Source organism: Croceitalea sp. W27 (assembly GCF_055693185.1).
Genome location: NZ_CM146327.1, coordinates 1,440,395 through 1,498,065, shown reverse-complemented (window position 1 = coordinate 1,498,065; position 57,671 = coordinate 1,440,395). Strand labels below are relative to the sequence as shown.

General features: G+C 36.8%; 59 protein-coding genes (1 of these 59 cut by a window edge). 39 read left to right on the top strand and 20 right to left on the bottom strand.

Going from position 1 to position 57,671, the window contains the following annotated elements:
- Positions 1-162: 162 nt before the first annotated feature.
- The 6 genes from porV (at position 163) to ACZ1GR_RS06815 (ending at position 6,512) form a co-directional block, all read left to right on the top strand.
- Positions 163-1,305 carry a type IX secretion system outer membrane channel protein PorV gene (porV, locus tag ACZ1GR_RS06840; protein ID WP_472611418.1) on the top strand — a complete coding sequence of 381 codons (1,143 nt, stop codon included), beginning with the start codon at positions 163-165 and terminating at the stop codon, positions 1,303-1,305.
- Positions 1,306-1,385: 80 nt separating this feature from the next.
- Complete coding sequence (gene cdd / locus ACZ1GR_RS06835) at positions 1,386-1,877, top strand: cytidine deaminase (RefSeq protein WP_472611417.1); 492 nt, start codon at positions 1,386-1,388, stop codon at positions 1,875-1,877.
- Between the two features lie 82 nt (positions 1,878-1,959).
- Positions 1,960-2,958 carry a pyruvate dehydrogenase (acetyl-transferring) E1 component subunit alpha gene (gene pdhA / locus ACZ1GR_RS06830; RefSeq protein WP_377768617.1) on the top strand — a complete coding sequence of 333 codons (999 nt, stop codon included), beginning with the start codon at positions 1,960-1,962 and terminating at the stop codon, positions 2,956-2,958.
- Between the two features lie 5 nt (positions 2,959-2,963).
- Positions 2,964-4,604: a dihydrolipoamide acetyltransferase family protein gene (locus tag ACZ1GR_RS06825; RefSeq protein WP_472611416.1), complete on the top strand. Its 1,641-nt coding sequence runs from the start codon at positions 2,964-2,966 to the stop codon at positions 4,602-4,604.
- 83 nt (positions 4,605-4,687) lie between these two features.
- Positions 4,688-5,701, top strand: coding sequence for a M28 family metallopeptidase (locus ACZ1GR_RS06820; protein ID WP_472611415.1), 1,014 nt, complete (start codon positions 4,688-4,690; stop codon positions 5,699-5,701).
- A gap of 130 nt (positions 5,702-5,831) precedes the next feature.
- Positions 5,832-6,512: an SDR family NAD(P)-dependent oxidoreductase gene (locus tag ACZ1GR_RS06815; protein WP_472611414.1), complete on the top strand. Its 681-nt coding sequence runs from the start codon at positions 5,832-5,834 to the stop codon at positions 6,510-6,512.
- Positions 6,513-6,564: 52 nt separating this feature from the next.
- On the opposite strand, the gene ACZ1GR_RS06810 is transcribed toward ACZ1GR_RS06815, so the two are convergent.
- From ACZ1GR_RS06810 to ACZ1GR_RS06800, 3 genes are all read right to left on the bottom strand, one after another.
- Positions 6,565-7,779: a serine hydrolase domain-containing protein gene (locus tag ACZ1GR_RS06810; RefSeq protein WP_472611413.1), complete on the bottom strand. Its 1,215-nt coding sequence runs from the start codon at positions 7,777-7,779 to the stop codon at positions 6,565-6,567.
- Positions 7,780-7,916: 137 nt separating this feature from the next.
- Positions 7,917-8,546, bottom strand: a complete 630-nt coding sequence (locus tag ACZ1GR_RS06805) for a peptidylprolyl isomerase (RefSeq protein WP_472611412.1) — start codon at positions 8,544-8,546, stop codon at positions 7,917-7,919.
- Positions 8,539-10,968 (bottom strand): amylo-alpha-1,6-glucosidase, encoded by a 2,430-nt coding sequence (locus tag ACZ1GR_RS06800; protein ID WP_472611411.1) that lies wholly within the window; start codon positions 10,966-10,968, stop codon positions 8,539-8,541. The genes ACZ1GR_RS06805 and ACZ1GR_RS06800 overlap by 8 nt, the downstream gene beginning before the upstream one ends.
- A 98-nt stretch (positions 10,969-11,066) precedes the next feature.
- Between ACZ1GR_RS06800 and ACZ1GR_RS06795 the strand changes: the two genes are divergently transcribed.
- Genes ACZ1GR_RS06795 through ACZ1GR_RS06785 form a run of 3 tightly spaced genes read left to right on the top strand, consistent with a single transcriptional unit; the run spans position 11,067 to position 14,222 of the window.
- Positions 11,067-11,681: a SprT-like domain-containing protein gene (locus ACZ1GR_RS06795; RefSeq protein ID WP_472611410.1), complete on the top strand. Its 615-nt coding sequence runs from the start codon at positions 11,067-11,069 to the stop codon at positions 11,679-11,681.
- 3 nt (positions 11,682-11,684) lie between these two features.
- Positions 11,685-12,764, top strand: coding sequence for a mannose-1-phosphate guanylyltransferase (locus ACZ1GR_RS06790; RefSeq protein ID WP_472611409.1), 1,080 nt, complete (start codon positions 11,685-11,687; stop codon positions 12,762-12,764).
- A gap of 3 nt (positions 12,765-12,767) precedes the next feature.
- Complete coding sequence (locus tag ACZ1GR_RS06785) at positions 12,768-14,222, top strand: DUF389 domain-containing protein (protein ID WP_472611408.1); 1,455 nt, start codon at positions 12,768-12,770, stop codon at positions 14,220-14,222.
- A 76-nt stretch (positions 14,223-14,298) separates the two neighbouring features.
- On the opposite strand, the gene ACZ1GR_RS06780 is transcribed toward ACZ1GR_RS06785, so the two are convergent.
- Together ACZ1GR_RS06780 and ACZ1GR_RS06775 are read right to left on the bottom strand one after the other, a co-directional pair.
- Positions 14,299-15,066: an ABC transporter ATP-binding protein gene (locus tag ACZ1GR_RS06780; protein ID WP_377768606.1), complete on the bottom strand. Its 768-nt coding sequence runs from the start codon at positions 15,064-15,066 to the stop codon at positions 14,299-14,301.
- Positions 15,063-15,800: an MlaE family ABC transporter permease gene (locus ACZ1GR_RS06775; protein WP_472611407.1), complete on the bottom strand. Its 738-nt coding sequence runs from the start codon at positions 15,798-15,800 to the stop codon at positions 15,063-15,065. Before ACZ1GR_RS06775 ends, ACZ1GR_RS06780 begins: the two co-directional genes overlap by 4 nt.
- 114 nt (positions 15,801-15,914) lie before the next feature.
- Between ACZ1GR_RS06775 and pafA the strand changes: the two genes are divergently transcribed.
- Positions 15,915-17,582, top strand: a complete 1,668-nt coding sequence (gene pafA / locus ACZ1GR_RS06770; RefSeq protein ID WP_472611406.1) for an alkaline phosphatase PafA — start codon at positions 15,915-15,917, stop codon at positions 17,580-17,582.
- 160 nt (positions 17,583-17,742) lie between these two features.
- On the opposite strand, the gene ACZ1GR_RS06765 is transcribed toward pafA, so the two are convergent.
- The 5 genes from ACZ1GR_RS06765 to gcvP all read right to left on the bottom strand — a co-directional run bounded on the left by ACZ1GR_RS06765 (position 17,743) and on the right by gcvP (position 24,138).
- Positions 17,743-18,432: a leucine-rich repeat domain-containing protein gene (locus tag ACZ1GR_RS06765; protein WP_472611405.1), complete on the bottom strand. Its 690-nt coding sequence runs from the start codon at positions 18,430-18,432 to the stop codon at positions 17,743-17,745.
- A 62-nt stretch (positions 18,433-18,494) separates the two neighbouring features.
- A complete protein-coding gene (locus ACZ1GR_RS06760) occupies positions 18,495-19,340 on the bottom strand; it encodes a glycosyltransferase family 2 protein (RefSeq protein WP_472611404.1) in 846 nt (281 codons plus the stop codon).
- Between the two features lie 180 nt (positions 19,341-19,520).
- Positions 19,521-20,042: a methyltransferase gene (locus ACZ1GR_RS06755; protein WP_472611403.1), complete on the bottom strand. Its 522-nt coding sequence runs from the start codon at positions 20,040-20,042 to the stop codon at positions 19,521-19,523.
- Positions 20,043-21,101, bottom strand: coding sequence for a 3-oxoacyl-ACP synthase III family protein (locus ACZ1GR_RS06750; protein WP_472611402.1), 1,059 nt, complete (start codon positions 21,099-21,101; stop codon positions 20,043-20,045).
- Positions 21,102-21,288: 187 nt separating this feature from the next.
- Positions 21,289-24,138: an aminomethyl-transferring glycine dehydrogenase gene (gene gcvP, locus ACZ1GR_RS06745; protein WP_472611801.1), complete on the bottom strand. Its 2,850-nt coding sequence runs from the start codon at positions 24,136-24,138 to the stop codon at positions 21,289-21,291.
- A gap of 125 nt (positions 24,139-24,263) precedes the next feature.
- Here gcvP and ACZ1GR_RS06740 point away from each other — a divergent pair, with 125 nt between their 5' ends.
- The 12 genes from ACZ1GR_RS06740 to ACZ1GR_RS06685 all read left to right on the top strand — a co-directional run bounded on the left by ACZ1GR_RS06740 (position 24,264) and on the right by ACZ1GR_RS06685 (position 33,474).
- Positions 24,264-25,088, top strand: a complete 825-nt coding sequence (locus ACZ1GR_RS06740; protein WP_472611401.1) for a UbiA prenyltransferase family protein — start codon at positions 24,264-24,266, stop codon at positions 25,086-25,088.
- A gap of 295 nt (positions 25,089-25,383) precedes the next feature.
- On the top strand, positions 25,384-25,593 hold the full coding sequence (locus ACZ1GR_RS06735) for a hypothetical protein (protein ID WP_472611400.1): 210 nt from the start codon (positions 25,384-25,386) through the stop codon (positions 25,591-25,593).
- Positions 25,594-25,595: 2 nt separating this feature from the next.
- A complete protein-coding gene (locus ACZ1GR_RS06730) occupies positions 25,596-26,372 on the top strand; it encodes a hypothetical protein (protein ID WP_472611399.1) in 777 nt (258 codons plus the stop codon).
- Positions 26,373-26,381: 9 nt separating this feature from the next.
- Positions 26,382-26,948: a DUF6620 family protein gene (locus ACZ1GR_RS06725; protein ID WP_472611398.1), complete on the top strand. Its 567-nt coding sequence runs from the start codon at positions 26,382-26,384 to the stop codon at positions 26,946-26,948.
- Between the two features lie 33 nt (positions 26,949-26,981).
- Positions 26,982-27,965, top strand: coding sequence for an SPFH domain-containing protein (locus ACZ1GR_RS06720; protein ID WP_472611397.1), 984 nt, complete (start codon positions 26,982-26,984; stop codon positions 27,963-27,965).
- A 4-nt stretch (positions 27,966-27,969) separates the two neighbouring features.
- On the top strand, positions 27,970-28,599 hold the full coding sequence (locus tag ACZ1GR_RS06715) for a hypothetical protein (RefSeq protein ID WP_472611396.1): 630 nt from the start codon (positions 27,970-27,972) through the stop codon (positions 28,597-28,599).
- Positions 28,600-29,028 carry a hypothetical protein gene (locus tag ACZ1GR_RS06710; RefSeq protein WP_472611395.1) on the top strand — a complete coding sequence of 143 codons (429 nt, stop codon included), beginning with the start codon at positions 28,600-28,602 and terminating at the stop codon, positions 29,026-29,028.
- Positions 29,029-29,067: 39 nt separating this feature from the next.
- Positions 29,068-29,943 carry a hypothetical protein gene (locus ACZ1GR_RS06705; protein ID WP_472611394.1) on the top strand — a complete coding sequence of 292 codons (876 nt, stop codon included), beginning with the start codon at positions 29,068-29,070 and terminating at the stop codon, positions 29,941-29,943.
- A gap of 9 nt (positions 29,944-29,952) precedes the next feature.
- On the top strand, positions 29,953-30,354 hold the full coding sequence (locus ACZ1GR_RS06700; RefSeq protein ID WP_472611393.1) for a hypothetical protein: 402 nt from the start codon (positions 29,953-29,955) through the stop codon (positions 30,352-30,354).
- A 2-nt stretch (positions 30,355-30,356) separates the two neighbouring features.
- Positions 30,357-30,866 (top strand): hypothetical protein, encoded by a 510-nt coding sequence (locus tag ACZ1GR_RS06695; protein WP_472611392.1) that lies wholly within the window; start codon positions 30,357-30,359, stop codon positions 30,864-30,866.
- 101 nt (positions 30,867-30,967) lie between these two features.
- Positions 30,968-32,395, top strand: a complete 1,428-nt coding sequence (locus tag ACZ1GR_RS06690) for an ankyrin repeat domain-containing protein (protein ID WP_472611391.1) — start codon at positions 30,968-30,970, stop codon at positions 32,393-32,395.
- A 41-nt stretch (positions 32,396-32,436) separates the two neighbouring features.
- A complete protein-coding gene (locus ACZ1GR_RS06685) occupies positions 32,437-33,474 on the top strand; it encodes a hypothetical protein (protein WP_472611390.1) in 1,038 nt (345 codons plus the stop codon).
- A gap of 150 nt (positions 33,475-33,624) precedes the next feature.
- Here the strand turns inward: ACZ1GR_RS06685 and ACZ1GR_RS06680 are convergent, their stop codons facing one another.
- From ACZ1GR_RS06680 to ACZ1GR_RS06655, 6 genes are all read right to left on the bottom strand, one after another.
- Positions 33,625-33,855 (bottom strand): hypothetical protein, encoded by a 231-nt coding sequence (locus ACZ1GR_RS06680; protein ID WP_377768589.1) that lies wholly within the window; start codon positions 33,853-33,855, stop codon positions 33,625-33,627.
- Between the two features lie 3 nt (positions 33,856-33,858).
- A complete protein-coding gene (locus ACZ1GR_RS06675) occupies positions 33,859-34,416 on the bottom strand; it encodes a sigma-70 family RNA polymerase sigma factor (RefSeq protein WP_377768588.1) in 558 nt (185 codons plus the stop codon).
- 119 nt (positions 34,417-34,535) lie between these two features.
- Positions 34,536-36,596 (bottom strand): M3 family metallopeptidase, encoded by a 2,061-nt coding sequence (locus ACZ1GR_RS06670; protein WP_472611389.1) that lies wholly within the window; start codon positions 36,594-36,596, stop codon positions 34,536-34,538.
- Between the two features lie 141 nt (positions 36,597-36,737).
- Positions 36,738-37,226: a 5-(carboxyamino)imidazole ribonucleotide mutase gene (gene purE / locus ACZ1GR_RS06665; RefSeq protein WP_472611388.1), complete on the bottom strand. Its 489-nt coding sequence runs from the start codon at positions 37,224-37,226 to the stop codon at positions 36,738-36,740.
- An 11-nt stretch (positions 37,227-37,237) separates the two neighbouring features.
- Complete coding sequence (locus ACZ1GR_RS06660) at positions 37,238-37,735, bottom strand: tetratricopeptide repeat protein (RefSeq protein ID WP_472611387.1); 498 nt, start codon at positions 37,733-37,735, stop codon at positions 37,238-37,240.
- Positions 37,736-37,803: 68 nt separating this feature from the next.
- Complete coding sequence (locus ACZ1GR_RS06655; RefSeq protein WP_472611386.1) at positions 37,804-38,961, bottom strand: 5-(carboxyamino)imidazole ribonucleotide synthase; 1,158 nt, start codon at positions 38,959-38,961, stop codon at positions 37,804-37,806.
- A 121-nt stretch (positions 38,962-39,082) separates the two neighbouring features.
- Here ACZ1GR_RS06655 and ACZ1GR_RS06650 point away from each other — a divergent pair, with 121 nt between their 5' ends.
- The 10 genes from ACZ1GR_RS06650 (at position 39,083) to ACZ1GR_RS06605 (ending at position 48,804) form a co-directional block, all read left to right on the top strand.
- On the top strand, positions 39,083-40,189 hold the full coding sequence (locus ACZ1GR_RS06650; protein WP_472611385.1) for an adenylate kinase: 1,107 nt from the start codon (positions 39,083-39,085) through the stop codon (positions 40,187-40,189).
- Positions 40,190-40,383: 194 nt separating this feature from the next.
- A complete protein-coding gene (locus ACZ1GR_RS06645; RefSeq protein ID WP_472611384.1) occupies positions 40,384-40,950 on the top strand; it encodes a hypothetical protein in 567 nt (188 codons plus the stop codon).
- A 59-nt stretch (positions 40,951-41,009) separates the two neighbouring features.
- Positions 41,010-42,008: a GTPase ObgE gene (gene obgE / locus ACZ1GR_RS06640; RefSeq protein WP_472611383.1), complete on the top strand. Its 999-nt coding sequence runs from the start codon at positions 41,010-41,012 to the stop codon at positions 42,006-42,008.
- Between the two features lie 59 nt (positions 42,009-42,067).
- Positions 42,068-42,592 carry a DUF4136 domain-containing protein gene (locus ACZ1GR_RS06635; RefSeq protein WP_472611382.1) on the top strand — a complete coding sequence of 175 codons (525 nt, stop codon included), beginning with the start codon at positions 42,068-42,070 and terminating at the stop codon, positions 42,590-42,592.
- A 168-nt stretch (positions 42,593-42,760) separates the two neighbouring features.
- Positions 42,761-45,067, top strand: a complete 2,307-nt coding sequence (locus tag ACZ1GR_RS06630) for a S9 family peptidase (RefSeq protein WP_472611381.1) — start codon at positions 42,761-42,763, stop codon at positions 45,065-45,067.
- Between the two features lie 266 nt (positions 45,068-45,333).
- Positions 45,334-45,519: a hypothetical protein gene (locus ACZ1GR_RS06625; RefSeq protein WP_377768578.1), complete on the top strand. Its 186-nt coding sequence runs from the start codon at positions 45,334-45,336 to the stop codon at positions 45,517-45,519.
- A gap of 2 nt (positions 45,520-45,521) precedes the next feature.
- Positions 45,522-45,812 (top strand): hypothetical protein, encoded by a 291-nt coding sequence (locus ACZ1GR_RS06620; protein WP_472611380.1) that lies wholly within the window; start codon positions 45,522-45,524, stop codon positions 45,810-45,812.
- A 139-nt stretch (positions 45,813-45,951) separates the two neighbouring features.
- Entirely contained in the window at positions 45,952-47,028 is a 1,077-nt protein-coding gene (locus ACZ1GR_RS06615; RefSeq protein WP_377768576.1) for a sensor histidine kinase, read from the top strand.
- 4 nt (positions 47,029-47,032) lie between these two features.
- Positions 47,033-48,082: a sensor histidine kinase gene (locus ACZ1GR_RS06610; protein ID WP_472611379.1), complete on the top strand. Its 1,050-nt coding sequence runs from the start codon at positions 47,033-47,035 to the stop codon at positions 48,080-48,082.
- Entirely contained in the window at positions 48,079-48,804 is a 726-nt protein-coding gene (locus ACZ1GR_RS06605) for a LytR/AlgR family response regulator transcription factor (RefSeq protein WP_472611378.1), read from the top strand. The genes ACZ1GR_RS06610 and ACZ1GR_RS06605 overlap by 4 nt, the downstream gene beginning before the upstream one ends.
- A 44-nt stretch (positions 48,805-48,848) precedes the next feature.
- Here ACZ1GR_RS06605 and ACZ1GR_RS06600 read toward each other — a convergent pair whose 3' ends face one another.
- Together ACZ1GR_RS06600 and ACZ1GR_RS06595 are read right to left on the bottom strand one after the other, a co-directional pair.
- A complete protein-coding gene (locus ACZ1GR_RS06600) occupies positions 48,849-49,223 on the bottom strand; it encodes a DoxX family membrane protein (RefSeq protein ID WP_377768573.1) in 375 nt (124 codons plus the stop codon).
- 84 nt (positions 49,224-49,307) lie between these two features.
- Complete coding sequence (locus ACZ1GR_RS06595) at positions 49,308-49,619, bottom strand: cupin domain-containing protein (RefSeq protein WP_472611377.1); 312 nt, start codon at positions 49,617-49,619, stop codon at positions 49,308-49,310.
- Positions 49,620-49,697: 78 nt separating this feature from the next.
- Between ACZ1GR_RS06595 and ACZ1GR_RS06590 the strand changes: the two genes are divergently transcribed.
- Positions 49,698-51,053 (top strand): UDP-N-acetylmuramate--L-alanine ligase, encoded by a 1,356-nt coding sequence (locus tag ACZ1GR_RS06590; RefSeq protein ID WP_472611376.1) that lies wholly within the window; start codon positions 49,698-49,700, stop codon positions 51,051-51,053.
- A gap of 10 nt (positions 51,054-51,063) precedes the next feature.
- Here the strand turns inward: ACZ1GR_RS06590 and ACZ1GR_RS06585 are convergent, their stop codons facing one another.
- The gene (locus tag ACZ1GR_RS06585; RefSeq protein ID WP_472611375.1) at positions 51,064-51,507 is read right to left on the bottom strand and encodes a DUF1569 domain-containing protein; all 444 of its coding nucleotides are present in this window, start codon (positions 51,505-51,507) and stop codon (positions 51,064-51,066) included.
- 110 nt (positions 51,508-51,617) lie between these two features.
- Here ACZ1GR_RS06585 and radC point away from each other — a divergent pair, with 110 nt between their 5' ends.
- Genes radC through ACZ1GR_RS06555 form a run of 6 tightly spaced genes read left to right on the top strand, consistent with a single transcriptional unit; the run spans position 51,618 to position 57,190 of the window.
- Positions 51,618-52,316 (top strand): RadC family protein, encoded by a 699-nt coding sequence (gene radC, locus ACZ1GR_RS06580; RefSeq protein WP_472611374.1) that lies wholly within the window; start codon positions 51,618-51,620, stop codon positions 52,314-52,316.
- The gene (locus ACZ1GR_RS06575) at positions 52,317-53,612 is read left to right on the top strand and encodes a polysaccharide deacetylase family protein (protein WP_472611373.1); all 1,296 of its coding nucleotides are present in this window, start codon (positions 52,317-52,319) and stop codon (positions 53,610-53,612) included. It begins immediately after the preceding gene.
- Positions 53,605-54,294 (top strand): YjjG family noncanonical pyrimidine nucleotidase, encoded by a 690-nt coding sequence (locus ACZ1GR_RS06570; protein ID WP_472611372.1) that lies wholly within the window; start codon positions 53,605-53,607, stop codon positions 54,292-54,294. The genes ACZ1GR_RS06575 and ACZ1GR_RS06570 overlap by 8 nt, the downstream gene beginning before the upstream one ends.
- Positions 54,295-54,353: 59 nt before the next feature.
- Entirely contained in the window at positions 54,354-54,887 is a 534-nt protein-coding gene (locus ACZ1GR_RS06565) for a hypothetical protein (protein WP_472611371.1), read from the top strand.
- A complete protein-coding gene (locus ACZ1GR_RS06560; RefSeq protein ID WP_472611370.1) occupies positions 54,884-56,320 on the top strand; it encodes a DUF5723 family protein in 1,437 nt (478 codons plus the stop codon). Before ACZ1GR_RS06565 ends, ACZ1GR_RS06560 begins: the two co-directional genes overlap by 4 nt.
- Positions 56,321-56,332: 12 nt before the next feature.
- Positions 56,333-57,190 carry a hypothetical protein gene (locus ACZ1GR_RS06555; protein ID WP_472611369.1) on the top strand — a complete coding sequence of 286 codons (858 nt, stop codon included), beginning with the start codon at positions 56,333-56,335 and terminating at the stop codon, positions 57,188-57,190.
- Here ACZ1GR_RS06555 and ACZ1GR_RS06550 read toward each other — a convergent pair.
- On the bottom strand, positions 57,187-57,671 hold the 3' end of the coding sequence (locus ACZ1GR_RS06550; RefSeq protein ID WP_472611368.1) for a replication-associated recombination protein A. 793 nt of this gene lie beyond the right edge of the window; only the last 485 of its 1,278 coding nucleotides appear in the window; its start codon lies beyond the right edge, outside the window; the stop codon is at positions 57,187-57,189. The genes ACZ1GR_RS06555 and ACZ1GR_RS06550 overlap by 4 nt on opposite strands.

Below are 57,671 nucleotides of genomic sequence, written 5' to 3'. Positions count from 1 at the left end.
AACGTTCACTTTATTTGTGTGCATGAATGTATTTGGTCTAAAAAGGACTTTCTTGAACAAGAATTTATAAAAAAGAACGTTTCTGTATAATATGTTAAATGGTTCTCTGGGCGAGAACCGGTTTTTAAAGTATAAGAACTTACAACTTTATAACGAGAAAGAATGAAAAAATTAATCGTTTTGATAACGCTTATTTGCGTTGTTAAAGTTTCTGCACAGCAAGAAAGGGTAATTACCACGGCAGTTCCGTTTTTAACTATTTCTGGAGATGCCAGAGCTTCTGGTATGGGTGATATGGGCGTTGCCACTTCTGTTGATGCCTTTTCACAACAATGGAATCCGGCTAAATATGCATTTTCTGAGAGAAAATCTATGATTGGTGCCAGTTACACGCCTTTTTTAGAGAATGTGGTCTCAGATATAGGTTTATTGTCTGCAACTTTTGCAAATAAGATAACTGAAAGGAGTGCTTTTGCTTTTGGTATTAGGTATTTTAGTCTTGGCGAAATTGAGTTGAGACAGACCATAAACGAAGAAGGTACGCTTGTAAAGCCCAATGAATTTGCCATAGATGGCTCATACTCCTTAAAATTGAGTGAAACGTTTTCAATGGCAGTAGGGGGTAGGTTCATAAGTTCTAATCTTAGATTACAAGATGGCACCCAAGACTCACAAGCCGCTAATGCTTTTGCAGTAGATATTGCCGGTTTCTTTCAATCAAGGGAAGTTGCCTACAATAATTTTGACGGTAGATGGCGCGCAGGTTTTAACATTTCTAATCTCGGCGGTTCATTACAGTATGATGAAGGGGGGCAAGAAAACTTTTTACCCACCAATTTAAGGTTTGGTGCCGGTTTCGACTTTATTCTTGATGCCGATAATGTTGTTGGTATCTACTCTGAATTTAATAAATTGTTAGTGCCGACACCGCGAGATTTTGATGGAGATGGTAATATTGATGGAGACGACAATGAAATATATCAAAACATAAGTTTTTTTAGCGGTGTGTTCGAGTCATTTGGTGATGCGCCAGACGGTTTTAGCGAAGAGCTAAAAGAAGTTACTTGGTCTTTAGGCACAGAGTATAGGTATCAAGATGCCTTTATGTTAAGAGCTGGATATTTTAATGAGAGTCCAGAAAAAGGTTCTAGGCAGTTTGCTACGATAGGTGCGGGCTTTAAGTTTAAATCTGCTCAAATAGATTTGTCCTACCTTTTCTCTACGGCACAAGTTAGAAACCCACTTGAAAATACCTTACGTTTTTCGCTTACCTTTAATTTTGGCGAAGAATTCTACAACGATTAAAAGATTAATGCTATAATTTGATATAAAACCCTAACATAACGTTGGGGTTTTGTTATTTTTAGGGGATAGGTTTATGAAGAATGGAGAAAAAAAAGATTGAATTTGAGCTCAGTATTTACGATGCTGAAGATGAATTGTCCAAAGAGGAGCGAGACTTACTTTATAAAGCGACCGAGGCAAGGGCTAATGCCTATGCACCATATTCTAACTTTCAAGTTGGGGTAGCCCTACTCTTGGAAAACGGCGAGATAGTCATTGGAAACAATCAAGAAAATGCTTCATATCCATCGGGTCTGTGTGCCGAAAGGGTCGCTATTTTTCAGGCAGGGGCACGTTTTCCCAACCAAAAAATAATTTCGATGGCAATAACCGCTACCTCAAAAAATTATGTTGTCGATACCCCCGCTGGCCCCTGTGGTAATTGTAGGCAATCAATTGCAGAATACGAGCAAAAACAGAAAACGCCGATCACAATTTTAATGCGAGGAGAAAAAGGGAAAATTTATAAATGCAATTCAATCGCTGAATTACTTCCCTTGGCCTTTAATAATTCTTTTTTAGGGGATTCTTAAATCATTTGTTTCCCAAAAACAGATATATATGTATTTTTGTTTTTCCCTTACGATAGGGAACTTCATTTAACATCATTATTTAATGAAAAAAATCACGAAAGAGGTATACCTAAAGTGGTACGAAGACATGTTGTTCTGGCGCAAGTTTGAAGACAAACTTGCTGCGGTTTACATTCAGCAAAAAGTTAGAGGATTTCTACATTTATACAACGGTCAAGAGGCTGTTCTTGCAGGGTCATTGCACGCAATGGATTTGAATAAAGATAGAATGATAACGGCTTACCGAAATCATGTGCAACCTATAGGTATGGGTGTTGACCCAAAAAAGGTCATGGCAGAATTATATGGTAAGGTCACGGGTACCTCTAAAGGTATGGGGGGGTCTATGCATATTTTTTCAAAAGAACATCGTTTTTATGGTGGTCATGGTATCGTTGGAGGTCAGATTCCTTTAGGTGCCGGTCTTGCATTTGCCGATAAATACTTTAAACGTGATAATGTTACTTTATGTTATATGGGTGACGGTGCCGTAAGACAAGGTTCATTGCATGAGGCGTTCAACTTGGCAATGCTTTGGCAGTTGCCGGTTGTATTTATTTGTGAAAACAATGGATATGCAATGGGTACTTCGGTAGCGAGAACATCTTACTCTACGGATATTTATAAATTAGGATTAGGCTATGAAATGCCATGTGCCCCAGTAGATGGCATGGATCCTGTTTCAGTTGCAAAAGAAGTGGATAAAGCTATTGAACGTGCAAGAACAGGTGGTGGACCAACATTTTTAGAAATGAAAACCTATCGTTATAGAGGTCATTCAATGTCAGATGCCCAGCACTATCGAACTAAAGATGAGGTTGAAGAATATAAGAAGATAGATCCTATCACTCAGGTGAAAGATGTTATTTTAGAAAAGAAATATGCCTCTGAAGATGATTTAAAAATTATTGATAAGCGTGTTAAAGACCTAGTTTCTGAATGTGAGAAATTTGCTGAAGAATCAGATTTTCCACCAGTACAACAATTGTACGATATGGTCTATGAACAAGAAGATTATCCATTTTTACAACATAAACTATAAGCTAAATGGCAGAAGTAATCAATATGCCCCGGTTGAGTGATACCATGGAAGAAGGCACCGTGGCGAAGTGGCTCAAGAATGTTGGTGATAAAATTGAGGAAGGTGATATTTTAGCCGAAATTGAAACGGACAAAGCTACGATGGAGTTCGAATCCTTTCATGAAGGAACCTTGCTACACATCGGAATTGAAGAAGGAGACGGTGCACCAGTAGATTCGCTTTTGGCCATCATAGGTGAAGAAGGTGAAGATATTTCTGCACTTTTAAACGGTTCTGGAGAAAGTAAAGCGGAAACTACGCCTGAAAAAATTGAAAATAAGGTTGAAGAGGTTGCCGAAAAAAGTACTGAGGCAGGTGTAGGAGAAGTTCCTGAAGGGGTGGAAATCATTACGATGCCTCGTCTGAGCGATACCATGGAAGAAGGTACCGTTGCATCTTGGTTGAAAAAAGTTGGAGATACTGTGGAAGAAGGCGATATTCTTGCTGAAATAGAGACAGATAAAGCCACTATGGAATTTGAATCCTTCTATTCAGGCACCTTACTGCATATTGGTATTCAAGAAGGTGAGGGGGCTCCGGTAGACTCCTTATTGGCAGTCATCGGGCCAGAAGGTACAGATGTTAACGCCGTGTTAAATGCAAAACCTTCGGGAGGAACAAAAGAAGAAACTAAAAAAGAAGCAGCTACAACTGAAGAGCCAAAAGTAGAAGCAGTAGCTGTTGAAACTTCTATAACTACAGATGGGCAGCGTATTTTTGCTTCCCCATTAGCAAAAAAGATAGCGTCGGATAAGGGAATCAACCTTTCAAATGTAAAAGGTTCTGGCGATAATGGCAGAATTGTAAAGCGTGATGTTGAAAATTATCAACCAAGCGCTTCAAGTCAGCCAACAACCGCAGCATCTGCTGATGTAAGTTCAGCACCTGCTATTGCCGCGGCACCTATCAATTTACCGGTTGGCGAAGAGGGAGCAGAAGAAGTTAAAAATTCGCAAATGCGTAAGGTAATTGCCAAGCGTTTGAGCGAATCTAAATTTAGTGCACCACATTATTACTTGACTATTGAAGTGGATATGGATAATGCCAAAGCTTCAAGAGCGCAAATAAACGGCTTGCCCGAGACAAAGGTTTCATTTAACGACATGGTACTAAAGGCTTGTGCGATGGCATTAAAGAAACATCCACAGGTCAATACTACATGGAACAACGATACTACAAAATACAATCATCATATACATGTTGGAGTGGCTGTAGCTGTTGATGATGGTCTTGTAGTACCTGTTTTAAAGTTCACAGATCAAATGAGCTTAACCCAAATTGGAGCTTCGGTAAAAGATATGGCAGTTAGGGCACGAAACAAAAAGTTGACACCTGCCGAGATGGAGGGCAGTACGTTTACGGTTTCTAATCTTGGTATGTTTGGTATTTTAGAGTTTACCTCAATAATAAACCAACCTAATTCTGCTATCTTATCTGTAGGCGCTATTGTAGAGAAACCTGTAGTTAAAAATGGGGAAATAGTAGTTGGTAATACGATGAAAGTTACCCTAGCATGCGACCATAGAACTGTTGATGGCGCTACAGGGGCACAATTTTTACAGACTTTAAGGGCATATCTGGAAAACCCTGTAACAATGCTAGCTTAATCTAGAGTTGTAATCAAAATAGTAAAAGCATTCGTCCATGGCGAATGCTTTTTTTATCTTTAAACACATCAAAAAAATAGAACATGAAAATAGCTATAAGTTTTTTAAGCCTACTATTGGCCATGGCTTGCGGGTCTACCAAAATAGTGGAAACCAATCCAGATAATGTGCAAACGGCCAAACCTGCCGGTCCGGATGGTTTAAAGGCACAAATGCCAAAAGAAACACCTGGTTTTACAGATACAGCTAAGATTGGCGAAATCATGAATTTTTTAGCTTCAGATGATTTACAAGGTCGTGATTCTGGTGGTGAGGGAATAGAGGAAGCTGCCAAATACATAGAAAAAAACTTTAAGGATAATGGTATTGCTCCTTATTTTGAATCGTATCGGGACACTTTATCAAATTTTGAAAAAACCTCTTATAATATAGTTGGAGTAGTTGAAGGAAATGACCCTAGTTTAAAAGGGGAGTATATCCTTATTGGTGCTCATTACGACCATATTGGAATTATTAAAGCAGAAAACGGTGATGCTATTGCCAATGGTGCTAATGATAATGCATCAGGGACAACTACTGTTATGGAAATGGCACGTTATTTTGGAAAGAATAAAACCAATAAACGTAGCTTAATTTTTGCGCTGTTTAGTGCCGAAGAGAAAGGACTTTTAGGTTCAAGGCACTTGGCAAAAAAATTAAAAGAGGCAGATTTAAATCTCTACACGATGTTGAATTTTGAAATGACAGGTGTTCCTTTAGTTGGCAAAGATTATGAACTATATATTACGGGGTATGAAATGTCTAACCTTGCGGAAGTAAGCAACAAATATGCTGGTAAAAAGTTAATCGGATTTTTACCAACAGCTAAGGAGTATAACCTATTCCAACGTTCAGATAATTACGATTTTCATAAAGAGTTTAATGTACCCTCGCATACTTTCTGCACTTTCGACTTTACTAATTTTAACCATTACCATAAAGTTGGGGATGAAAATGAGATTATGGATTTTGCGCATATGGCAAGTATGGTAAATAAAATGCTGCCTGTTGTAGAGGGTATTTCTAACGCGACAGCTCAAGAAGTAAAATTGAAATAAGTCGTCATGCTGAACTTGTTTCAGCATCTCATCGGTTTGATACCCTAAATTGATTAAGGATGACGAAAACAAAATAGATTCCTAAGTGTCACCCTGAGCGAAGTCGAAGGGAAATAGGAATAAAAAAATTATGTCTAAGAACATTATAATATCAGGTACAAGCAGAGGAATAGGCTTTGAAATGGCAAAGCTCTTTGCTGATGAAGGCCATAAAGTGTTAGCATTATCTAGAAATGCTAAGCCAATTTTAGACTTAAACCACAAAAATATTACTGCCTTTTCTTTTGACTTAGGCAAAACTGAAGACTATAAAAAAGTAACCGAGTTTACACAAGATTGGAAAACTGTAGATGTTCTTATCAACAATGCAGGCAGTCTTTTAAACAAACCTTTTACAGAAACTACTACAGAAGAATTTGAACAGGTATATAAAGTAAATGTTTTCGGAGTTGCCGAATTAACGAGAATACTACTCCCAAAAATGAATAAAGACGCTCATGTTGTTACTATAAGCTCCATGGGTGGAGTACAAGGGAGCATGAAGTTTCCAGGATTAGCTGCCTATAGTTCTAGTAAAGCAGCTGTAATCACGTTAACTGAGCTTTGGGCAGAAGAGTTTAAAGAAACCGGCCCTTCATTTAATGTATTGGCTTTAGGTGCGGTGCAGACCGAAATGTTAGAAGAAGCTTTTCCAGGGTATAAAGCGCCAACTACGGCATTAGAAATGGCAGCATATATTAAAGATTTTGCTTTAACAGGAAATAAATTGTTTAATGGGAAACTACTTCAAGTAAGTAACAGTACGCCGTAACTACAGCGTGTTACAGCCAGTTTTTATTTTGAGCCTTAGCTATTATTTAATTCTAATTCAACTGTAAAGCAACATTCCATAAATCAAAATCACTACTGTAATATTGAAGTGAATTACCACAGTGAACAATTACAGTTTCTTTTTTGGGAATAATGTAGATGTTCTGTCCAAGATTTCCATTTGCATAGAAATGATAAGTACCGTCTTTATTTACGTGACCCCACCATTGATAATTGTAGTAAATTCTTTTGTCGCTTCTTCCAAACCATTTTGGATAAATATCACGGGGAATGGATTTGTTTTCTCGGGTAGACTTTAACACCCAATCCTTTGATACAATCTCATTACCATTCCAATTTCCTTCATTGAGCATAAGCTGACCAAAACGTGCATAATCAATCGCCCGAGCAATCAAACGACTTGGCATATATTCAAAATTAGACTCTTCACTATCTATAGAAAAAAGCGCATCATATTCCATTATTTTTGACCATAATTTTTGTTCCAGATAATTGGAAACAGTTGAGTTAGTGACTCTTTCAAGAATCAATCCTAAATAGCTTGTATTGTAATTAGAATATTGAAAATCTCTTCCTGGTTCGGATGAAATATCAACATTCTCAAGTAACAACTTCCGAATGTTTGGGTGGTAATAACCAACAGCTTCATCGTGCCAAGGTGAATGAATGTTAGTGAAGGGTATAAGACTTGTGTTGTACTCAAGCCCAGAACGCATTTCAAGTAAATGTTCGATGGTTATTTTTTCAAAGCTTGAATCTCGCTCTAAAAGTTCAGGAATATAATTTGTTATTGGGTCATCTATACTTTTGATTAGACCATCATCAATAGCAGCTCCTACTAGAAATGAAATAAACGACTTTGCCATAGATTGAGAATGAAAATAGGAATCTCTACTAAAGCCATTAAAGTACTTCTCATAAATGATTGTATCTTTTTTTATAACAATAAGAGCAGTCGTTTGAGACTCGATTGCCCAATCTTTAAAGCTATTAAATCCAGTTTTAGTTACGAGTTCTTCGAATAAGGACTCTATATACTTCTCTTTTGGTTTTGAAATAAATGTATTAGTATGCTCTGCTCCTTGAATCCTATGATTTTCAAAGTTCTTATAATCATAAACATCTGCTACATTCATTGTTATAAGTCGATAAACATAGGTAGGTGTATATTGAATAGAAAGAAGCATTAAAAGGAATATAACAAATGAAAGTATTATAAGAAATGTAATTTTTAGTTTTTTTTTCATTTAATATTTTGACTATTTGTAGAATGTTTTGGACAATTGGCTGTAACACAGAGATAAACAAACTAGTTTGTTTATTTCCCTTATATGCGTTCTAAAGATATGCAACGGAGAACAGTAAATCTAAAATGAAAAGACCTTTATTTAATGAATTCGACCTTATAAATAGTATCCAGCTTTGGGTACTTTTTAATAAAGCCATCTAAATCCTTATGCATTAATGCCAGGTTATTCATGGTAGTATCTGCATAGCCAGAATACAAGGCTTCAAGTACTTCCATGCCTTTGGTTACTTTCCCAAAAGTAGGAAAGCCGGTTACATCATTATAGTGTAAGGTATCTAGTCTATTGTTATCCCTTAGATTAATAAACAAGTCTGTACCTCTACTTTCTTTACCACCTCGTGCAAAACTCAGTGTTCCTTTATCATTTCCTTGTAGTACTGGCTCATCAGGGATTTTATAACGGTTCCAACTGGTATAAATTAAACTATCATTACCACCAAATTGTGCTACAAACCCTGGATTAACCCTGTAAAACAGAATATTATTAAAGTATTTTGTCTTTACTAACTGATAAAAGCGGTCTACTGCCTTAGGAGAAAGCTTTCGCTCTACTTTAACCAAAAAATCACCTTTTGATGTTTCAAATTTGGTAGTGAATGTTTCTGGGGCAATAGGTTTTGTCCAACTCGATTTAAATTTAGAAGCAGTGCAACCCAAAACAATTGCAAAACTAAATAAGACATATAAAATTCTTTTCTTAATCATCTGTCTTTGAATTGTTGTTAGTTGCTTCTTCAAAATATATAGAAGCATCTATTTCACCATTTTTTGCACTTACCACATACTTATCTTTATCTGAGGTAATGGGTTCTCCTTGTGTAACTACAAGACCAGGGTTTTTAAAATCCTTTGGTAATTCCACTTTTAGAGACCAATTCCAATTAGTTTGTATGGTTCTTATAGTCAAAATTTTAGGGCCTTTCCAATAATATATTGAAATTTTATTGTTACCAATTTCAATATTTTCCAAAGAAGCTTTGTTCCAACTATCTGGCATTTGAGGCCTAATCGTAATTTCTTTCTTAGCGGCATTTGGTTGAATACCAAAAAACTGATAGACAATAGGGTAGGCATAGCTGTAGATGTTCCATGCCTGTGTCATCATTCCAAAATCTGGGGAAACCTCATACATACTCCCTGGTAAAGCATAGCTAAAGGAACGTGTCATTCGTTCTAAATAGTTTAATGCTTCATTAGGTCTACCGTAATTATTTTCTGCTATGGCAGAAACTCCAGTTGGTAAAGTCATCACTGCGCCTGTATAGGAAAAAACGGGAGGGGCTTTAAAAGCGCCATCATCAGAACCTGCAGATTCATCTCTATCTATACCTGTTACAAAAACACCAAACGGATTTACAAATCGCTTTGCAGTTTCCAGTGCCTTTAAAGCTTTGTCGTTATCGGCAATACCCATTTCCATTGGCGTATTCACTACCCAATTATGATGCAGCACAAAAGGTCTAGGTTTATTAGATGGATTATTTAAAATGAATTGTTTTGTTTGCTCCATTTCTTTAATCGCCCAAGGCTTATTTAGCGTGTCTGCTCTAACAATGGCATCTTCTATTAAATGTAATGTTTGCTTATCTGTACCAATAAAATCGGCATAAGAATTAAAATCTTTGGACCAAAACTCACTATTGATTTTTTCCTTTAAGTTAGCTGCTATTGCTTCATAGGTGTTCGCCAAGCTAGTTTTATCAAGTTCATCGGCCATTTTAGCTGCATCTGCAAATGCTCTTTGTGTATATACGGCAACATCTATCATTTCACTATCTAGCCCATGAATTTCCATCATACCAAAACCTTCAGGAAAACCATTTTTGTCTAAATCATTGGCATCCATCAACCATTTTAATCCTTTTTCTATAGTGGGGAAGTACTTTTCTAAGAATGCTTTATCGCCATTCCATTGGTATATTCTCCAAATTAAGGAGGCGAATTGTGGGGTTTCATTTATATTGCCTTTATTAAAAACGGCTCCATTGGTAGACATTTCATGAATAATCTTTCCGTTCCCGTTTACGGCTTCAGAAACACTATCTAACAATTTAATGGTGTTGTACACTGCATCTCTTTGTCCAACAGCCATATAACCCTGTAAGGCATATTCGCTATCTACTCCGAACCACCATGGATAATCGGGAATGCCCGCTGTAATTCCGGTTCCGATTTCAGGCACGGAACGCACGAGCCAATCACAGTTGTATTTTAGCCATTCAAAAGTTTGCTCTAATTTTTCATCAGGGATAGTAAGCTTGGTTTGATTTGCCAGTGCTTTGTATCTATTCTTTTTTGCTTCAATTAGTTCTGGAAGGTTATGCTGTATTTTTTTTAATGTTTTAATAGCTTCGTCTTCTGAAGTATAAGAGCCGGCAATACTAAATGTTAGGATTTTAGAATCCCTCTTTGGAATTCGGACTTTGTAGCTTAAGGTATTCGATGAGGTTAGTTTTTTTTGATTTAGCTTAGAGCTAAACTTTTGTTCTGGTTTGTCTGAAGCTGCATAACAAACGTACCAAGGGTTGTTTTTGTCCTTCACGACCCAACCATCAATTTTAGAGCTATAACTTGGTTTGTCTTGACCATTAATCATATTGGTTCGTTCACCCAACCAAGTTGGTCTTAAATCTGAATGCCCGGTAAAAACCAGCTCAAAATTTTGTGCTGTTTCGGCTTCATTATAAATTTCTAGTTGAATGGCAATTCCTTCTGTATCATCGGGCACGAACTGCCATCGCCCTATCTTCAAAGCCTTATCTGCAATGAAAAAATCGTGTTTATTGGCAAAAGGGTAATTGGTAAAAGAATCGGCTTGGTTTAGAACATATGAATCATCATCCCAGTTTAGTTGAATATCAAATCCGTCCATGAGCTTAATGGGATGATTCCAAACACCACCCATTTCACCTTTGATATGCCATCCTAAATCAGGAAATGACCCATCTTGATGGCCAACCATATAAACCCTATTCCCGGCAGTAACATATGGTGATGCCAGATATTCTTGTTTCCCCTGAATATTTGGAACATCTATTAAAAGGTGACTTATGCCGTTTTCTTTTTCTTTTGAGCAAGCCGATAGAATTAGGCAAAGGATAACGTTGAGGGAAATTCTTTTGAACATGCCAAAACTTTTTTTAAAAATACAGAATTCAAAAAAAGTTCTTCGGTTTTTAAATTTTAAAAATATGGAGTCTATAGGAAACTACTATTTTTGTTGTCGTGGAAGATGTGCTACAGAAATATTTGCCTGAGAGAGCGGTTATACCCTGCTTTGATTTGATTAAGGTGAATGGAGTTCATTTAAAAATTGTAAGCCATAGGGTTACACGGCATGGCGATTATAGAAGGATGCCCAACGGGATGCATCAAATTACCGTTAACGCTTCGTTAAATAAATATCGATTTTTAATTACGTTAGTACATGAAATTGCACATTTGGTCGCATTTGAGAAGTTCGGTAGGCGAATAAAACCGCATGGGCTAGAATGGAAACGTACTTTTCAAGAATTGATGCTGCCATTTATTCGACCTGAGATATTTCCAACTAAACTTTTACCTGTAATAGCCAATCATTTCAAAAACCCAAAGGCAAGTAGCAGTACAGATGCAAAACTTGCCATTGCTTTAAAGACTTTCGATATAGAAGAACTGAAGTATTCTTATGTTTTTGAGCTTCCTTTAGGTAGTACCTTTAGAATTCATAATGGAAAACTTTTTAAAAAGGGAAATAAGCGAATAAAACGGTATGAATGTACCGAACTCAATACCGGCAGATTATATTTGTTTCAACCAAATGCCGAGGTTGAATTGATTAAAGACATAGATAAAACTTAAGGTATGAACAATAATTATTACGCAGTATTAATGGCAGGTGGTGTTGGATCTCGTTTTTGGCCTGTGAGTACAACGAACAACCCGAAACAGTTTCATGATATGTTGGGTACCGGTGATACGCTTATTCAAAAAACGTTTTCACGTTTAAACAAGTTCATTCCCACAGAAAACATTTTGATTTTAACCAATGAGCGCTATAATGATTTGGTTTTGGAGCAATTGCCAAAAGTAAAGCAAGAGCAGGTAGTATTGGAACCTGCCATGCGGAATACAGCTCCGTGTATTCTGTATGCGGCAATGAAAATTCAAAAAATGAATCCTAATGCGGTTATGATTGTTGCACCAAGTGATCATTGGATTGAAGATGAACAAGCTTTTGAAAACGATGTAAAAGCATGCTTTGATAAGTGTGAAAAAGAGGAAGTGTTATGTACTTTAGGAATACAACCATCATACCCTAATACGGGTTTTGGTTATATAGAGTATGAAAAAGAAGCTCCATCTGAGATTAAAAAAGTAGCTCAGTTTAGAGAAAAACCGAACCTTGAAACTGCAAAGGATTTCCTCGCACAAGGAAATTTTCTTTGGAATGCAGGGATCTTTATGTGGGGAGTAAATACAATTGTTAATGCTTTTAAAGAATATCAAGCAGAACAATTTAAGCTTTTTGAAAATGGACTGAGTTGTTATAACACAGCTGAGGAACAAGACTTTATCGCTGAAAATTACCCAAAAGCCGAAAACATCTCTATAGATTATGCTATCTTAGAAAATTCCAAAGCTATTTATACTTTGCCAGCTACCTTTGATTGGAATGATTTAGGTACTTGGGGAGCGCTTTATGAAAAACTGGATAAGGACCAAAATCAAAACGCAGTGGTGAATGGTCAGACCCTCTTGGAAGACGCTAAGGGAAATATGATCAGGACCAATAAAGGTAAAATAGTTGTTATAGATGGTTTGGAAGATTATATAATCGTGGATAAAGACGATGTTTTATTAATTTATCCAAAATCAAAAGAACAGGATATCAAAAAGATTCGAGGTCAGGTTCAAGATAAATTCGGAGATCAATACGCATAGTTTATGAGTGAAAACCTATTTGAAGATAAAGAAGCTGCTTCAGAAGCCGCAGAGCAAGAAGTAAAAAAAGACTTTAAAGGTCTTTTAGGTAGTGGAAGAAAGTTTTTGTTCGAATTGCTCGAGATTAGAAGTAATACCGATCCTATCACTACTAAAGAATCCATTATAGCCGATATTCCCTTTAAAGGGCATACTTCTTGGATTTTGATATGCTCCATTTTTATCGCCTCAATTGGGTTAAATGCAAACTCCACCGCAGTAGTTATCGGGGCCATGCTTATTTCACCACTTATGGGTCCGATTCTGGGAATGGGCTTATCACTTGCTATTAATGATATTGATATGTTACGGCGTTCGCTTAAAAACTTTAGCGTAATGGTCGTACTTAGTGTGTTGACCGCCTTTTTATTTTTTTACATCTTTCCGCTCAGAGATGAGTCATCTGAGTTATTGGCCAGAACAGCACCTGATATTAGAGATGTTTTGATTGCTTTTTTTGGTGGTTTGGCTTTGGTCATTGCTAGAGCCAAAAAAGGAACGATTGCCAGCGTAATTTTTGGTGTGGCAATTGCAACGGCTTTAATGCCACCATTATGTACCGTAGGTTTTGGATTGGCCATAGGTAAGCCTTTGTATGCTTTGGGCGCCATGTATTTATTTACTATTAATACCATTTTTATTGCTTTAGCTACTTTCTTGGTTATTAAGTACTTGCGATTCCCCATGGTACGCTATGCAAATTCCAAAAGAAGACGTTTGATTGCTCGAATTGCCTCTATTATCGGATTAGCGGTAATGATACCGGCAGGATTTACTTTTTATAATGTGCTTCAAGAATCACTATTCAGAAAACAAGCCCAAGAATTTTTGGCCGATACCGTTGAGGTTTACGAGTTTAAAGGAAACGGGCGCTATGAAAATGATTTGACCGATGTGCATTATGACAAAGACCTAGGCTCGTATTTAGAGGTTGCCATTTTAGGTACTGAAGAGGTTCCAGAGAATATTATAAGCACTTGGAGAAATAAAAAGAGCAAATACAACCGTTTGGTTGATGCAGATTTAAGAGTGTTACAAGGAGGTCGTGACGATTCTGAACAGCGTTTTAATTATGTTAACGAATTGTACGAGTCTAAGAAAGCAGAACTGCTGACTAAAGATGAACGTATTCGGTTTTTAGAGGAGGAAATTGCAAGCTATGGAAAGTTGGCAGCTAGAAATATTCCGTTTAAAGAAATTACGGCAGAGGCCAAGGTGAACTATGCATCTTTGGTTGGAATCGGGTTTTCGAATCGCGTTCAAACTGACTTTAATAAAATGGACACCATTTCCTTTTTTGAAGTGAAATTAAAGGAAGGTTTAACGGAGGAGCAGCGAAAAGCAGATATAAAAAGAATCACTGATTGGCTGAAAATAAGGGTGAAAGATAGTACGATTCGAGTAAGTGAAGTGAAATAGCTTATTCAGCACTTCGACTGCGCTCAGTATGACAAATTTTGCTCTTGAACTTTATTCTTGAGTTTGAACTTGAATTTCAATTCCGTTCTTCAATATACATTTGGCGCACTTTTTTGAACAATTCAGAAGAGTATACAAAGTTCGTCACCGCCTCATTATCGGTCTTAAAAATTTCTTTGTTAGTGCCTTCCCATTCTTTATAACCATCTTTTAGAAAAATAATTTTTTCACCAATTTCCATAACTGAATTCATGTCATGGGTATTGATTACAGTGGTGATATTATATTCTTGTGTGATTTCTTGAATAAGGTTGTCTATTAAAATTGCTGTTTTTGGGTCAAGGCCCGAATTGGGTTCGTCACAGAACAGATATTTTGGATTCATTACAATGGCCCTTGCGATGGCAACCCTCTTTTGCATACCCCCCGATATTTCAGCAGGGTATTTTTCGTGGGCATCAATGAGATTTACCCGTTTCAATACAAAATCAACACGGTCTTGCATTTCTCCTTTGCTTTGTTTGGTAAACATATCCATCGGAAACATCACATTCTCTTGAACTGTCATAGAATCAAACAGGGCGCTACCCTGAAAAACCATCCCCATTTGTTGACGGAGGTCCCTTTGTTCTGCAGAGGTTAAGTCCCAATAATAGTCGCCATTATAGCAGATTTTCCCTTGTTCAGGTTCAAAAAGACCTAAAAGCGATTTTAGAAAAACTGTTTTCCCCGAACCACTTTGCCCAATAACCAAATTAGTTTTGCCCTGTTCAAAGGTTGTGCTAATTCCTTTTAAGATATGGGCTTCACCAAATGATTTATGTAAGTTTTCGACTTCAATCATCCGAGTAGTAATTGGGTTATAATATAGTTTAGAATGATAATGACCACACTTGTCCAAACAAATGCCGTAGTACTTGCTTTTCCAACCTCTAAAGCACCACCTTTCATGTAAAAGCCATGAAAAGAAGGTACAGTTGCAATAACAAAGGCAAAAATCAGTGTTTTTATGAAGGAGTATGTGATATGAAAAGGAATAAAATCCAATTGAAGCCCTTTAATGAACTCGCCACTAGGAGCGTAGCCCCCAAAGGCCCCGGCTACCCATCCACCAAAAATGCCAACATACATTGCTATGGCGATGGCAAACGGATAAAGAAGCATGGCAATAATTTTTGGAAAGACGAGATAGTTTAAGGAATTGACCCCCATTACCTCAAGGGCATCGATTTGTTCGGTAACCCTCATGGTTCCGATACTTGATGTGATATAAGAGCCTACTTTTCCAGCCATTATTATTGAACAAAAAGTAGGGGCGAATTCTAAGATTACAGACTGCCTAGTAGCAAAACCGATAAGACTTTTTGGAATTAGCGGACTGTTCAAATTCAATGCCGTTTGTATGGTAACAACCCCGCCAATAAAGAAAGAAATAAATATGATAATGCCCATTGAACCGTATATCAATTCATCGATTTCCTTTAAAATTAAGGACCTCATTATGCGCCATTTGGTGGGCTTTTTAAAGACCTCACCTACCATAATAAAGTACTTGCCAATGGCAGCGATGTAGTTCATGAACGGTTATCTACTTAGAAACGTAAAAATAGTAATATTGAATGGTATTTAACCTTGATTTAATTTTTTGAACATAAGAATTCAATAGCTTTGCATGCTAAATAACTGGTACCAATGAAAAATTATGCCTATTTCGTCACCTTTTTACTTTTAATTTTCTGCTTAAAGGTTGATGCGCAACGAAAACAGAAAAACAAAAAGACTACTCCCGTTGAAACTACCGATGCACCTAAGTTGGTTGTTGGCATCATCGTAGATCAGATGCGTTATGATTATTTAACGCGATTTTGGAATCATTATGGATCAGACGGATTCAGACGTTTGGCAGAACAAGGATTTAATGCAAAAAATCATCATTTTAACTATGCCCCGACAAGCACGGGTCCAGGGCATACATCTGTATATACAGGGGCTAGCCCGAGTTCACATGGTATTATTGGAAATAATTGGTACGATAAAGAGAAAGATGCTAGCGTATATTGTGCATCGGACGATAGTTATAATTCCGTAGGAACTACTTCTGATGCCGGTAAAATGTCACCCCATCGCATGCTTACTACTACAATTACTGACCAATTGCGATTACATACCCAAATGCGCGGTAAAACCATTGCAATTGCCTTAAAAGATAGGGGAGCGGTACTTCCTGGAGGGCATACGGCGAATGCCGCCTATTGGTTTGAAGGAGATGATGTAGGTAAGTGGATTACCAGTTCGTATTATATGAATACCTTGCCAAAGTGGGTGGATGATTTTAATGCATCTGGGAAAATACAGAGCTACAAAAAAGCATGGACAACCTTAAAGGACATTAACCTTTATGTCGAGAGTGGTGTTGACAACAATAATTATGAAGGTTTGTTCGAAACAGAAACTACACCGACTTTTCCACATAGCACTCCTAATCTGTTGAACAAGACCAAAGATTTTGAAATTATTAAGTATACCCCTTGGGGGAATAGCCTCACAACGGATTTTGCACTCGAAGCTTTGGAAAAAGAAAGTTTGGGAACAGATAACGTAACAGATTTTTTAGCGATCAGTTATTCTAGCACCGATTATATCGGTCATAAATTTGGGGTAAATTCCAAAGAGGTTCAAGATGCGTATTTAAGGTTGGATTTGGATTTGGCAAGACTTTTAAATGCTTTAGACACTAAAGTAGGAGCCGGAAAATATACCGTGTTTTTAACGGCAGATCATGGAGCAATTAATGTTCCGGCCTATTTAAAAGGCCAAAAAATACCTGCGGGTTATTTAGATTGGAAAGAAACCAAAACCAAATTAAACGAGTTTTTGACCTACACGTATGGCACAACGGATTTGATCAAGAACATAAGTAACAACCAAGTTTTTCTAGATACAAAGGTAGTTGCAAATCTAGATATGGATTTGGACGAAGTGCAGGAAGAAATCGCTCAAGAATTATTGAGTTATGACGATATGGATAAAACCTACACAGGTTACCAAATGTGGCAAAATGAGTATACCAAAGGTATTCCGTACATTTTACAGAATGGTTGGCACCAAAAACGTTCTGGAGATATCTTATTTGTGCCTAAGCCAGCTCATATATCCTATCCCAGAATGGGTTCTACGCATGGATCTCCTATGATTTATGATACCCATGTGCCCTTGTTGTTTTATGGAAATGGAATAAAAAAGGGAAGTACGGTCAATAGAACGGAAATACCAGATATTGCGCCAACTGTGGCCGCTATGTTAGGGATTGCTTTCCCTAATGGAACTACCGGAAAGCCTATTCTTGAGGTTTTAGATTAGAGGTTTTAAGAGCAAAGATGTATTTGACATCACGCTTTAGCTATAATCAGACGGAAGCAAACTAGTGTTTACTTTCCGTTATGCACAGAGCAAATCTTTTGGATTTTGACATACCTATAAATATATGAAAGGTCTACGACTAAGACTAGAGTCGTATTGTTTATAGGTTTTTTTGTACAGTGTTTTTTGGAGTTGTACCCACAATATTCAAATATTCCAGATTACTCAGTTTATTTACCAATTCAATATTTTTTAATCTTTTGCAATTGTGAATAGTCAAATACTTGAGGTTTGAAAGACTTTGAATAGCTGAAATATCCTCTAATTTTGTGGTTTGTGCCAAATAAAGGTTTTCTAAGCTTGTTAGATTTTCAATACCTTCCAAACTAGTAATAGAACCTGTATTTATTCTTAAGCTTTTTAGATTAGAAAAATTTTTAAAAAGTGATAGATTCTTACCTGTATACTTTCCAATCCATAAATCTTCCAATTGTGTACATTTAAAAAGCGATTTCCGCTTTGGTCGCCAATTAACAAATACACTTCTAAGTTCGGGCTTATTTGAAAAGATAATTTCATCCCGGTCATCATTATCAATTCCGAGTTGGACTAAGTTTTTCAGCTGATTAACCACTGAAAAATTAAATGGAGCATAATGTATGAAAAGAAACTTGATGTTGGGGCATTCAGAAATTATATCAACATCATTTTCAGGCCAGTTTTTAATAAAGCTTAATGCAATCCCATCAACTTCATTTCTTTTTACCATTTTTACCGCCAATGGTAAATCGTTATCGTCTTGGACATCAACAAAGCTTAATCCGTAAAGTCTATTTTTTGAAATTTGCATTTTTAAATTGTGTGCGACAACTATATATAATCAATAATCATATAGCTATTAAAGGCTTAAAATTAAAATAATTTTCTCCATACACCTTTCCAACGAAGATGTCTAATAAATTTTCCTTCAGCTTTGCTTACAAACGGCTTTTTGCCTTTCAGCCAAGCTCCTAAAAAGCTCAAAATACCTTGAAGATATAGTTTTGGACTCCTTGCTTGAAGTGCCATTTTTAATAGTGCTATTTTAGCCAGAACAATACCATAACGCATTTTATACAGCGCTTCGCCCTTCGCTTTGTAATTTTTAATGCTGTAGCCATGACCAGTTGGGCGCAAATGTTTTACCACTAAAGAGTCATCTGTAAATGTCTCAAAATCGTGATATTTTGCCAATAAAACATCTACGGTATCCCAGCCCGTTTCCGGTCGTAAACCACCTATTTTGTTGAAACAAGCTTTATGGTACAGTTTTATGGGGCCGCGGATGTGATGCTTGTCGGCAATATTCTCATAAACCCATTTACCATTCTTTTCAATATGCAAAAGCCCGGCGCACATACCAAGCTTCCAGTTGCTCTGAAAATGACGCTTCATCAGTTCAAAGTAATTTTTCGGCAATATAATATCGGCATCAAATTTTCCTATTAAATCATATTCAGAAACATGCTGAAATCCGAAATAGAACGCATCTATCACCTTTTTACCGGGAATGTGGCTATCGCTGCTATTACGCTGCAGAACTTTAACCCATGAATGTTTTTGAGCAAATGATGACGCTATTTCAAACGTGGTATCAGATGAGTTGTCATCTACCAGTATAAGTTCATTGGGTTTTTCGGTCTGCTCAACAAAGGAAGTTAAACAGGCTTTTAGAAATTTCGCTTCGTTATGGGCAGGGATGATAATAGAAATCTTCATGTTCTGTTATTCCGTGTTTAAAGCGGAATTCAAAGTTACAAATAGATTCCTGCTTCCGCAGGAATGACAAAAGAAACTCCAAATCTCAAAAAACACTTGAGTCATTTCGAACAAACGTGAGAAATCTAAACCTATTCACGTAGATTTCTCAATCGTTTTACTCATTTCGAAATGACTAGTTTAGCTTCTTTCTGCATAAACCATATAGTACCTGTTTGTGAAGTACCTCAAAATAGGACGAAACCCAATTTTTTTAGTTGGATTGGTCCACTTTACAGAATCTATAATTTTCCACCCCGCCTTTTCTAGCAACCAATCGAATTGCCAATCTTCAAACTCGTGGTAATGTCGGTCCCATGGGTCGGTCTTGCTTCTATATGCAGATGAAAACCATAATCGCATAGGTATGCTTACAACTATCTTGTCCGCTTTAATTTCTCTAAGCACATTAAAGGGGGCAACGAGATGTTCGAAGATTTCAAAAGCGGTGACCACTTTTGCATTTGAATTTCTTACTTCATCAAAACTAAGGTCTAGATCTTCACCTTGGGTATTTTCTACTTGAAAACCTTCCTTTTTCATAATCTCTGAAAACGGATTTTCAACACCCAAATCTAAGATAGACTCATCTGTGCTTACGTGTTTTTTTAAGAAATCTAGTGTAATTCTGTATCGCTTATGCGGGTATTTTCCTTCGTACATTTAATATCTGTAAACAATGGCATTGATATTCATACCAGCGCCAACACTTGCAAATATAACAACATCTCCTTTCTCTACTCCATGATTTTCTACTTTACCTTTACGAATTCTATCGAACAAAATAGGTACGGTAGCGACAGAATTATTACCCATTTCTTGAATGATCATCGGCATCACTTCTGTGGGTGTTTCTTTACCATATAAGCGGTAAAACCTTTTTATTATGGCCTGATCCATTTTTTCATTGGCCTGGTGAATAAATATCTTTTTCACTTCATCGATACTTAGGCCACTCTTGTTCAAACAGTCGGCCATTGCTTGAGGTACGTGTGTGCAAGCAAATTCATATATTTTTCTACCATCCATTTTTATATACCGGGTATCTTCACAACCCTCTTGATCATACGTGCGGTCAAAATAAAGATAGTAGGCTTCACCGTTTGCGTGGGTCTGCGATGCATGGGTTAAAATTTCTCCTGAGCTGCTATCACCTTCTAAAATACAGGCGCCGGCGCCATCGGAGTATATCATACTGTCCCTGTCATGTGGGTCTATTACCCGAGATAGAGTTTCACCACCAATGACCAAACATTTTTTTGCCATGCCACTTCTTATAAAGGCTTTTGCCTGTATGACGCCTTCAATCCAACCAGGGCAACCAAAAAGCATGTCATAGGCAACGCAGGAGGTGTTTTTAATCTTTAATAAGTGTTTTACACGAGTGGCCAAAGAAGGTAGGGTGTCACCTTGTATTTTGCCATGGGTAACATCGCCAAAGTTATGGGCGAAAATAATATAATCAAGTTCTTCTTTATCGATTCCGGCATCTTCAATTGCCTTTTCAGCGGCAAGAAAACCGAGGTCTGAGGTCTTTAATTCCGGTTTGGCATAACGCCTTTCTGCAATACCGGTTATCGCTTGAAATTTTTCTATAATGGTAGCATTTGGATGTTCAAACTCACTACCATCCCGACCTAAAAACCGATGGTTTAAAAAATCATCGTTTTTAGTGACAATTTCCGGTAGATAACTACCAGTGCCCGTTATTCCTATTTTCATATATGGTTAGTATAAGCGTATGCTAATATTAGTGTACTGCACAAGGTAGTTAAAAAGAAACAGGAGTTGTTATGCATGCATAATATTTCATACGATACTCAACAAAAGTTTTGGTAAAAAGTGATAAGAAAAAAGCCCGTTCTTTTTTTAATAGAACGGGCTAAAATACTTTAAAACCGCACTTTGACTAGACTTCTGCGTATGCTTCTATTGGGGTGCAAGTACAAATCAAATTACGATCCCCAAAAGCTTCATCTGTACGTCTAACAGTTGGCCAAAACTTATTTTCACTAACAAAATCTAACGGATATGCCGCTTTTTGACGACTATATGGAAAATCCCAATTATCTGAAGTTACCATTTCTAAGGTATGTGGCGCATTTTTTAAAACATTATTCGGATTTTCTAGTATTGCCTCATCAATTTCTTGTCGAATAGATAGCATTGCTTCGCAAAAACGATTTAATTCTGCCAAACCTTCACTTTCGGTGGGTTCTATCATAATTGTACCTGCAACCGGGAAGGAAACCGTTGGTGCATGAAAGCCATAATCCATTAAACGTTTGGCAATATCGGTAACCTCGATACCATTTTCTTTAAAAGGTCTGCAGTCGATAATCATCTCGTGTGCAGCGCGTCCTTTTTCGCCCGTGTAGAGCACCTCAAACTTGCCGTTTAAGCGTTCTTTGATGTAATTGGCATTGAGAATGGCAATTTTCGTAGCGTCGGTAACTCCTGCGGCACCAAGCATCTTAATGTAGCCATATGAAATGAGACAGGCAAGTGCACTACCCCAAGGAGCTCCTGATATGGCGGTAATCGCTTTATCTCCGCCAGTTGTTACTAAAGGATTTGAAGGCAAAAATGGTTTTAATTGCTCGGCAACGCAAATAGGACCGACCCCTGGACCACCTCCTCCATGAGGGATAGCAAAGGTTTTGTGTAGGTTCAAATGACAAACGTCTGCTCCGATCATTCCTGGATTAGTCAAACCAACTTGTGCGTTCATATTCGCGCCATCCATGTAAACCTGACCGCCATGGTCATGTATCAATTGGGTAATGTATTTGATAGAAGATTCAAAAACACCATGGGTAGAGGGGTATGTAACCATTAATGCCGCTAGGTTTTTGGAGTGCTCGATTACCTTTTCTTCTAAATCTATCACATCTATATTACCTCTTTCATCTGTTTTCGTAACGACTACCTGCATACCTGCCATTACAGCCGACGCTGGATTTGTACCATGCGCCGAAGCAGGAATAATACAAATATTACGATGTGCCTCATCTCGCGACTCATGATAAGCGCGAATGGTCATTAACCCTGCATATTCTCCTTGTGCACCAGAATTCGGCTGTAATGAAGTGGCTGCGAAACCCGTAATTACATTAAGCTGCTCTTCAAGTTCCTTTAGCACCAATTGATAACCCTCAGCTTGGTTTAATGGTACAAACGGATGAATATTTCCCCAATTTGCCCAGCTTAGCGGTAACATTTCAGAAGCTGCATTCAATTTCATTGTACAGCTGCCCAATGAAATCATGGAATGGTTCAACGCTAAATCTTTGCGTTCTAGTTTTTTGATATAGCGCATCAGCTCGGTTTCAGAGTGATAGGCATTAAAGACAGGTTGTTGTAGAAAAGACGAGGTACGTTTTAAACCTTCGGGAATAACATTTTTATAGGTTTCGTTGTCATTATCTTCATCTAGGCGTTGTGAATCACTAAAACATGAAATTAATGGCTTGATGTCCTTGTCGGAAAACGCTTCGTTCAATGAGATAGAAATTGTCTCATCATCGATATAGTTAAAGTTTATTCCCTTTGATTCTGAGATAGTACGAAGTGAATGAACTGTACCTACTTTAACTTCTAAAGTATCAAAATAGTTAGAATTCAATTGCTCAAAACCTAAATCAACAAGTTTTTGAGCTACTTTTTTGGTGTTTGTATGTACCTTATTTGCGATATATTTTAATCCTTCTGGGCCATGATAGACAGCGTACATTCCTGCCATTACCGCAAGAAGAACCTGAGCGGTACAAATATTTGAAGTTGCTTTATCTCTTTTAATATGCTGTTCACGGGTTTGTAGTGCCATTCTTAGGGCAGGGTTGCCGTCTGTATCTTTGGTCATTCCAATAATACGTCCTGGTATATTACGTTTATAGGCCTCTTTCGTGGCAAAAAATGCAGCATGTGGGCCACCGTAGCCTAATGGAATACCAAAACGCTGTGTAGTACCTACTACCACATCAACACCCCATTCTCCCGGTGGTGTCAACAATACCAAACTCAAGATATCCGCTGCTACGGCAACTTTAATTTCATTTTCTTGTGCTTTTTTTACAAAGTCACTGTAATCATGGACTTGGCCGTGTTTGCCAGGATATTGTAAAATAGCTCCATAAAAATCTTTTTCAAATTTAAAATTCTCATGATTTCCGATAACGAGCTGAATTCCCAGCGGAGTAGAACGGGTTTCCAAAAGACTGAGCGTTTGTGGCAATATTTCCTCTGAAACAAAGAACTTCAAAACACCTTCTTTTTTCTGTTGTCTTGTGCGAACATCAAAAAGCATGGTCATTGCTTCAGCAGCTGCCGTACTTTCGTCCAATAAAGATGCATTGGCCAGTTCCATGCCTGTAAGATCGCATACCATTGTTTGGTAGTTGAGTAAAGCTTCCAGTCTTCCTTGTGCAATTTCAGCTTGGTATGGTGTGTAAGCTGTATACCATCCCGGGTTTTCAAGAATGTTTCTTTTAATCACCGAAGGGGTCAGACTTTCATGGTAACCTAAACCGATGTATGATTTAAATACCTTGTTCTTATTTGATAAATTTTGAAGCAGCGTCAAAAACTCATGCTCACTTACCGCCTCAGGAAGATTTAGTTGTTCTTTGAGTCTAATATCCTCAGGAATGGTGTCATTTATGAGTTCGTCTAGATCATTGACTCCAACGATTTCGAACATTTTTTTTAAATCTTTCTCTTGAACACCAATGTGGCGTAAAGCAAATGCGTCTGTATTCATCATTTATCAAATAAAGTCCACAAAATTAGGTATTAATTCTATCAAAATAGCTATTTACATTCTTCAAGAAAGCAAAGTTTTTAACTAGAAATGAACCTTAATGTTAGTTTGTCTAATTTTGTTTAATGCGCTTTTTAAGACAAGCTTTCGACTTTTATTTAGATGCTAGTATCCATGTGGCTTTGGCTGTTGTTACTTTATATTTTTCTACCCTGCAAATCATTGAAACTTCAACAAATTGGCAGCTTGCAAGTTTTCTGTTTTTTGGTACTATTGTGTGCTACAACTTTATAAAGTATGGGGTAGAGGCCGAAAAGTATCTGATTGTTTCAAATCCATACCATAAACTAATTCAAGGATTTAGCTTTCTTGCTTTTGCTTTTTCGGCATATTTTTTTCTACAATTGGGTAATAACCTTTGGTTTGCTATAATGACGCTACTAGGGGTTTCGGTTCTTTATGCCATTCCCTTATTGCCTAAAGCAAAAAACTTAAGAAGTTTCGCTGGTCTTAAGACTTTTTTGGTCGCTTTGGTCTGGATGGGCTGTACCGTAGTACTTCCCTTGGTCGATAATGATATAAAAGTTACTTGGGATATAGGCATTTTAGTGCTGCAGCGTTTTCTTTTAGTCTTGATTTTGCTCTTACCTTTTGAGATAAGGGATTTAAAATTTGACAAGGCGGAATTAAAAACCATGCCGCAACGAATAGGCGTAGAAAAAACGAAAACTGTAGGATACGTACTAACCGTATTCTATGCCGTTCTACTGTTTTTTAAGGACAGTATCAGTATTAAAATTATAGTTATCGACTTGTTACTTTCACTAGTACTCTTGGTCATACTAAAAAAAACAACAAAAGAACAAACCAACTACTTTTCTTCTTTTTGGGTAGAAGGGATTCCTTTGCTTTATTTAGGGATATTAGTTTTTACAGAAAAACTATTCTGATTTTTAGTTAGGACTTGCTCAAACACAAAACGATTTCATTAAGTGTTTTTCACTCTTCATCAAAAAATGTCTCTTTAAGTATTTTGATTTGAACAAATACTTGTATTAAATTCTTCGATAAGGTTTGTTAATGAAGTACCACTTGGTGGAGTGTTACCTCTTTTTTTGATTTTACTACAGCATTAAAACACAAGTTTGATAATTTGCCCGTTAGTATATTTTGTATAAACCCCGAATACAGGGATGTGTAAAGTTTTCACGCAATGTAATTTGCATTTCAATTAGAACCGTATAAATGTCCAACCCGTTTAAAAAAATCACTAAGAACGCAGAAGAATCTAAAAGTAAGATGCACAGCCAAGGGCAGCGCACTGAAACAGGTGCTGCCTCAAAAAGCTGTTCCACTTGTGGGGCTCCAAGACCGAAAAATACAAACTTGGTTCGATGCGATTATTGTAAAACCAGCTTTATGGAAAATGTAAGCAGTTTTAAAGCAGATTCTTAATTATGGCAACACAAGAAGAACTCGTAAAAAGGTGGGATGGATTCTTATTTAAAATAGAGGAACGTTTTAACGATTCGCTGAAATATGCCGAAGAAGCCTGTAAAGAGCAATTGGTAGAAACCGATTATGAATATCAAACGGTAATGCGTTCATGGGGTGGTATGAAAGCCCAAATGTATAGTCTCATTGAAAAGATAGATGAAACCTGGGATGCCAAAGTCGGTCCCGCAATGGAGGCTGTTGGAGATTTTGCGAGCGATGAAAGTGATAAAGCTTATGATCTTAGGCATAAACTTATTGACGCGTTAGAAAAGTTTCAAAGAAAATTGGAAGGTGAATTATCGCAATTATTTTATGATCACGCAATTCAGATAGCCGACAAGAAGGCGCAATGCGCTCAATGTGATGCAGATATGGAAATTCAGAAGAATATTTTTAGGGCGCAATACATTACGTGTACCTACTGCAATGCCGTGAACACAATTGAACCCGAAACTAAATTCGTTAAGATAGGGTGGGGTATCGTAGACAATATTGCAGCTATGAGAATGAATGAAGGCTTTGAAAAAATGCAAAAAGAAGTGAATGCGATTCAAGAGTATAGAGGAAAAGCACCGGAGGCCTATTGGTCAACTTATGAAGACGCCTATTTTGCCTATTGGGACAGTTCCTTTAAAGAGCGGATAAAGCTTAATGCCGATGCAGCTGATAGACTTGAGCAAGATATGGGGAGAAAACGAAAAGAATTTGAAAATTATAAAGATATACAAACAAAATAGATTTAAAATATGGAAGCAATTAATGGAGTAACTTTTGAAGATTGGGGAGCTGCCTGTGGTAATATAGCACAAGGCATGAGTGCAGAAGAAGTCTGCGAAATTTTAGGGTTAGAGTTACCGGTATGGCAAAAGACCAATGACGAATGGGCCGGCAAATTGGGGGATATTATGGCTCAAGATATGAATATGGCGACGGTCTATAGTGGATTTTTTACCAATCCTAAAGTTGGAAAGTTTGCAGGTGTGTCACAAGATGCGGGCTCATCAATAGATAGTCTTCTACAAAAGGCACCGGATTTTGATACCTACCAAAAGATTTTTAGTCACCAGTCCGTTGCCTCTGAACATGGTATTGATGCGGTTACGGTATTAGAAGAGTATGGTTTAAACCTTCATGATTGGAGCCAGTTGAGTATGCATTATAGTAGCTACGCTAATTCTGATTTTCATCATACCAGCCCTGAATATATGGAACGTTATAAAGAAGTTTCTGGAGCAATCGATAAATGGGATAAACACTGGAAAGAACATTATAAAAATGATGTCGTGGACCTAGCGGACGATATCGATTTTTAAGAAAAAGAAATCCATCCTTCTAAATTAACAAGTATGAATTTAAAAAATCAAATGCGTTCGGTAATCCAATGGGAGAACCCAAGGGATTTTCAGCTTTTCTACAAATTTACAGATAGAGGAGACGAGTTGAAGAATGCGTCAAAACTAATTTTACAACCGGGCCAAGGCTGTATTTTTACTTACGAAGGTAAGGTCGAAGGTGTGTTTGAAGAAGAAGGCATACATGATTTAAAAACGAGCAACAAACCTTTTTGGACAACCATTAAAAAGTTTATGAACGCTTTCGAAAGCGAGCATAAGACCGGAATTTGGTTTTACCGTAGGTCCGACATGTTGAATATTCGTTGGGGCACGCGCATACCGATAACCTATAATGATCCGGTTTATGGCTTTCCAGTAAATTTAAGGGGTTTTGGTAATTATTCTATTAGAATTACGGAGCCTAAAAACTTCTTCTTAAATATTCTGGCCGGTAAATTAGATTATTTTGTTGATGAGCTGCAAGAGGTTTTTCTTTCCAGAATAACCCAACCGATATCGAACTACTTGGCAACGGCAAAATTCTCATATGCAGAAATAGATTCTAATATTGAGTTGATTGCAAAAGAAGCGCAATCAACATCGGTTCAAATTTTTGAAGACCTAGGATTTAAATTATTGGACTTTAGAATAGAGGGAACTTCTTTTGATCAAGAAACCAACCAAAGAATTGGCGAAATAAGCAATGTGCAAGCAGATGTTAAAGCGGCTAACATTGCTGGGGTAGATTTTGCAGAACTTCAGAAACTAAAGGCGATGCGAGATGCAGCTAAAAATGAAGGAGTAGCTGGCGCTACTATGGGCATGTTCGCAGGAATGAATATGGGCAACACAATGGGGCAACAGCAAGAGCAAAAACAACCTGAAAAAATAGATGTTCGTTCAAAATTAAAAGAATTGAAAGAGCTTTTTGAGGATGACTTGATTTCGGAAGAAGAATTTCAAGCCAAAAAACAGCAGCTTTTAGATCAAATGTAATACTATGAAGAAATTAAGCATAATATTTATACTAGTTGTCAAAGTTATGCTGGGTCAAACCGATTTTAAACCCGTTGAACTAAAGCAATTGGATGACTGGTTGGCCATTGCCAAGGCAAAATCTGAAATAAATATAAATGCAGTGCCAAATCTTCATGAAAACCATGATTTGGCCCTCAAGCATTTAGATGACTCGAATTCGCTTTTTAATTATGGCCTAAGCCTTACCACCACTTTACAGCCGGGGCTATCAACTGCAACTGAGAATCCGTTATCAAAAGGTGCTTATAAAATTTCTGAAGAAGCGGAAAGGGCTTACAAAGGGGCTATTGATTTGTTCGCGAAACATGGCAGAGCCAATATTATGTTGGGGTTGTTGTATAACCAGCTTGGTAAGTATATGTACTCAGAACCTTATTTAGAAGTCGGTCTGCAGTTAGAGGAAGGCGGTGAAGATTGGATGGTTGCTGCCAACCAATACCTGTTGGCGGGCGCTTATACGTATAATACGGAAGAAGAAAAATATCAGGAAGTTTACAATAAGTTCAAAACCTATGCTCATCAAGATGGTATAAAAGACGGTTCGTATTATTTAAAAATGGCGGTTTTATACGTCTCTTATTACGAAAGATAAATGAGCAAAAACCTTCTTTTTACACTATTGGTATTGGTTTCTATTGGCATGAACGCTCAAAAATTCAACGAATCCAGCTTGTTGGGAAGCTGGAGATTAGATTGGGTGCAAGGAGGCTTTTTTCCTAATGAGGATTTGCTGTTTGAAAAAGCTGATGGGCTGGAAGGACAGTATGTTTTTAGGTTTGAGAAGGAAGGAAACCTGAAACAGTTACTCACGGAAGCTGAATTGGATGACTGCCCTGTAGGTGCTTTTGTTTTAGAAAAGGGCTCATGGAGTTTTAGCGAAGGATATCTCACTTTAGCGTTAAAGGGTACTAAAATAGCAGATTATGATTTCGACTACGAAATCGTATACAGCCCTAAGATGGAATCAAATACTTTAAAATTATTGCTGGTTGAGGTTTCTAGGGATGTAAAAACAAAATAAAAAGTACCATAAGGCTACTTTTTGGAATAAATTCATAGCATGAAGAAGAATTTTTTTAAAATACTAATTTTCGCATTAAGTGTGTTTTTGGCAGGTTGCAAATTAGATAAGTCTAAAACACAGAACTTTAATAATTACATTACTTCATCAGGAGAAGTGTTGTCGGCTGATGAGGTTTATGTAACCACTGACGGTGAGCAATTGAAGGACAATACATTTGTTTATGGTCAAAAAATCTTCACCAACTTTGAAAATATGGATGGTTTTACCATTGAAGATGATAGGTTTTATCCTCAAATGGATGTAATCGTTACGTCGGAAGTTGGTGATACAGTTTTAAACGTTAATGACCTCTATGATGCGAAAAAAGGACTCAGTGCAAAACTAAAGACTTTGTATGGTGAATTAATACTTGCCAGACCAATTCATTCCGGAAAAAGTTATACTGCTAAATATAATATAAGAGATAGTAAAGGTGAAGGGTCGTTAAGTTCTGAAATGGATTTTTCGGTTGAACCTAACCCAGGTATAACAGTCGAAGAATCTGGTTTAACGGCGCAAGAAATCTATTTGTTCAATACGGACAGTAGAACCGTAATCACCACAGGTAATGTTCTTTTTAATGATAAGCTACAATTTCAGTTTGAGGGTCTAAAAGGCTATCAACAAAAAGATGGTTTTGTGGCACTTGGTCTATCCATAAAAGTGGTTGATGCCAAAGGCGTGCAAATAGTATATAATACAGATGCTTTTGAAAATACCCAACTCACAAAAGCTCAAATTGATGAAGGTGTTGGTGGTACATTGATTATGACCAAAGGAAGATTGAACAATCCGGTAACTTGGGATGTGGAAATTTGGGATAAAAACAGTGATGCTCGCATAAAAGGAACTACGCAGTTACAAGTGAACTAAACATAAATTATGGAAAAATCAAAAGATGCAAATTTAGAGTTGCTTAGTCAAGTGCCTGAGAACGAAATGAAACCGTTGATTGAAGGATATCTTGCCTATGTAGGGAAATATAAATATTTGCGATACATAATGTTGGGTATGGGTGCCGTAATAATAGGCTATAACGTATTTGTTGCAGGTAAAACATTTCCGATAGGCCAACTTAATACCATAAAAGAGGTCATGGCCGGTATAATGTGTCTATTCGTAATTGGTCTTTTGGTTTTGGCCGTAGTACTGTTTCGAAGAGTCAAATCGCTCAAGAGAGACCTGAATTCTAGTGCAAACAAGAACCACATTGATGAAAAGCGCTTTAGAAAAGAGTTTGACAAGTTTGTTAAATCCACTATTGGTGGGCCTGGCTTAAGATAGAAATGAAGAAAATTGTAGTTGGTTGTAGTATTGCCTTTGTTCTGATAGTTGGCATTGTGATTACGTCATTTTATTTGGTTTTTAGGACCAAAAAGAGAGATGTCTCCAATGAAGCCCCTTTTGAGGAAATTACTAGACAAAAAATCACGACCAAGGTAAAAACACAGATTCTCAAATACCCAACTCCTACGGTTTATGAAGACTACAATTATCATCTCGAAGACGGCACGGGTTTCGGAATGACTTCCGGATTGGAGATTATAGCAGAAATCCCTGTGGGTACTTCAATTACAATTGATAAGGTAGAATTGCATACTGGTCGAGTTAGTGGAACTACCTCTGCCTATCTTTTCGGGCGTGTTTTTATAGTAGAAAAACAAGAAGAGTACTTCTTTCAATATTCTTGGGGAGATTATCGTTCACTATACCAAGACCGCCCATACTGGGTTTTTGAAAAAGGTTTTTGGCAAGAAGAGGCTTTAGAAGAAAAATATTTTATTGAGCTGCCTTAAAAAGGGAGTAAACTAATAGATTTTTGAATTCAGAAGGGTCGAAAGGTATTAAAGGATTTAAAAAGTAGTAGGGCAAATATCGTTTTTAAAATTACCACTTCATGTTTTGGAAAAGAAAACCAAAATTACCGATTACTCTTGAAGACCAGCTTTGGGTAGAAGAATCCCTTACTTTTTTAAAAGAAAGTCTTGGGGAAGCCTTTTTGCTTAATATTTCTACGGTAACTCCAACCAGAGACTTTTTTGATTGTGATTTTGATGGTACTGAAGCGGACGCCCTATTTGTTTTTGAGCGTTGCCTAGATGTAATGAATATTTCTAACGAAAAAGTTTTACTTGAGTTTTATTCGGAAGAAAATCGTTATTTGGATGATGGCACCCTGTTAAGCACTTCGGCCGATATTTTGGGAAGGTCTTCCGGTGCTGCAGGTACCTTTCAAAAAAAAGGAGGGAAGGCTATTATTAGAATTGAAAAAGGACAATTGAAACATCCTGAAAGTCTAATTGGGACCATCAGTCATGAATTGGCACATGAAAAATTATTGGGGGAGCATCGTATACTTGAAAATGACGAATACCTTACAGATCTTACTGCAATCGCTTTCGGATTCGGAATCTTCATTGCTAATGCCAAGTTTCAATTTCAATCGGGGCAAGGTGATGGTTTTGGTTGGCAAATGCAAAGTCAAGGCTATCTACCTGAGCAGATAAGTGCTTACGCTATGGCCTCGTTATCGCTTAAAAAAAAGGAAGCTGTACAAGATTATAAAGATTATCTAGATAAATCGGTACAAAAGTATTTTGAGAGAAGTTTGGCCTATCTAAAATCTAATCAACATGATAAGGATGTTTCTGTTTTTTGGCCTGTCACCAAAAAGGAAGAAGCTAAAAAATCAATTCAACCGGTAGCGATAACTCAAGAAAAGACTAATTACTCCCAGAAAGAGCTAAAAGATATAAATCGTGAAATATGGCAAGCCTCCTATGCAGGCAATATAGATACTATTGAAGACTATTTGCGAAAAGGGGTGTCTCCTAATTTTGTAACCATTGGTGGTTCTCCTTTGGCCATTGCAGTTGCAAAAGAAAACAAAGAGCTGATTGATTGTCTTTTGCGCTATGGAGCCGACATCAATTTTGTTGAGTCAGATAATGCTATGAGCTTAGTACCGCTAATGGCGGCCTGTGAGAATGAAAATATAGCTATGATGAAATATCTAATTGGTCTCGGGGCTCAAGTTGACCGCATTAGCGGCAATAGAAAAAGTATTCTTCAAGTCGCAGTGGAAACAGGAAGTAAAGAATTGACACAATTTCTTTTAGATGAAGGGGCGAATATTGAAATTAAGTCAGGTTCCATCATGAACTTTAAAAGAACCCCAATTTGTGCGGCAGTGATGCAAAATAATGTCGAAATGGTCTCCTTTTTAGCTAAAAATGGAGCAAAAACAAAGCCCATCCGTAAATTACCAAGACATGAAATCCATCCTAAAATGGTCAAGTTTTTAAAAGTAAGAAAGTACTTGTAAAATGGATTACATTAAAATTTGCTATCGCAATAAATAAAATAATGAAACTAAAAACCGTACTGATAATTCTTAGTGTACTCGTAATCATTTTTTTGTTGGTTAAGGGTTGCACCTCATTATTAAAGAAAGAAATTAATGATTCTGTCGAAAAATTAAAGTCTGGTAGAAAGACAGCTTTTTTAAAAGATGTTGACCTTTCTGAAGAAGGCTACGCCCTTATTCTAGATGATAAAAAACCCTATGTTTTGATTGATGATGGTGAGGTTTTAAAAACAAATCAAGATAAAATTAAATTAAAAATAAGTTGGATGAACTATCTCCCTGGCGAGGGTGGTGGTTATCATGGGCTGCGCGTCTACAGGTTTAATAAGTTGATTGATGCAAAATTGGCCAGAAGTTTTAAAACTTTTGAAATCGGAGATCTTCGTAAGCATGGCAGACCGGTAGAATTAAAATCGATATATGAGACAAGAGCGGTTTATGATCGTATGAGAGATTCTTTAAATGATAAGTCAGATATTTTTATTGCAAGAACTACGGAAACGAACGGCGACGGCTATGAATATCGCTTTACGCTAAACTGCCCTTCAATACTTGTGGCCCAAAACGATTCCACCTTTAACAAAATAGATTTTGGCTACGACTTTGCAAAGCGTATTGTGGAAAGCCTTTCTTCTTATACTGGTTTTAGCGCAGAAAATAACGCTTCTAGTAGCACTGAAATTCCACCTTTATTGGCGCTGAAAAAAAATGGAGCTACCTATTATCTTAGAAACGATGAAACAAACAATACGCTTCCTTTAGAGGGCTATGAATTACATGGAAATCAACTTCTCTTTAGATGTACGAAGGCATTCTACGAACAAGTAAAAACCCATGACTTTAGCAATAGCTTCATTAGAAAAGGGCTTGCTGAAGATGAAATTAAAATGCTGATTCAAGGCAAAATTGGGCCAGATAATGGTGAAATCACAAAAGATGCCGTTTACGAATCTATGTTTAGTTCAGATTTTAAGGTAGGTAAGCTATACGAGCAGAAATATGAACTCCGTTATTTTGAATTAGTGGACCCTAACTGAAGTCTAAATACTATTTCTTCGCTGATCGATTTATGAGATAATTATATGCTGAATGGGTATTTCCTTCTTAAAACTCAAGCAATTCTAAATTTAAAAATAGAAGCCTTTAGAATCGATTGCTCAAAAAACGGAAATGGATTGATAACTATGCTATAACTGTTTTTTAAGCGCCTCTTTCATCGACTCTTTATCCTTTTCTTTTAAAGCCTCTAATTTTGCGGACTCACATAACGAGGTGAACTTCGCGTTCTTAGCAGAGAACTTTGCACAGCTTTTGCAGTATGATATGTGAAGTTTAAGCTTTAAAACTTGCCACCAAGAAGCTTCCTCATACTGACTTTTGGTGCAAATTTCCGCCGCTTTATCGCAAGATATTTTCATATTTTAAAACCAATTTTGATTCATACATCCCATAAGGGCGGTTCGGGCCCTATGGATCATTACCCAAAGGTTTGACGGATTTATTCCCAACTCATTACAAATATCTTCCGTGCTTATACCTTGAATCGTTTTCATGGTGAATACCAAAGACTGTTTTTTGGGTAATTTTGAAAGGCAATCTTGTATGGCCAGACCCAGTTCTTCATTTTCAATTGTATCATCTCCACCCTTACTAAAAGGATCCGCAACACGCTCCTCTAGCCAATCGCCCTCACTTTCTTCACTTGAGCTGTTATAGTTCATTCGCACTTCAGCCTTACCTTTTTTAGAATTGATTTTTCTATAATGATCGATTACTTTTCTTTTGAGAATGGCAATCAACCATGTGCGTTCCGCAGCATCGCCCTTATAATTTTTTGCAGATTTTAGCCCGGCAAAAAAGGTTTCTTGTACCAAGTCTTTGGCAATTTCGGAGTCGCTGACCCTAGATACGGCATAATTAAAAAGATAATCAGCGTATTGATCGACCCAAGTTTCCGGATGAAGTTCGTGTGCTGGCATATTTTTCATTGGAGATTCAAATGTAATTGATTAAACAATCATTTTAAAACAAATGACTCGTAAAGAAATCACAGAATGTTCACAGTCTTAAATTTTAGGTAAGTGTTAACAATACACTTTTAAGCACTTAATAGGCCGGCCCTTTCTAACAAAGCTTCAATCTTAGGTTCACAACCCCTGAAACGTTTGTATAGGGTCATCGGGTTTTCAGTGCCGCCTTTTGAGAGTACATGTTCTTTAAACTTTGTAGCGATCGCCTTATTAAAGATACCATGCTCTTTGAAGTAGGCGAAGGCATCGGCATCTAAAACTTCTGCCCATTTGTAACTATAATAGCCGGAGGAATATCCGCCTTGAAAAATATGTGCAAATGCCGTGCTCATACATGTTTCTGGTGTATCGGGGTATAACTGGGTTCCTTCAAAAGCTTTGTTCTCAAAGGCTTTTACATCCTTTATTTCAGAAGGATTTTTTGCATGCCACTCCATATCCAACTTTCCAAAACTGATTTGGCGCAGTGTGGCCATACCTTCTTGAAAAGTAGCAGATGCTTTTATTTTTTGAACCAATTCCATCGGTATTAACCCACCTGTTTCATAGTGGGTAGCAAAGAGTTCCAGTGCTTCTTTTTCATAGCACCAATTTTCCAACACCTGACTGGGGAGCTCAACAAAATCCCAATAAACCGATGTTCCCGAAAGACTTGGGTAAGTTGTATTTGCCAACATGCCATGCAACCCGTGGCCAAATTCATGAAAGAGTGTGGTAACTTCATTAAAGGTTAATAAAGATGGCTTTGTTGCTGTTGAGGGGGTGAAGTTGCAAACATTTGAAATATGGGGTCTGCTATCTTCTCCGTTTTTTCTAAACTGTGACTTAAAAGAAGTCATCCACGCGCCACCTCGTTTGCCCGGTCTTGGATGAAAATCTGCATAAAAAAGGGAGATAAAGTTGTTATTATTATCGTAAACCTCATAGGTCTTTACTTCTTCATGATACTTGTCTACACCAAAAACCTCTTTAAAAGTTAGTCCGAATAATTTTTCAGCCACTTTAAATACCCCGGCTATGACATTTTCAAGCTTAAAATAAGGTTTGAGCTTTTCATCATCAAGATTAAAGAGTTTTTGTTTGAGCTTTTCAGAATAATAAGCGCCATCCCATTTTTGTAAACGTTCAATTCCATCTAAATCTTTAGCGAATTGTTCGAGTTCGTAAAATTCGTTTTGGGCCGCTGGTTTTGCTTTAGTTAGCAATTCATTTAAAAAAGAAGTTACTTTTTCAGGAGTTTCTGCCATACGTTCTTCCAAAACAAAATGAGCGTGAGTTTTGTACCCTAACAGATTGGCGCGCTCATGCCTTAAATTGGCAATTTTCAGGACATTCTCTTGATTGTCAAGCGCATCATTTTTAAATGCCTTACTGCCAAAAGCCATAGAAAGCTCTTTTCGAAGCTCACGATTTTTAGCATATTTCATGAAGGGAATATAGCTTGGGTAATCTAAGGTGATTAGCCATCCATCTTTTTCTTTTGATTTGGCCAATTGCGTAGCGGCTTCTTTCGCACCTTCTGGCAGTCCGTCCAAATCTGACTCATTGGTGAGGTGCATTTGATATTTGTTGGTCTCCGCTAAAATGTTTTCACCAAATTTTAATTTGAGCTTGGCAAGTTTTGCATCGATTTCACGAAGACGCTTCTTTTTGTCTTCAGACAAGTTGGCTCCGTTGCGACTAAAACTTTTATAGCGCTTACTTAAAAGTGTGCTTTCTTCAACGGTTAAATTTAATTTTTCACGTTGATCATAAACTGTTTTCACACGTTTGAACAACTCTTCGTTTAGTGTAATATCATTACTGAATTCTGATAACAGGGGAGAAACTTCTTGCGCTATTTTTTGAATTTCTTCATTGGTTTCTGCAGAGTTTAAATTAAAAAACACACTTGACACCCTATCTAATTGATATCCCGAATAATCTAGTGCAGCAATTGTATTTTCAAAAGTTGGTGCATTTTTGTTCGTAATTATAGCATCTATTTCTTTACGAGCCTCTTCGATTACAGCTAGAAATGCAGGCTTAAAATGTTCATTTTTTATTTTTGAAAACGGTGCATGGTCGAAAGTTTGAAGTAGCGGATTTTTTTCGTTAGTTCGTTGTTGTTTGTTACTTGTTGAAGGCATGTTGAATTTCTAATTTTACTTACTACTTACTACTTACTACTTACTACTTACTACTTACTACTTACTACTTACTACTTACTACTTACTACTTACTACTTACTACTTACTACTTACTACTTACTACTTACTACTTACTACTTACTACTTACTACTTACTGCTTTAGCCCCATCAATTACTTTCTGTTTCAGGCCTTCTTTATATAAAACAACCTTATCCAGCACACATTTGTCAGAGGCCCCTAATATTTGCGCTGCCAGAATACCCGCATTCTTTGCGCCATTTAGTGCTACAGTAGCTACCGGAACACCACCTGGCATTTGTAGAATTGAAAGCACAGAATCCCACCCATCAATTGAGTTAGAGCTTTTTACTGGAACCCCAATAACGGGTAAAGGAGACATTGAAGCGACCATTCCCGGTAAATGTGCGGCCCCACCAGCACCGGCAATAATAACAGCATACCCATTTTTATGGGCATTTTTACTAAAATCGAACAATTTCTCTGGGGTTCTATGTGCAGAAACGATATCAACATCTACCTCAATATCAAACCCTTTTAAAATATCAATGGCATCTTGCATGACTGGAAGGTCACTGGTGCTGCCCATTACTACGGCTACTTTGCTCATTTTTTAAGTTATTAAAGACTCATTTTTGTATTACATCGTTCTATGGAGTCCATAGCGGCCCTCATAATTTTGTCATTCATAGTAGCTTTTGCGGCATCTCGATAATAATTAACAGCCAAATTGTACTCTTCCAATTGTTCATACATGATGGCGTATTCGTTGTAGAGCGTGTATTTATCCATTCCAGGAATATCTTTGGCCTTCTCCAAAAGTGACTTTAAATCGTCAAATCTTCCCAAAGTAGATAAAAGTATAGCATAATTTTTATACACGGCAGTATAAGTTGGGCTATGTTCTAGCGCTAACTTGTAATTTTTTTCGGCATTTTCAAAATCTCTAACCTTGGTTTCAAAGACCCAGCCTAAATGATTATAGGCTTTTCCGAATGTTGGGTCTTCCTTTAAAATAGCTTCAAATGCCTCTACAGCTACCTCTATTTTTCCTGCTTTTAAGTCTTGATCGGCCTTATTGAATTTTTCTTCTAGTCGATAACGTTTTCCAATATTCATAAAACTAAATTTCATGCGTAAAAATATGCTTTGTCTTGGGTCACTAATACCCCTGAAACAGGGATTTGCTAACCTTTTGATACTACCTTAATTTTTTCTTTTACTTTTTGAGCAACTTCCCTTGCACTCGTCATGTCTTCATCTACGATGGTCACATGTCCCATTTTACGAAAAGGTCTCGTCTGTTTCTTTCCGTAGATATGTGGGGTTACACCGTCTAATTGCATAATCTCTTCTATGTTTTCATAGACCACATTTCCGGTATGGTTTTCTGCGCCTACCAAATTCACCATCACTCCCGCAACTTTACTATCGGTATTCCCAAGGGGAAGCCCTAAAATAGCACGAATATGTTGTTCAAATTGATTGGTATAACTAGCTTCTATACTGTAATGGCCACTGTTATGAGGCCTTGGCGCAACCTCGTTCACTAAAATCGCATCTTCTTGTGTTTGAAACAGTTCTACGGCCAATAATCCCACATGCTGAATTTTATCGGCCACTTTAAGCGCTACTTCTTGTGCTTTTTGTGCTACTTTTTCATCAATTCGAGCGGGGCAGATAACATACTCCACTTGATTGGCTTCCGGATGAAATTCCATCTCAACAACGGGATAGGTCTTAATTTCCCCTTTTGTACTACGTGCAACGATTACGGCCAATTCGTTTTTGAAATTTACCATTTGCTCTGCAATACATTCTACATTGGGCAGGCCTTTTAAATCAGAAATCGAGCGCACAACTTTAACGCCCTGTCCGTCATAACCGAACTGGGCACTTTTCCATACAAAAGGAAGCTCTAAACCACCATTTGAAATGCTATCCTCAATTTCTGAGGTATAGGCAAACCTAGTAAATGGTGAAGTGGGAATGTCGTTGTCGGTATAAAACAGTTTTTGCGTTGCTTTGTTCTGAATTATACGCAATGCACTTGGTTGCGGGTAGACTTTCACCCCTTCTTCTTCTAGTTTTTCCAGAGCATCGGTATTTACATTTTCAATTTCTATGGTCAAGACATTTACGTCTTTTCCAAAATTGTAAACGGTATCAAAGTCCATCAAACTACCCAAAACAAATTCATTACAGGCAATTTTGCAGGGCGCCTCTTTTGAAGCATCTAAAACTTTGGTCTGAATGTCCCATTTTCGGGTTTCATACAATAGCATTTTACCCAGTTGTCCTCCGCCGAGAATACCTAGTTTAAAATCCGAAGAAAAATAGTGCATGTTAAATCTACTTGGAATATGAACAAAAATACATCGAATTCCCAAAAGGGTGAAGGTTTACGGCAAAAAGCACGTCTAAAAAATGCTATCTTTGCCAACTGTTAAAAAAAACAAGAACACTTTGATTAAGCTACACGACAAGCTTTTTAAACCGTATCTGAGCGAAGCTGAAATTTTAGCCGCCGTACAAAAAATGGCCGATGAAATTGCTCGTGACTATAAAGACGAAGTACCTATTTTCGTTGGGGTCTTAAATGGGTCTTTTATGTTCGTTGCAGATTTTTTAAAGGCATATCAGTTTCCGTGCGAAGTGTCTTTTGTGAAACTGAGCAGTTATCAAGGATTGACCTCTACAGGTATCGTAGAAACCTTGCTTGATGTTTCTGAAGATATTGAAGGTAGAAGTGTTATTATTTTAGAAGACATCATCGATACTGGTCGCACGTTGCAACAACTGGTGCATTTGTTTTCTAAAACCAATGTAAAAGAGTTTAAAATCGCCTCATTATTCTATAAATCTGAAGTCTATAATGGCGAGTACACTATTGACTATATCGGGCTCGATATTCCTAACCGATTTATAGTTGGTTACGGATTGGATTATAATGAGTTAGGCAGGAATTTAAAAGAAGTATATCAACTAAACCAAACCCATATGATTAACCTAGTGCTTTTTGGAAAGCCTGGTGCAGGTAAAGGAACCCAAGCTGGGTTTTTAAAGGAAAAGTATAATTTAAAACATATTTCTACGGGAGATGTTTTTCGATATAACATGAAGAACGATACCGAATTAGGAAAGTTGGCAAAGTCTTATATTGATAGAGGAGATTTGGTGCCCGATGAGGTAACCATAAGTATGTTGAAGGATGAGGTTGAAAAAAACAGCGACGCTGCCGGGTTTATATTTGACGGTTTCCCCAGAACAGCTGCCCAAGCGGAAGCTTTGGATAATTTTTTAGAATCTAAAGACATGCAGGTCGATGCTACTATAGCTTTAGAAGCGGAAGATGATATTTTAGTTGCTCGATTGTTAGAACGCGGAAAGGAAAGTGGTCGTAGCGATGACCAAGATGAAAGTAAAATTCGTAACCGATTTGATGAGTACAACCAAAAGACAGCGCCTTTAAAAGACTATTATTCAAAACAGGGCAAATTTCACGCTGTAAATGGAATAGGTGATATTGTAGAGATTACTGGCCGTTTGGCCAAAGTGATTGACGCCCTTTAAGCAATTCTTAATTATAATGGAATGCCAGATAAAGTAATAACGCCAAAATATGCATTTAAGAGTTGTTTGCTGGTGATTCTTACAATTTTGGTATTCTTAATAGGCTGCGCTTGCTATTTGATTTATACATTTTACTTTGATGATTCATTAGATTTTGAGTGAAAAAATCTTCTGTTCAAAATACCAAATAACCCATGAGAGTAATTTTATTTTTTTTGTCTTTTATTTTCATAATAGTTTCTTGTACTAATTTAAATTGGACTGATAAAATACAAGAAGAGATTACATTATTCAATAATACAGAAAAAGAAGAAGGTCTTTATCTTCTTAAAAGAAACTCTTCAACAGGAATATTTTTGACCAAATATGAATCTCGTTTTGGGTTACAGAAACTAAAAATAAGGCATCTAAATTACGGAATTCTTGATTTTGAAAGACATTTCTTTTTTAAAGATTCTTTGTTGTTGTATGCATACTATGTTGGTATTGCTCCACAATCAAAACGTGAAGAGAGTATTAAGTTTCTAGCTTTTAATGAACATTATTTTTGGAAGGATAGAAATGAAGGTATTCTTATTCAACAACAGGTGGTTTCCGATTCTTTCTATGACCAAAAAAGGGTCTTAAACCTATTAAAAGAATCACAAATTAAAAAGAAGGAAATTTCACTGAAAAAATATTCTGAAATGTTATCTTACATCGAGCAGATGAATTCTTTTGAATTGGAAAAGGTTGCCGATGAAATGATTATTAGGAACTGATTAAATAGAGAAATTGCAGTTAAAGTTTAAACCCTAAATCATTAAACCAGCGAAGCGATATGACCGAAGGTAATTTTGTTGATTATGTAAAGGCTTTTGTAACCTCTGGTAATGGGGGTAAAGGCTCCGTGCATCTACATCGCGAAAAATATATTACAAAAGGCGGCCCTGATGGTGGTGATGGCGGTCGAGGGGGTCATGTTATTATAAGAGGTAACAGTAATCTATGGACTTTGGTCACCTACAAGTTCAAAAAACATTTTAAGGCGGGCCATGGAGAGCATGGCAGTAAAAATAGAAGTAGTGGTGCCGATGGGCAAGATATTTATATGGATGTACCTTTAGGTACTGTTGTGCGCGATGCCGAAAGCAATGAAATTCTTTTTGAAATAACAGAAAACGGTGAGGAGAAAATTGTAGCGGAAGGTGGTATGGGCGGTCGCGGTAATTGGCATTTTAAGACCTCAACGAACCAAACGCCCCGTTATGCCCAACCGGGAATACCAGGTCAAGAGCAAAGCATAATCTTAGAATTAAAGTTATTGGCCGATGTTGGTTTGGTCGGGTTTCCAAATGCGGGTAAATCAACACTACTTTCGGTAATAACTTCTGCAAAGCCAAAGATTGCCGATTATGAATTTACAACGCTAAAACCCAATCTTGGCATTGTTGAATATCGTGATTTTCAAAGTTTCGTCATGGCCGATATACCTGGTATTATCGAAGGTGCTGCCGAAGGTAAAGGTTTAGGGCACTACTTTTTGCGTCATATTGAGCGTAATGCAACTTTGTTGTTTTTAATTCCTGCGGATAGTAAGGATATTACCAAAGAGTATGAAATTCTCTTGGATGAGCTGCGCAGATATAACCCTGAACTGGTAGATAAACAGCGGATTATCGCGATTTCTAAAAGTGATATGTTAGATGATGAACTTATGGCGGAGATGAAGGCAATTTTAGATAAAGACTTAAATGTACCATATATGTTCATATCTTCCGTTGCCCAAAAAGGGATACAAGAGCTGAAAGATATGCTTTGGAAGTTGTTAAACGAATAATTCCCCCTTTTTTAAATACCAACCCTATTAATTTGTAATTTTAAGTAGATTCAGCTGCAATGAAGAATTTGCTTTACATAGTTATTTTGTGTGTTTTGGTTTCTTGCAATGCGGTTCGCGTCAACTATGATTATGATAAAGCCACAGATTTTTCCAACTACACTACCTACAACTATTTTGAGGATATGCAGTCTGGCTTAAGCCAGCTAGACGAGAAACGTTTACTGAACATTTTGGATTCCACTTTGCAGTCTAAGGGATACCTGCTTTCTGAAGAACCCGAATTTTTGATCAATATTAAAAGTGCGGTATTTCAATCAAATTCAGGAAACAATGTAGGTGTTGGTGTTGGCGGTGGAGGCAGAAATGTGGGCGGTGGTTTGTCGATTGGTATTCCTGTTGGTAACTCTGGTGTAAGACGGCAAATACTTTTCGATTTTGTAGATGCTAGCAAAAATGCACTCTTTTGGCAGGCAGATACAGAAAGTAGTTTTAAAGAGAACACCACACCCTTATATCGAGAAGAACAGCTCAAGAATATCGTCAAAAAAGCATTTTCTAAATACCCTCCCGATTTAAAGTAGTAGTTTTCTCCGCTTAGATTTAGCAATTTACCGTTCGCCATAATTCACTTCGTAGTTGTTCAACTTCAAAATATATTTGAACAAAATGTAACTGAATGTAACATATTGAGCTCATAATACACTCATATATAGCATTCTAAAAAATATTCAACAATTAAAAACACATTTATGAGAACAAAGCTTTCAAATTTATTTGCAACGGCTGTTTTCCTTCTAATAGGAGTTAGCAGTTATGCACAAGATATTTCCGGTTCTTGGAAAGGGACCTTATCGGTTCAAGGAATGGAGATGCCATTAATCTTTAATGTATCTAATGAAGATGGGGTATTAAAATCTACAATGGACAGCCCATCGCAAGGTGCTATAGATATCCCTATGGATGAGACTACATTTTCTGATAATCAACTCACAATCGTATTCAAGCAGGCGGGTATTAAGTATGTTGGTACTGCAGATGGTGGAGCTGTAAATGGCACTTTTTATCAAGGTGGAATGGAGTTTCCTTTAAATTTAGAAAAAACGGTAAAAACGATTCCTGGTAATCCAGAATTGGTTTCATTGGATATGGATTTGCAAAAGCTGGCAAGCCTTGATGAAGGAAATTACAGATATACAGTTGAAGATTATTTTGCCAAACCTAAAGCTTCTACTTTTAGATTTTCTCCTGACGGAAAATACATGTCTTACCGTGAGAAAGATGAAAATGGAAAGCGCCATATTTATGTAAAAAATGTAGTGACCGGTGAAGCAAAGAGAGCTATCGAAGAAAAAGAAGAATTAGTTAGAGGTTACGGTTGGATCAACAATGAAAGGTTGGTTTACCTTATGGACAAGGGCGGTGACGAAAATTACCATGTTTACGCCATTAACTTAGATGGTAGTAACCTTAAAGATTTAACTCCTTTTGATGGAGTTCAAGCACAGTTTTCTGACCTTTTGAAAGAAGACAAAGACCATATTATTGTACTGATGAATAAGAACAATAAACAGGTTTTTGAACCTTTTAAAGTAAATGTAGTTAATGGAGAACTAAAACAATTGTTCAAAAACGATGATCCTGCGAACCCTATTGCGGGGTATAATTTTGATAAAGACGGCAACCTTAAAGCCTATACAAAAATCAGGGATGGGGTAGAACAAGACTTATATTATGAAGATGGTAAAGGCGGTTTTGAAGTAATTAAGAGTTTAAGCTGGAAAGATGCTTTTGGAATATTGAACTTTGACCATGCCACAGAAAATCCTCATGATGCTTATATGGTCTCTAACATAGAAAGCGATAAGTCCAAAATTGTACTTTACGATTTAAAGGAAGCCAAGGTTATTAAGGAAGTTTTTTCTAATGAAAACTTTGACGTCTCCAACATGAGTCTGTCAAGAAAAAGAGGCTACGAACTGGACTTTGTTTCTTATGAGGGTGAAAAAAGTGTAATTCTTCCTGTAAGCGATTCTTATAAAAAACTGCACAAGCGAATTACTACTAAATTCCCGGGCAAACAGTACAGCATAGCTGATGCTACAGATGATGAGAATAATCTTTTGATTTTTCTACAGAGCGACCGTTTGTATGGCGAATACCATTCTTATGACGTTAAAAAAGATGAGTTCAAGTTTTTGTACAATTTAATGCCTCAATTAAAAGAGGAAGATATGTCTGAAATGCGCCCTATTACTTTTAAAAGTAGAGATGGTTTAACAATTCATGGCTATATCACCTTACCTAAAGCCGCTTTGGCCGGTGAGAAAGTCCCTGTAATAGTTAATCCACATGGTGGTCCACAAGGTATTCGAGATTCGTGGGGCTTTAATCCAGAAGCGCAATTGTTTGCCAGCCGTGGGTATGCCACCTTACAGGTTAATTTCAGAATTTCCGGAGGTTACGGAAAAGAATTTTTGGAATCAGGTTTCAAACAAATAGGTAGAAAAGCCATGGATGATGTTGAAGACGGCTTAAAATATGTAATCGACCAAGGTTGGGTAGATGCTAAAAAAGCAGCTATCTACGGCGGTAGTCATGGTGGCTATGCGGTACTTCGAGGTATGACCAAAACACCTGATTTATATGCTTGTGGTGTAGATTATGTGGGAGTTTCCAACTTATTCACCTTTATGAAGACTATTCCGCCTTATTGGAAGCCTTATTTGAAGATTATCAAAGAAATTTGGTATGACGAAGATATCGCAGAAGAAAAGAAAATTATGGAAGAAGTTTCACCGGTATATCAAATAGACAAAATAAAGAAGCCTTTATTCGTAGTTCAGGGTGCCAATGACCCACGAGTAAATATTGACGAATCTGACCAGATTGTTAGTGCTCTTAGAGGAAAGGGCTATGATGTGCCTTATATGGTAAAATATGACGAAGGCCATGGTTTTGCTAAAGAAGAGAACTCAATTGCACTATACAAGGCTATGATGGGGTTCTATGCGAAGCATTTAGGACAGGATGGGATTCCTACACCTTTAAAAAACTAAATAACCAACCATAACTTGTTGCAAGGGAGCCATTTGGCTCCCTTTTTTATTGAGATGCATTACAATTTTCAATTCGGTAATCGCTAATTACCGTTCGGTAAGTCCGTTTGACCGTTGGTCATAATTTACTTTCAAAACCATTCGTTTGAGCATACTTTTACTTCATAATCAAACAAAAACAACTAGTAATGATAACACTTGCGAAACTTATAATAGAAGCGGTATTAGCCATTTTACTTTAATAATAACCATTAAAAACCATAACAATGAAAAACTCTAATAACATAAAGCAGGTAGTATTTATAATAGGATTTTTAACCCTTTTAGTAGGCCTATTTAATGTAATAAGTAATAGCCTTATGACGAACTTTCTTCCCTTATACATTGGCCTTGCCTTAATCGGATTGTCTGTTTCTCATAAAGAAGACAAAGCAAAAACTTTAAATGCTTAATTATGAATAAGACAAGAACTTCACTTTGGATCGCAGGAGGAATGCTCATGCTAAGTGCAATTTTCAGTCAAATTCTAACAAAAGATATTGCCCAGGTATTAGTCCTGGGCTTGTCAGGTTTAGGCTTCACTATTCTAGGTTTTTCGAAGCAGGGGAGAAAACAAATGGCCTGTGAGGCAAAATCGCTAAAAAAGAGTCCTATCAAGACAACCTTGATGCTATTAGGATTTACTTTGTTCTTTGGAGGATTGGGCTATTTTTTTGGACAAATGCTATATCACATAATCAATTAGGTCTAAATGATTAAAAAGGAAATACTAACATTACAGAAAGTTTTTTATACCATCTTGTTCATCTTATTGTTTTACTATTTAGGTAAATTCGCAGGATTCATATTACATTTTTTTGGTTTGGTGCTGTAACCTTTAATTTATGACCTTAAAACAAAAGAATTATAACCAGATTTTTTGGGTGCTTCAGCTTTTGGGTTGGGGTTCCTTTTTTTTATTGGTCTTTCTAACATTGCGAACAGATGGAGGTATAATAGAAAAAACTATTTTTTACATTTCAATGTGTATTGTTGGGATTTTACCAACGGGACTACTACGATTTTATCTAAAAAAGACAAATAGTGTAGCTAACTTCAATTTTTTTAATGTATTTAAGATTATTGTTGGTGTGGCTCTGGCGGCTTTATTAATGATAAAGCTGCCTCGGCAGTTAGGCAGGTTGTCTCGCTTTTTAATGGATGTACTATTAGATAATCCGAATTTAGATATTTCGGCACCTGTTGCTGGCGAAAATAGTGCCCCGACCTATTTGGGCTCACTACTTTTGATTTTTGTTTGGACTGTTATTTATTTGACGATTAAGTATTTTATTAGATTAAATAAAATACGGGCAGATAAACTTCAACTAAAAGAGTCTATCAAACAAGCACAGCTCAATACATTACGGGGTCACTTAAACCCAGATTTTATTGTAAATGCCCTTAATGGAATAAAAGCATTAATGCCTCTTGATGTAAGCAAATCTAGGTCGCTACTGACACAATTATCTGAAGTATTGCGCTATTCGTTGACCAAAAACAACGTAAATAAGGTCAGTTTAAAAGACGAAGTAGAACTTGTAGAGAACTATGCCAACCTAATTAAAACGATATCCGAATCTAAACTTGATATAAGGTGTAATATAGAACAACGCTTACTTCATCACGAAATTCCGCCGATGCTATTGGTGAATCTTTGTGAGGTTGGCACTAAAAGCGATAGTCCAAAATCCAAGGAGCAAAAAAATATTATATTCCATGTTGACAAAATTTCGAATTTTTTAAAACTGAGAATAGAATACAATGATTTTACAGAATCTAATTTGGATACTGTATTGATGAAAAGAATTAAGCAGCGTCTAAAATTATTGTATAAAACTTCTGCGGAATTTAAAAAGAGAAGTACCGATTCTGGAGTTCAGATTAAGATAAATCTGCCCTTAATAGTTCAAAATCAATAAAAGAATGAAAGCTAAGAACAAAGAGCGTCTTTTTTGGTTATTACAATTAGCGGGTTGGGGTGTAACTAATGGTTTCATATTTGTTTTCCCTTTCGGGTTCAGTACAAAGTATATGATATATTCATTTTTAACTGCTACACTTCTCGGTATTTTGACAACTTCGCTGTACAGAGCTTACTTAAGGAAAAATGTGGGCCTAAGTTTTAATGAGAATAAAAAAGTGCTAAAATTACTAGGAGCCTTTTTAGTATGCAGTATTTCATACTTTGGATTAGTAATTTCAGTAGAGTATCTCTATGAAAGTATTTGGGAGCGAACGGAAAGTGAGCTTGCTTTTATCAAGGAGAATATGAGCTTTGGCTTGGCCCTTTTTAATGTCTTTTTTACGATTTTTGGTTGGACCGCTATTTACTATGGGGTTAATCTGGTCTTAAAGGCGAACAAAAACAATCTCGAAAAACTAGAACTAAACGCAACGCTAAAAGAAGCACAGTTAAATACCTTAAGAGGGCAGGTTAATCCTCATTTTATGTTCAATAGTCTAAATAATATTCGGGGCTTAATGTTGGAAGATGTTGACAAGTCTAGTGAAATGATTACAAAGCTTTCTGAAATGTTACAATTCGCCATGGCGAAAAATTCGGTGGATGCGATACCGATAAAAGATGAGCTTGAAATGGTCGAAAACTATATTAGTCTGTCTAAAATACAAATGGAAGATAGACTGCAATTTGAAAAAAATATTGAAACCGAGGTACTTGATTCAAAAATACCGCCTATGATTATTCAACTTTTAGTTGAGAACGCTGCAAAACACGGTATTGCCAATTTAAAGAATGGAGGAATTATAAAACTTCAAATAGCAAAATCGGAAGATAATTTGAATATACTTGTTTCCAATTCCGGTAAGCTTCAAATTGCGGAGAATTCTACGCAATTAGGGTTGAAAAATATCAAACAAAGACTAAGGTTATTATACGGAGAAAAAGCAAACTTTAGTCTTAATGAGGTAGGTGAAGAGGTGGTTGCAGAAATAAATATTCCACAGATATGAGTATAAAAGCGGTAATAGTTGAAGATTCGCGCTTAGCTCGTAATGAGTTAAAAGAGCTATTAAAAAGCCACTCTGATATTGAGCTGATAGGCGAGGCAGAAAATGTGGATCTGGGTTATGAGTTGATACAAACAACACATCCTGATTTGTTGTTCCTTGATATAAATATGCCCGAGAAAGATGGTTTCGAACTTTTAGAAATGCTCGATGATGTACCCATAACGGTTTTTACGACTGCTTTTGATGAATATGCGATTAAGTCGTTTGAATATAACGCTTTAGACTATTTGCTTAAACCGATCAATGACAAGCGTTTTGCTGCGGCTATTGAAAAGGTAAAATCTAAGATAGCGGCTAAAGAAGAAGAAAATGGTTCTTCTGTCAAGCTTACCGAGAGTAGTCAAATTTTTATAAAAGATGGAGAGCAGTGTTGGTTGGTAAAAATTGGCGAAATCTCCCATTTTGAAATCGTTGGTAATTATACCCGCGTATTTTTTCAGGGGAATAGACCAATGCTATATAAATCATTAAATCAGATTGAAGAGAAATTACCAGAAGGTTCTTTTTTTAGGGCTAATCGCCAACAGATAGTTAATACCAATTTTATCGCTACTGTAGTTCCGTGGTTTAATGGAAAATTAAAACTTACGATGCAAAATGATGATGAGGTAGAAGTTTCAAGAAGGCAGTCTTATCTCTTTAAAGACCGAATGAGTTTTTAAATAAAAAAAGCCTCTCAATTTGAGAGGCTTTTTTATTAAGTTCTTTATCCTTTCAACATTGCCGAGTAACTATCTTTATAACCAATTAAAGTAATTACATTCAGTAAAAGCAATCCAATGGCAGGGCCAATATTAGCGGGGTCTAAAGTAGCGTGAAAAAGTACGGCGTTTACCGAAACACTCATTAGAATAACGGTTAGTAAAGCTCCCCATTTATTAAAAATAAGGGCAAGACCAGCTACCACTTCAACAATTCCGACCAGATTTAATGTTTGACTTTTAGCCAATGCGCCAAAATAATTGAGTGCATCTCCGGTCAGCTCAAAAGCGGGTAAAAAGTTTAAAAACTTGTTGAGTCCAAATACTAGAACAAATAGTCCCAATAAAATTCGAACTACTAAAAAGATTTTTGATTTCATTTGTTAAAAATTTGTTGGTTTGTCGATAAAACTAAACAAAATTTACAAAATCATCATTTTTAATGGTGAAGTACTGTAATTGACCTATCTGTACTCGTCTCTTGCAGGGCTAAAAATATCCATGAGCTTACAGGTGGTTAAGGCCTTTCCACTATGCGGAATGTTAGATGGTATGATTACGACATCTCCGGGTTTATAAGTCTTTGTAGTTCCATCCAAAGTAAACTCAAAAGTACCCTCAACAACATGCATTATTTGTTCATGAATATGATGGTGCTCAGGTACCTCCGCTCCTTCGTCCACATCCCAAAAAACCCAAGTCATCGATTCTGAATGGACTAGTTTGCCGTGATAACCGGGCATTATTTCTTTAGAAGGTATAGTTGATAAGTTCATGTTTTTATTTTTTTTCAAGATATGAATTATTAAAAATACTGTGTGGCTTTGTTATCTTTAAACCGAAATAAAACTTTAATGAAAATACATTTTATAGCCATAGGTGGTGCGGCAATGCACAATCTGGCCTTGGCTCTTGCAGAGAAAGGATATAAGGTAACCGGCAGTGATGATGTTATTTATGAACCATCTAAAAGCAGGTTGAATAACAAAGGGCTTTTGCCAGAACAATTTGGCTGGTATCCAGACAAAATTCATGAAAATTTAGATGCTGTCATCTTAGGTATGCACGCTAAAACAGATAATCCTGAGTTGCTAAGAGCACAAGAACTGAGGGTTAAAATATATTCTTACCCTGAGTTTTTATTTGAGCAATCTAAAAATAAGACGCGCGTTGTAATTGGGGGTAGCCACGGCAAAACTACCATTACCTCAATGATTTTACACGTACTCAATTACCACAATATTGATGTAGATTATATGGTAGGGGCCCAGTTAGAGGGTTTTGATTGTATGGTTCATCTTACTGATAAGAACGATTTTATCGTTTTAGAGGGTGATGAGTACCTGTCATCTCCAATAGACCGTAGACCCAAATTTCATTTGTACCAACCCAATATTGCACTCTTAAGCGGCATTGCTTGGGATCATATAAATGTTTTTCCAACGTATGAAAACTATGTTGAACAGTTCAAATTATTTGTAGATAGTATTGTTAAGGGTGGAAGCGTAACCTATAATGAAGAAGACCATGGTTTAAAGGAAGTGGTAGAGAGCTCGGAGAATACCATTAGAAAGATGCCTTACCAAACCCCTGAGTATAGTGTGGAGAACGGTGTTACATTTTTAGAGACCCCTGAAGGGCCTATGCCCATTGAGGTGTTTGGTAAACATAACCTTAATAATTTATCCGGCGCAAAATGGATATGTCAAAATATGGGGGTTGATGAACTTGACTTTTATGAGGCCATTGCCACGTTTAAAGGGGCATCAAAAAGGATGGAGAAGATTGCCGAGAATGAAACTAGTGTTGCTTTTAAAGATTTTGCCCATTCACCAAGTAAAGTTGAGGCCACAACTAATGCGGTTAAAGAGCAATATCCTGAGAGAAGACTTTTGGCGTGTTTGGAGCTTCACACCTATAGTAGTTTAAATGCCGAATTTTTGAAAGAGTATAAGGGAGCATTAAACGCTGCAAATGAGGCTGTGGTTTTTTACTCGCCCGATGCTGTTAAAATAAAAAGACTTGACGAAGTGACGGAAAAGCAAATAGCTGATGCCTTCCAGAAAAAGGAATTACAGGTCTTTACTGACCCAGAGGCTTTTAAAGGGTTTCTTTTTAATCAAGATTTCGAGAACAAAGCGTTATTATTGATGAGCTCAGGTAATTATGGAGGTCTAAATTTCGACGAAATCTCTGAGGTTATGGGTTAGTGGGCAAACCTTAAACCCCAAATTGCTTTAAATGATGATCTAGATGCTTGTATTGCATTTGCCCCCACTGTTCTTTAGTAAATGTGCCAAAAGCAGGATGCGGGTACCAAGTTACTCTTGAGTCTAATTTTGCAAATTCATCAACCAAACCTCTTAACTTGTCGTACTCAGCTTTAAATTCTTTTGGCTCTTTTGCTTTTAATTGTGGGGCGGTGGGTAGGTTTTTACGCCAGGGTTTATCGTTATATAGCGACTTTTTAAAAAAAGTCTTTATAAACCAGTTTCCTTTAGAATTGTTTTCTCTATTGTCAATAGCCAATTTTAAAGGGTATTGGCAATGCCAAGCCATTTGCCCTACGGTCATTTTACCCCACAAACGCTCAGAATTTTCATTGAGCTTCTCCATTCGATCTTTAATTTCTTCGTAGGCATCGGTCTCTAAAAGTGATTTCATTGTATTATAAATTTCATTTTCAAGATACAAAGTATAAAGCTCAAACTCAAGAGTTAGGTGTCAAATCGTTTTTTGCGATTAAATTCGAACAATCCCATTATCTTTAACAAATGCAAAAAAAGTCTACTTCCTTTTCAATTAAAGATTGGGCAGATGATGATAAGCCTAGGGAAAAATTGGTGCAAAAAGGGCGTTCAGTTTTATCTGACGCCGAACTCATCGCTATCTTGATAGGATCCGGTAGTAGAGATGAAAGTGCCGTAGATCTTTCGAAAAGAATTCTGGCGGCTACGGAAAACAGCCTTAATGAACTTGGAAAGCTTACCATTAAGCAATTGATGCAGTTTAAGGGTATCGGTGAGGCCAAGGCAGTAACTATTGCGGCAGCTTTAGAAATTGGTAGGCGAAGAAGAGGTGGGCCAGCTCAAAAAGTGAGCAAGATAAATAGCAGTGCCGACGTTTTTGAATTATTACAACCCATTTTAGGAGAACTACCTCATGAAGAATTTTGGATTGTATATCTCAATAATTCCAATAAAATTTTACACAAAGAACAGTTAAGCAAAGGCGGTATTACGGGCACTTTGGTAGATGTGCGTTTGGTATTAAAGCAAGCCTTAGCGTATGGAGCGGTAGGTTTGATATTGGCTCACAATCATCCATCGGGTACTTTAAAGCCCAGTTCGGCAGATAAGCAAATTACCAGTAAATTAAAAACGGCTGCGGCGGCATTGGATATAAAAATACTTGATCACCTAATCATAACTGAAAAGGCTTACTTTAGTTTTGCCGATGAACAAATGTTATAAATGCTTCTAATTTACACGCATAAAATATCCAAACGTTTCACTTATACTATGAAACACATCTTTACCCGAATTTTGGGTATTGAGGTTAGTTTTACCACTACGGTAGAAGATTTTATTAAACATTCGGGTCCTAAAATCACTTACACCAAGCAGCCCTTACAGAACGAATTTTTTATTAAAAGTAATAGCTTGTTATTTGAGCAAGGTATCGATGATATTCTAATTGAGGTTAAAGATTGGGAGGGTTTCCCTTGTTTTTTCGAAGCTGATGAGAGAAGTAATATCCCCTTTGATATTTTTGCGGCCAGTTTTTACCTTATAAGTAGATATGAGGAGTATCTGCCCCATGTTAAAGATGATTTGGGCCGTTTTCCGGTAAAAGAGAGCCTGGCCTATCAAAATAATTTTTTGCAGCGTCCGATAATTGATCTTTGGGCGAAAAAATTCTTGTTTTTATTAAAAGAACGGTTTCCTGAGATACAACAGAGAAAAAAGAAATATCAGTTTACCTCTATAGTTAACGTTACCACTTCGCATGCCTTTGCCTATCGTGGTTTTGTGCGAACCATAGGCGGAATATTGCTAGACTTGAGCAAGTTGAAATTCTTGCGTTTGGCCAAGCGTGTTATGGTTTGGATAAACCCTAAAAAAGACCCTTACAATAACTTTGCTTACTTAATGAACTTGCATAAAGAGGTAAAGTGTAAAACCATGTTCTTTTTCCAATTTGCAGATTATTCGAGGCATGATAAGAATGTATCCGTTTTTAAAAATAAGTTCCGGTTTTTGATCAAGTCAGTTGCTGATTATAGTATCGTTTCCCTAAGTGCTTCATATGGCTCTTCGTTGAGCAATAAGATTTTAAAAGAAGAGAAAAGCAGATTGGCCAATCTAATCAATAGACCTGTTAATTATTCTAGAATGCGATATAATAGAGTGCAAATACCTAAAACGTATCAAGATTTAGTAGAAGCGGAATTTACCGAAGATTATACTATGGGCTATACGCATGAAATGGGTTTTCGGGCAGGTACATGTACGCCATTTTATTTTTATGATATAAATCTTGAGGTGCAACAACCTATTAGAATTCATCCATTTGCGGTTTGTGATTACACATTCCTAAAATTTAAAAAACAGGGGCAGGTGTTCGATAAACTTGATTTTATGTATAGGGAGATCAAAGAGGTGCAAGGAGATTTTAATATGGTTTTTTCGAATGAATTATTAGGAAGCTCTAATCGTTTAAAATGGCTCGAACTATACAAAGCAACTCTTAAAAGATATTATGTTTAAGGAACCTATTACGGACGTTTTTTTTGATTTAGATCATACGCTTTGGGATTTCGAAAAAAACTCTGCCTTGACCTTTGAAAAAATTTTGACGGATCATGAAGTTGGTGTGGGCATAAATGATTTTTTAGAAGTTTATGTTCCCATTAATTTGGTGTATTGGAAATTGTATAGAGAAGAGAAAGTAACCAAAACTGAACTTCGCTACCAACGGCTTAAAAAAACTTTTAATGCCATTGAGTTTGATGTTTCTGATGATTTAATCGATATTCTATCAGAGGAGTATATAAACCATCTGTCCTCATACAACCATGTATTTCCATATACCTTTGAAATTCTTGATTATTTAAAGCCAAAGTATAAGCTTCACATAATAACCAATGGTTTTCAAGAAATACAAGATAAAAAGCTGAAAAATGCTAATCTGTATGATTATTTTGAACAGATAGTGAATTCTGAAATGGCCGGTGTAAAAAAACCCAACCCGAAAATATTTGAACTGGCTTTAAGTTTAGCCAAAACACAAGCCAAGAATTCTGTTATGATCGGTGATAATTTAGAGGCTGATATACTAGGGGCGCAAGCCATGGGATTCCAAACTGTACATTTTAATGCCCACAATGAACCCAAGCATAATTTTTGTAAAATGATTGATGGTCTTGACGAAATAAAACAGATTTTGTAGAGTTATACTAGTAGGGTTCAACCTTTTTAAGTTGTTCTTATTACACTATAAATAATGCTATGAAAAAAGTTCTGAGTTACTTTTTCCTTTTTCTATTAGTTTCTTGTGCCGAAGAGCAGAACTTTGATCAATTCGATGATTTAAGTGTTGTTCCTACATTGGCTACAGGAATATTTTATTTCGAATCTCCAGAAGATGTTATCAATCAATTACCCCCAGGAAGTTTCTACAATCAAACATTCACTTTTGAAGCTTTTAATGAGGCCTTTGTTTCAGAAAGGGTATTAGATGGCGCTATCACCTATCAATTGGAGAATACGACAAGTAAAGAATTAAACTTACTGGTCGAGTTTTTAGATGCAATGGATAATGTTTTGGACAGTGAATCTTTTAGAATGCAGCCTCAACCGTCACCTTTGCTTGAGCGTGAAGTAGCTTATGGCAACGGAGATAGAAGTTTAGATATATTAAGAAATACAACAAGAATAAGAGTAACTAGTGAAAATCTAGGCGATAATACAAGCGAATCTTCAGCTAATGAACCTAGAGTAATCTTAAGATCTAGCGCAGTATTTAGGGTAAGACTACAATGATAAAGATTAGACTAGTTCTTTTTACTATGCTTTTTAGCGTGGCCTACCTCGGTGCGCAGAATAAACAGTTGCTTTATGATTTTTATGAGATCCCACAGTCCTTACTCATAAATCCTGGAGTCAAAACGCCTTACAAATGGCATGCAGGTATACCGGCAATCTCTGGTATTGCGGTGCAGGGTGGTACAAGCGGAATTACAGTAAATGATTTGTTCGCAAATGATGGAATTGATTTTACCGATAAAGTGAGAGACAAGGTCGTTAATGGCTTAAGTCAACGAGACGAATTTGGGGGTAGTTTACAATTAGATATTTTAAACATTGGTTTTAGAAACGTTAATCGACCTGAAGATTATTACTCTTTTGGTGTTTACGGAGAATTATCCGTAACGCAATATTGGCCAAAAGATTTAGCGATTTTGGCTTTTGAAGGTAATGCCAATAATTTAAACAGAAGGTTTAGTCTTAGCCATCTTACGACCTTTGGTGAAGGTTTAAGTGTGTTTCACTTCGGAATTAACAGAAAAGTAAGTGATAAATTAAGATTAGGGGCAAGAGGGAAAATATACTCAAGTATCTTCGAGGCGAAATCAAAATCGAATAGTGGCTATTTTGTAACAACTCAAGGACAAAATAATCTTCTTAGAAATACGCTTGTTGCAGATGTGCAGTTACAAACCTCAGGTTTGAACGAAATCGTTGAAAACGAAGACTCAAACGAAAGTATTGGTAGTTTGCTGGTAAGAAGAGCACTATTCGGAGGTAATTTAGGCTTGGGGTTCGATGTTGGGTTTACCTATCAATTAAATGAAAAAACAAGCATAACAGGAAGTCTGCTAGATGTGGGTTTTATTAACCATACTAAAGATGTTAAAAACTTTACTTTAGAAGGTACAGCCTCTAATGAGGGTATAGAAATTATTTTACCCGAATCTTTTGAAGATTTGAATAGTGATATCTGGGAAAACTTGATAGATGATATTGAAGCTCAGGTGCCATTTGAAACAAATAGTGATTCTTATATCACCTTAAGGCCCATAAAACTAAATGCATCGATTCGATACAATTTTGGTGAACAAAGACAGAAAACCGAAGATTGTTATTGCGGAATCAATGGAGTTGAAAACAATAGCCCCTTCGACTATAAGAATGCCGTGGGCGGCCATTTGTTCGTTATAAACAAACCCAAAGGCCCACAAGCTGCTTTAACTGCTTTTTACCAAACAAGAATTGGTAACGCTTTAGCTCTTAAAGCTACCTACACAACCGATAAGTTTACTTTCACTAACATCGGATTAGGTCTTAATTTTCAGGCAGGTCCGGTTAACTTTTATATTCTCGGAGATAATTTGTTAGGTTACCGAAATATTCCTGATAGTAACTATGCATCTTTACAGTTTGGATTTAATATTATATCTTGGAACAGTAATTGATTACTGTTTTCCATGAAAAATATCATTTGTTTCTTCGCGCTAAGTTTCGCTATTAATTTCTTTGGTAATGCCCAATTGAACAACTACAAGTATATGGTTGTGCCCAAACAGTTCGATGCATTTAAAGAAATGAATCAATACCAGACAAGTACATTAGTGAAATATCTTTTTACTAACAATGGATACACAGCAATTTATGATGATCAACTGCCTGAAGATTTACTGAATAATGGCTGTTTGGCACTAAAAGCCAATTTAGATGATAGGTCTTCTCTTTTTGCCACCAAAGTGGCTATAGTTCTTAAAGATTGTAATGGAGTAGTAGTTTATACAACGCAAGAAGGTAGAAGTAAGATTAAGGAATACAAATCGGCTTATGCCGAAGCTATACGACAGGCATTTAAGTCTTTTGAGCTGCTAAATTACCAGTACGAACCGAAAGAGAACGAGATTGAAAAACCCATAACGGTAAGTTTTAAAAATGATGTAAAATCATTAAATACTGAACCGGTTACATCTGTCTCTAAGACGAATCAAAATGAAATGGCTGAAGCGACCAAAGAAATTCAGAAAAATAAACCTGTTGTTGGCGAAGAGCAAGTGAAGGAGGTAGCGATGGAGAAAGTTGTTTCTTCTTCGGTTAATACAACCTCGGAAATTCTATATGCCCAACCTATTGAGGGTGGATTTCAATTGGTGGATAGCACACCAAAAGTTCAATATAGATTAACAGAGACTTCTGTGAAGAATGTTTTCTTGGCGAGTCATGAAGATAAAAATGGAGTTGTTCTTAAAAAAAATGATAAGTGGTTTTTTGAGTATAGTGATAACGGCGAAAAAGTTCTTAAAGAGTTGAATATTAAATTTTAGAACTCATATTTATCTTTCCATCTTTTTTTTAAAAAATCGCGCATGGCATTTTCTCTAGGGTTATTGCCCAACCTAAAGAAAGAAGTGCCTGAAATTTCATCGGGCAAAAATTCTGATTCTACAAAATTATTATCATGGTTATGGGCGTACTTGTAATCTTTACCATAGCCTAAGTCTTTCATAAGTTTGGTAGGGGCATTTCGTATATGAAGAGGTACGGATAAATCTCCTGTTTCTTTTACTTTTTGTTGTGCGAGGTTTATGGCCATGTAACTGGCGTTACTTTTTGGAGAGCTTGCCAAATAAGTGGCACATTGACTAAGAATTATACGAGCTTCCGGAAATCCGATGGTGTTTACTGCCTCAAAAGTAGAATTGGCAAGCACGAGAGCGGTAGGGTTGGCATTTCCGATATCTTCTGAGGCAAGAATAACCAATCTACGCGCTATGAACTTAACATCTTCACCACCTTCAATCATTC

Coding starts and splice junctions, on each gene's coding strand:
- porV (WP_472611418.1), top strand. CDS start 163: ATGAAAAAATTAATCGTTTTGATAACGCTTATTTGCGTTGTTAAAGTT.
- cdd (WP_472611417.1), top strand. CDS start 1,386: ATGGAGAAAAAAAAGATTGAATTTGAGCTCAGTATTTACGATGCTGAA.
- pdhA (WP_377768617.1), top strand. CDS start 1,960: ATGAAAAAAATCACGAAAGAGGTATACCTAAAGTGGTACGAAGACATG.
- ACZ1GR_RS06825 (WP_472611416.1), top strand. CDS start 2,964: ATGGCAGAAGTAATCAATATGCCCCGGTTGAGTGATACCATGGAAGAA.
- ACZ1GR_RS06820 (WP_472611415.1), top strand. CDS start 4,688: ATGAAAATAGCTATAAGTTTTTTAAGCCTACTATTGGCCATGGCTTGC.
- ACZ1GR_RS06815 (WP_472611414.1), top strand. CDS start 5,832: ATGTCTAAGAACATTATAATATCAGGTACAAGCAGAGGAATAGGCTTT.
- ACZ1GR_RS06810 (WP_472611413.1), bottom strand. CDS start 7,779: ATGAAAAAAAAACTAAAAATTACATTTCTTATAATACTTTCATTTGTT.
- ACZ1GR_RS06805 (WP_472611412.1), bottom strand. CDS start 8,546: ATGATTAAGAAAAGAATTTTATATGTCTTATTTAGTTTTGCAATTGTT.
- ACZ1GR_RS06800 (WP_472611411.1), bottom strand. CDS start 10,968: ATGTTCAAAAGAATTTCCCTCAACGTTATCCTTTGCCTAATTCTATCG.
- ACZ1GR_RS06790 (WP_472611409.1), top strand. CDS start 11,685: ATGAACAATAATTATTACGCAGTATTAATGGCAGGTGGTGTTGGATCT.
- ACZ1GR_RS06785 (WP_472611408.1), top strand. CDS start 12,768: ATGAGTGAAAACCTATTTGAAGATAAAGAAGCTGCTTCAGAAGCCGCA.
- ACZ1GR_RS06780 (WP_377768606.1), bottom strand. CDS start 15,066: ATGATTGAAGTCGAAAACTTACATAAATCATTTGGTGAAGCCCATATC.
- ACZ1GR_RS06775 (WP_472611407.1), bottom strand. CDS start 15,800: ATGAACTACATCGCTGCCATTGGCAAGTACTTTATTATGGTAGGTGAG.
- pafA (WP_472611406.1), top strand. CDS start 15,915: ATGAAAAATTATGCCTATTTCGTCACCTTTTTACTTTTAATTTTCTGC.
- ACZ1GR_RS06765 (WP_472611405.1), bottom strand. CDS start 18,432: ATGCAAATTTCAAAAAATAGACTTTACGGATTAAGCTTTGTTGATGTC.
- ACZ1GR_RS06760 (WP_472611404.1), bottom strand. CDS start 19,340: ATGAAGATTTCTATTATCATCCCTGCCCATAACGAAGCGAAATTTCTA.
- ACZ1GR_RS06755 (WP_472611403.1), bottom strand. CDS start 20,042: ATGTACGAAGGAAAATACCCGCATAAGCGATACAGAATTACACTAGAT.
- ACZ1GR_RS06750 (WP_472611402.1), bottom strand. CDS start 21,101: ATGAAAATAGGAATAACGGGCACTGGTAGTTATCTACCGGAAATTGTC.
- gcvP (WP_472611801.1), bottom strand. CDS start 24,138: ATGAATACAGACGCATTTGCTTTACGCCACATTGGTGTTCAAGAGAAA.
- ACZ1GR_RS06740 (WP_472611401.1), top strand. CDS start 24,264: ATGCGCTTTTTAAGACAAGCTTTCGACTTTTATTTAGATGCTAGTATC.
- ACZ1GR_RS06735 (WP_472611400.1), top strand. CDS start 25,384: ATGTCCAACCCGTTTAAAAAAATCACTAAGAACGCAGAAGAATCTAAA.
- ACZ1GR_RS06730 (WP_472611399.1), top strand. CDS start 25,596: ATGGCAACACAAGAAGAACTCGTAAAAAGGTGGGATGGATTCTTATTT.
- ACZ1GR_RS06725 (WP_472611398.1), top strand. CDS start 26,382: ATGGAAGCAATTAATGGAGTAACTTTTGAAGATTGGGGAGCTGCCTGT.
- ACZ1GR_RS06720 (WP_472611397.1), top strand. CDS start 26,982: ATGAATTTAAAAAATCAAATGCGTTCGGTAATCCAATGGGAGAACCCA.
- ACZ1GR_RS06715 (WP_472611396.1), top strand. CDS start 27,970: ATGAAGAAATTAAGCATAATATTTATACTAGTTGTCAAAGTTATGCTG.
- ACZ1GR_RS06710 (WP_472611395.1), top strand. CDS start 28,600: ATGAGCAAAAACCTTCTTTTTACACTATTGGTATTGGTTTCTATTGGC.
- ACZ1GR_RS06705 (WP_472611394.1), top strand. CDS start 29,068: ATGAAGAAGAATTTTTTTAAAATACTAATTTTCGCATTAAGTGTGTTT.
- ACZ1GR_RS06700 (WP_472611393.1), top strand. CDS start 29,953: ATGGAAAAATCAAAAGATGCAAATTTAGAGTTGCTTAGTCAAGTGCCT.
- ACZ1GR_RS06695 (WP_472611392.1), top strand. CDS start 30,357: ATGAAGAAAATTGTAGTTGGTTGTAGTATTGCCTTTGTTCTGATAGTT.
- ACZ1GR_RS06690 (WP_472611391.1), top strand. CDS start 30,968: ATGTTTTGGAAAAGAAAACCAAAATTACCGATTACTCTTGAAGACCAG.
- ACZ1GR_RS06685 (WP_472611390.1), top strand. CDS start 32,437: ATGAAACTAAAAACCGTACTGATAATTCTTAGTGTACTCGTAATCATT.
- ACZ1GR_RS06680 (WP_377768589.1), bottom strand. CDS start 33,855: ATGAAAATATCTTGCGATAAAGCGGCGGAAATTTGCACCAAAAGTCAG.
- ACZ1GR_RS06675 (WP_377768588.1), bottom strand. CDS start 34,416: ATGCCAGCACACGAACTTCATCCGGAAACTTGGGTCGATCAATACGCT.
- ACZ1GR_RS06670 (WP_472611389.1), bottom strand. CDS start 36,596: ATGCCTTCAACAAGTAACAAACAACAACGAACTAACGAAAAAAATCCG.
- purE (WP_472611388.1), bottom strand. CDS start 37,226: ATGAGCAAAGTAGCCGTAGTAATGGGCAGCACCAGTGACCTTCCAGTC.
- ACZ1GR_RS06660 (WP_472611387.1), bottom strand. CDS start 37,735: ATGAATATTGGAAAACGTTATCGACTAGAAGAAAAATTCAATAAGGCC.
- ACZ1GR_RS06655 (WP_472611386.1), bottom strand. CDS start 38,961: ATGCACTATTTTTCTTCGGATTTTAAACTAGGTATTCTCGGCGGAGGA.
- ACZ1GR_RS06645 (WP_472611384.1), top strand. CDS start 40,384: ATGAGAGTAATTTTATTTTTTTTGTCTTTTATTTTCATAATAGTTTCT.
- obgE (WP_472611383.1), top strand. CDS start 41,010: ATGACCGAAGGTAATTTTGTTGATTATGTAAAGGCTTTTGTAACCTCT.
- ACZ1GR_RS06635 (WP_472611382.1), top strand. CDS start 42,068: ATGAAGAATTTGCTTTACATAGTTATTTTGTGTGTTTTGGTTTCTTGC.
- ACZ1GR_RS06630 (WP_472611381.1), top strand. CDS start 42,761: ATGAGAACAAAGCTTTCAAATTTATTTGCAACGGCTGTTTTCCTTCTA.
- ACZ1GR_RS06625 (WP_377768578.1), top strand. CDS start 45,334: ATGAAAAACTCTAATAACATAAAGCAGGTAGTATTTATAATAGGATTT.
- ACZ1GR_RS06620 (WP_472611380.1), top strand. CDS start 45,522: ATGAATAAGACAAGAACTTCACTTTGGATCGCAGGAGGAATGCTCATG.
- ACZ1GR_RS06615 (WP_377768576.1), top strand. CDS start 45,952: ATGACCTTAAAACAAAAGAATTATAACCAGATTTTTTGGGTGCTTCAG.
- ACZ1GR_RS06610 (WP_472611379.1), top strand. CDS start 47,033: ATGAAAGCTAAGAACAAAGAGCGTCTTTTTTGGTTATTACAATTAGCG.
- ACZ1GR_RS06605 (WP_472611378.1), top strand. CDS start 48,079: ATGAGTATAAAAGCGGTAATAGTTGAAGATTCGCGCTTAGCTCGTAAT.
- ACZ1GR_RS06600 (WP_377768573.1), bottom strand. CDS start 49,223: ATGAAATCAAAAATCTTTTTAGTAGTTCGAATTTTATTGGGACTATTT.
- ACZ1GR_RS06595 (WP_472611377.1), bottom strand. CDS start 49,619: ATGAACTTATCAACTATACCTTCTAAAGAAATAATGCCCGGTTATCAC.
- ACZ1GR_RS06590 (WP_472611376.1), top strand. CDS start 49,698: ATGAAAATACATTTTATAGCCATAGGTGGTGCGGCAATGCACAATCTG.
- ACZ1GR_RS06585 (WP_472611375.1), bottom strand. CDS start 51,507: ATGAAATCACTTTTAGAGACCGATGCCTACGAAGAAATTAAAGATCGA.
- radC (WP_472611374.1), top strand. CDS start 51,618: ATGCAAAAAAAGTCTACTTCCTTTTCAATTAAAGATTGGGCAGATGAT.
- ACZ1GR_RS06575 (WP_472611373.1), top strand. CDS start 52,317: ATGCTTCTAATTTACACGCATAAAATATCCAAACGTTTCACTTATACT.
- ACZ1GR_RS06570 (WP_472611372.1), top strand. CDS start 53,605: ATGTTTAAGGAACCTATTACGGACGTTTTTTTTGATTTAGATCATACG.
- ACZ1GR_RS06565 (WP_472611371.1), top strand. CDS start 54,354: ATGAAAAAAGTTCTGAGTTACTTTTTCCTTTTTCTATTAGTTTCTTGT.
- ACZ1GR_RS06560 (WP_472611370.1), top strand. CDS start 54,884: ATGATAAAGATTAGACTAGTTCTTTTTACTATGCTTTTTAGCGTGGCC.
- ACZ1GR_RS06555 (WP_472611369.1), top strand. CDS start 56,333: ATGAAAAATATCATTTGTTTCTTCGCGCTAAGTTTCGCTATTAATTTC.